Source organism: Paraburkholderia sp. RL18-101-BIB-B, from assembly GCF_046026985.1.
GTDB lineage: Bacteria > Pseudomonadota > Gammaproteobacteria > Burkholderiales > Burkholderiaceae > Paraburkholderia.
The window spans coordinates 1-48,524 of the sequence record NZ_JARESV010000059.1 but is presented as its reverse complement, the minus strand read 5'-3'; the positions used below and the strand labels follow the sequence as shown (position 1 = coordinate 48,524).

Here is a 48,524-nt window from a genome sequence, read left to right as displayed (position 1 = left end):
AGCCGCTTCCAACCGCCAGCTCATAAGCGGGTGTCTCGCGCAGTCGCGGTAGTGGTACATCTGGAATCTGTGTTCTCGCACATTCTGCCTCAGTGACAAGGCGCTCATTCTTCCCGCCTCGCGCGATGCGCGCGCCGGAACGGTCTGCTTAAAATCCGTGGGTTTCGCTGTGCGCGGTGGGGGCCGCCGGCTTCGGCTCGGCGAAGTGCCGTTAAAGGCTTCCGGTTCTTTAAGCGTGGTTGCGTCGGGAAAACGTTAGAGCTGACTCGGTGCATTCGCGGTCACCGCGGCGCGCGCTTCGCGTCGTGCCGCACTGCCCTCGGAATGCGAAAGGCGCATGCGCCTTTCTTCATGGCCGCGGTGCGATGCCACGGCTCACGGTCAGTGTGCGATCGCTGTGCGACGCGAGATCGTTTTGAATTGCATCTGCATGTTCTGTGTCCCCCTCGCCGCGCCGATACGTTCGCGGCTATCCATCGCTGTCCGCGTAGCCTTCGCCGGAAGGTCCGCTGCGTGGCGCGCCGTGATGCGGCTCTGCGGAATTCCCTTCGCATCGAGTGCGATGACCTGGTATAACTCGCGGTCAATCTCGACTTCGCTTTGGTAGTCCTCGACGGTGTCCAACAGCAGTTCCAGCAATTTCCGTTGCCGGTGTCTTTCTTCCCGTGTCACGGCCGGACTCCGAACTATTGAGGCCGCGAGTGTGACCAACTTGTCCAGTTGGCTTAGCTGCCGTTCAAGCAGTCCAAAGGCAGATAAGGCGAGTTTTTCGTATTGAAGTGCGTCAACGGGTGCGCGCGACGTGGTGCGTGAATGCTTGGCGGTTTTACTCATGGCGCGATCTCCCTGAAACGTATTCGATCGCCCACACACGCGATTAAGCGGTGGTGAGCGGGCACAGTGACAAGGTTGGCGGCCGGCGTAGAACCAGAACCGGCAGACCCGAAGGTCTCCTTGCCACGGCCCGCCCATAAAAAGATAGCGCGCGAAGGCTAACGCACGTCTGACTGAGCAGGCGCACGGGTTCTACTCTACACACAGGCCGCCAAGCCTGACCGTCGTTGTCTCGACGGCAAATTGAGTCTAGAACGCATCGATCGACGAGTGATCACCTGCCCAGGCTAAAAACCGTGCACCTCCAACATTTCTGAAATTTCCCAAGCATCACCCGAATGCGAGGACTACAGCGGTAGGGAAACGCCGAACGAAAACGAAGCGAACGGGGTAAATGAACGACCGCGACGGCGCGCGCAGCGCCGCCGGAAGAATGAGCGCCTTGTCACTCACGCGGAATGTGCGAGAACACAGATTCCAGATGAACCACTACCGCGACTGCGCAAGGGACCCGCTTATGAGCTAGCGGTGTGAAGCGGCTTTCTTTGCCTACTTTCTTTGCCGCCGCAAAGAAAGTAGGTGCCGCCCCGCACAGGGGCAACGCTAATAGACCACTAACAAAACAATGAAAGGCCAACGCCCAAAACATCCGCCAAAAACCCAAAAAAGCGATAATAGAAACCCCGAAGCGCCGCAGGCAAAAAGCACACCCCAATGATCATCCGCCCCCACCTCCATTGGTTCCGCATGCTGCTAGCCTGGCGAGGCTCCGTCCTCCCGCAGTTGCTCCCGCGCCTATTCCTGATCTTCTGCATTTCGATCGTCGCCGTGGCGGCCCACGACCACCTGCTCCCGATCTCGCTCAACCTCAACACCACGGCGCCCTTCTCTTTGATAGGCATCGCGCTGGCGGTGTTCCTGGGCTTCAGAAACAACGCCAGCTACGACCGCTGGTGGGAAGCCCGCAAGCTCTGGGGCCAACTGCTGAACGAGTCACGCTCACTCATCCGCCAGACGCTCACGCTGCCGACAAAACAGCTCCCACAAGAAGACATCAAAGAATTTTTCATAGCGCTCAGCGCCCTCCCGCACGCGCTGCGTCATCAACTCCGCAAGGGCGACCCACGCGAAGACCTCGCCGAACGCCTGCCGCCAGCCCTCTTCGCCCGCGTCATAGCGTCGCGCTACAAACCGGCCACCTTGATGCTTTACCTCGGCGAATGGGTGCAACGCCACGCTCGCTCAGGCGCGATCGATCCAATGGCGGTCATCGCCTTCGATCGGAATCTGAATGGAATCTCGGAAGTAATCGGCGGATGCGAGCGCATTGCTTCGACGCCGCTGCCGTTCGCCTATTCGGTGATGATTCACCGCACGGTGTATTTCTTCTGCGCGTCCCTGCCGTTCGGACTGGTGGACAGCATCGGCATCTTCACGCCCGTCTTCGCGGTCTTCGTGGCGTACACGTTCATGGCGCACGAAGCCATTGCATCGCAAATCGAAGAGCCTTTCGGCATCGACGACAACGACCTCGCGCTCAACCTGATGTCCGTGGCAATCGAGGACGCCATGCGCGACATGCTCGGCGAACCGGCTGTTCAATTGCCGAGCCCGGAAGCGGAAGGCTACATAGTCAATTAAGCAGGCTCACGCCCGAGCACACCGCTCAACTATTGCCGACTGTTTCCGACAATCGCTTGAGTGTCGCGACCCGCGCGCCGATCACATCGATACGACTGCGCTCATCGACCACCGGCGTCGTGGCGTTCAGATACGCAGTCCACGCCTTCTGTGCATGCGTCAGTGTCGGACGCGTACGCGCCGGCATCTTCGACTGCAAGCGTCGGTAATAGCGGTTCAGATCGAACATCGCGTGTTCGCACTGCGCGTCCGCGCTGCAGGCACGCACCCGGCGCGGCGGATCGCCGCCGGCGCTCGCCTTCGCCACCGCGCTGCGCAGCGCCAGCGCGCGGTCGCGCACCGGCTGCAATTGCATGTCGGCTTCGGCGAGCACGTACATCGTGCCGCGCGTCGTGGCGAACACGGCCGCAAGCAACTGCTTCTCGGCATCGCGTGAAGCCTGCCAGCTCGCCTGACTCTTTTCCCACTGCTTGCGCCGCGCGGGCGGCAACTTCTGCTGAAGCTGCTGCCACGCGTTATCGAGCGCGGTCTTCCAGCCGATCCGCGCGTTGTCCATGCACTGCACTTGCCCTGTTGTCGACGACATGTCGCTGCGCGCAAGACACGCGCGCATCGACGCATCGATCGGATCGGCGGCGGCGACTTCGGCGTGCGCCGATAGCGGAAGCGCGCCTAGCACCGCAGCCGAAGCCAGCGCCAACGCGCCGAACGCGCGACGCGCGCCGCGAACGCCGACGCCGGCCGCCAACAGGGACTTCACCCGCCGCATCGTCAGGCGCGAACGCAATCGACGAAGTATTCGATGCGCCCGTTGATCGTTTCGCCGACGAGTCCGTGGATGTCCGTGTGGAAACCCGGGAAGCGCTCGTTGAACTCGCGCGCGAAACGCAAATAGTTGACGATGGTCCTGTTGAAGCGCTCGCCCGGAATCAGCAGCGGAATGCCCGGCGGATACGGCGTCAACAGGATCGACGTGACGCGGCCTTCGAGTTCGTCGATAGGCACGCGATCGATCTCACGGTGCGCGAGCTTGGCGAACGCGTCGGACGGCTTCATGGCCGGTTCCATGCTCGACAGGTACATCTCGGTCGTCAAGCGCGCGATGTCGTTCGCACGGTACACGCTGTGAATCTGCTCGCACAGATCGCGCAGGCCGACGCGCTCGTACATTGGATGATGCGAGACGAACTCGGGCAGCACGCGCCACAGCGGCTGGTTGTTGTCGTAGTCGTCCTTGAACTGCTGGAGTTCGGTGACCATCGAGTTCCAGCGGCCCTTGGTGATGCCGATCGTGAACATGATGAAGAACGAATACAGCCCGGTCTTCTCGACGATGATGCCGTGCTCGGCCAGATACTTCGTGACGATCGCAGCCGGAATGCCCGACTCGCCGAAGCCGCCGTCCATGTCCAGACCCGGCGTGACGATGGTCGCCTTGATCGGGTCGAGCATGTTGAAGCCTTCGGCCAACGGACCGAAGCCGTGCCACTTGTCGTTCGGGCGCAGCATCCAGTCTTCGCGCGAGCCGATGCCTTCTTCGGCGAACTGGTCCGGGCCCCACACCTTGAAGAACCAGTCGTCACCGTATTCGGCGTCGACCTTGCTCATCGCGCGGCGGAAGTCCAACGCCTCTGCGATCGACTCTTCGACGAGCGCGGTGCCGCCCGGCGCTTCCATCATGGCCGCGGCCACGTCGCACGAGGCGATGATCGCGTACTGCGGGCTGGTCGACGTGTGCATCAGATACGCTTCATTGAAGCGATGCTTGTCGAAGCGGCTGTTCTTCGAATCCTGCACGACGATCTGCGAAGCCTGCGAAATGCCGGCCAGCAGCTTGTGCGTGGAGTGCGTGGCGAACACCATCGCGCCGATGCGCGGACGCCCCGCGCCGATCGCGTGCATGTCCTGATAGAACTCGTGGAATTCCGCGTGCGGCAGCCAGGCTTCGTCGAAGTGCAGCGTGTCGAGCCAGTCGCCCAGCATCTCCTTGATCATCTCGACGTTGTAGATCACGCCGTCGTAGGTGCTCTGCGTGATGGTCAGAATGCGCGGCTTGAGATCCGGATTCTTCGCGAGTGCTTCGCGGGCGAACGGGTTCGCGAGAATCTTCTTCTTGATGTTTTCCGGTTCGAACTCGCTGCGCGGAATCGGCCCGATGATGCCGAAGTTATTGCGCGTGGGCGTGAGGAACACCGGAATCGCGCCGGTCATGGTGATCGCATGCAGGATCGACTTGTGGCAGTTGCGGTCCACCAGCACGATATCGCCCGGCGCAACCGTGCCGTGCCAGACGATCTTGTTCGACGTGGACGTGCCGTTGGTCACGAAGAACACGTGGTCCGCGCTGAAGATGCGCGCCGCGTTGCGCTCGGACGCCGCCACCGGACCGGTGTGATCGAGCAGCTGGCCGAGTTCGTCGACGGCGTTGCACACGTCCGCGCGCAGCATGTTCTCGCCGAAGAACTGGTGGAACATCTGGCCGAGCGGGCTCTTCAGGAACGCCACGCCGCCCGAGTGCCCCGGGCAGTGCCACGAGTACGAGCCTTCGTCCGCGTACTGCACCAGTTCCTTGAAGAACGGCGGCGCGAGCGAATCCAGATACACCTTGGTCTCGCGGATGATATGGCGCGCGACGAACTCCGGCGTGTCCTCGAACATGTGAATGAAGCCGTGCAGTTCGCGCAGGATGTCGTTCGGCAAGTGACGCGAGGTGCGCGTCTCGCCGTACAGAAAGATCGGAATGTCGGCGTTGCGGCGGCGCACTTCGGTCACGAACGCGCGCAGCGCGACGATCGCGGCGGCCAGCTCTGGCGTCTCGCCTTCCACCACCACGTTATCGACGTACGGCAGCAGTTCGTCGTCGTCGATCGAGAGGATGAAGCACGAGGCGCGGCTCGACTGCTGCGCGAACGAAGTCAGATCGCCATAGCTCGTCAACCCGAGCACTTCCGCGCCTTCTTTCTCGATGGCTTCGGCCAAGGCCCGGATGCCGGAACCCGAGATGTTCTCGGAGCGGAAATCTTCGTCGATGATGACGACGGGAAAACGAAACTTCATGGGCGATTCTCCAAAAAGAACGACCGCTGCATTCTCTAAATTGCAGCGGTCACCCGGTATAGCTGGTGGGTCAGTACGCTGCCGACGTCACGTCTTGGGCAACGTGACGCCGTGCTGACCTTGATATTTGCCGCCGCGATCCGCGTACGACGTTTCACAAATCTCGTCGCTTTCGAAAAACAGCACTTGAGCGACGCCTTCGTTCGCGTAGATTTTCGCAGGCAAAGGTGTCGTATTCGAGAATTCGAGCGTGACGTGCCCTTCCCATTCCGGCTCGAACGGCGTCACGTTGACGATGATCCCGCAACGCGCATAAGTGGACTTGCCCAGACACACGGTCAGCACGCTGCGCGGAATGCGGAAATACTCGACCGTGCGCGCGAGCGCGAACGAATTGGGCGGGATGATGCAGACATCGCCCTTGAAGTCGACAAACGACTTCTCGTCGAAGTTCTTCGGATCGACGATGGTCGAGTTGATGTTGGTGAAGATCTTGAATTCGTCGGCGCAGCGGATGTCGTAGCCGTAGCTCGACGTGCCGTAGCTGACAATCTTCCGGCCGTCTTCGGAGACGCGAACCTGATCGGGCGCGAACGGCTCGATCATGTTGTGCGACGCGGCCATGCGCCGGATCCACTTGTCGGATTTGATAGTCATAGGTGAACGCTGCTCGACGTGAATGACAGAGGTATGACGGATAACGACCCGGTAAGTGCCGGGTCACTTTTGGCTTACTGCGCGCCTTCGTTGCGCTGACTTCGGATACAAAGCCACGCCGCGGGCCGTCCGGCGCCCTAAACCCCTTCGGCTAAGTGCCCCGCCTACTCGGCAGGACGGGCACTCCGGCGAGGCAGCCGAACGAAAGGCGCTTATTTTACGCGATCGTGAGAATGCTGCCGCAGGTTGAGTTCGGGAGCGGCCCGATGCCAGCCCCGAGGCCGCCTGGCTGAACGCCGGCAGCCTGCGCGCGAGCCTCGATCAAGCGGCACGCGCAACGCTCATTGGCGAATCAATCCGCACGCGAGCGCGGGGCCCGCGCCATGCTGCGGATAGGCGTACGGATCGGTCGCGTCGTGATGCAGCAGAACCGCGCGCTGCAACACCGAGCGGATGCCGTCGAGCGAGACGTCCGGCGCGACGATGAAGCCCGTGGCCACGCCGTTCGCGTCCGCGTGAATATTGCCGAGGTCGCCCTCGACCCGCGCGCCCGATTTCAGACGCTCGGCGGCCGGCGAGAACACCTGGCCGGCGCTGGAACCGTCGGCGGCATTGCAGTCGCCGCGCTCGTGCACTTGCAAAGCGTGGTCGCTATTGGGCGGCATGCCCGAGAGATTGTAGGTAACCTGCACGCCGTCCGAGCGCTCGATGAACGTGACGAGACCGCGCGCCTGATTGCCCACGGTGGGCAGCAACTGCGCGTCCGCACGTTTTTCCTGTGGTCTCAGGAACGCGCTACAGCCGCATAACAGCACACTGCTGGCAGCCAGGACGATGAACGCATGCACCGCCTGCCCGTCGATTCGTTTTCCCATGCGATCCTCTTGCCGGCCTGGCGGCCGCCCCTGCGGCCGCCGAGCCGAACTTGTGAAGTCGACATGATACCGCGAGACCAGGCGAAAACAGACGCCTTGGGCCCTTGTCCGAACGGCTGTCAAGAGCGCCCCCAACCTGTCGCTTCGCGCCAGCCCCCCGAGGGGGGACAAAACTTGGGGCGGCCCGGCGTTTTCTCAGGTGTTCTGGACCACGATATTGGGAAACTTCGACGTCATGTCGCGAGCGCGTTCGGCGATATGGATCGCCACCTTGCGCGCGATCGACCGGTAGATTTCCGCGATGCGTCCTTGCGGGTCGGCCACCACGGTCGGCTTGCCCGAGTCGGCCTGCTCGCGGATCGCAATGTCGAGCGGCAGGCTGCCCAGCACGTCGACGCCGTATTCCTTGCCCATGCGCTCGCCGCCGCCGGCGCCGAAGATATGCTCTTCGTGGCCGCAATTCGAGCAGATATGCATACCCATGTTCTCGACGATGCCGAGGATCGGAATGCCGACCTTCTCGAACATCTTGAGACCCTTCTTCGCGTCGAGCAGCGCGATGTCCTGCGGCGTGGTGACGATCACGGCGCCCGTCACCGGCACGCGTTGCGACAGCGTCAGCTGAATGTCGCCAGTGCCCGGCGGCATGTCGACGATCAGGTAGTCGAGATCGCGCCAGTTGGTCTGCCGCAGCAGTTGTTCCAACGCGGAAGTGGCCATTGGGCCGCGCCACACCATCGGGTTGTCCTGCTCGATCAGGAAGCCGATCGAATTGGCCTGCAAGCCGTGGCCGGTCATCGGGTTCATCGACTTCTCGTCGGGCGACTCGGGGCGGCCGACGATGCCGAGCATCATCGGCAACGACGGGCCATAGATGTCCGCGTCGAGAATACCGACCGACGCGCCTTCGCTCGCCAGCGCCAGCGCAAGATTCACGGCGGTCGTGCTCTTGCCGACACCGCCCTTGCCCGACGCCACCGCGACGATGTTTTTAACGTTCGGCAACAGTTTCACGCCACGCTGCACGGTATGCGCCGCGATCTGCTGCGACACCTGGACACGCACGTCGGCCACACCCGGCACGGCGCGCAGCGCATCCGAAAATTGCGTGCGGATCGCGTCGAATTGGCGCATGGCGGGATAGCCGAGTACCACGTCGACGCTAACCGTGTCACCCTGCACCGCGACGTTCTTGATGTTCTTGGCGGCCGCGTAGGGCCGGCCGGTGTTGGGGTCAGCGACGGCTGCGAGGGCAGCGTCGACCAAAGCCCGATCGATACTCATTGACACTCCGTGGGGAACACCTGCGGCGCAGCGGAATCGAAATCTCGGCCACGCGCCGGAATTTGAAAGAAATTGTTAGACAGCATTGCGAAAACCAAGCGTGCCGGGCACCCTTCGGGCAGGCGGAACGCCAGGGGGCCGCATCGCTGCATGCTTCAGCCATTATTGTAGTGGCTGGCGGCAAGCCTTGCCGGAAGACCCTTCTTTACTGTCGGACCGAGGCTGAGCAGGGCGTAAGACTTCTCGTATTGTCGAGCCGGCGGCTTTACTGCCGTCAGGTTCGCCGTACGGATTTTTTCATATCGCCGCCTTGCTTGCCTGACTGGCTTCACTCAAGAGGAATCAAAAATGAATGCAAAAATTATGACTCGCCTGGCTGTCTTTGCTGTTGCCGGTTCGCTGCTGGCGGGTTGCGCCACCCAACAGGGCACCAACACGGCGGTCGGTACGGGCGTGGGCGCCGGCACGGGCGCTGCGCTGGGCGCGATCTTCGGCGGCGGTAAGGGCGCGGCGATCGGCGCGGGCGTCGGCGCGGCGGTGGGCGGCATCACCGGCTACAACTGGCAAGCCATTCACAACAAGCTGTCGGGCGCCACCAAGGGCACCGGCACGCAGATCACCGAACAGCCGGATGGCTCGCTCAAGCTGAACATTCCGAGTTCTGTCACGTTCGACACCAACAGCTACGCGGTCAAGCCGTCGTTCGCGCCGGTGCTGGACCAACTGGCGCAGACCATGCAACAGAATCCGGAACTGATCGCTCAGGTGGTCGGGCACACGGACAGCACGGGCCAGCCGGCGTACAACCAGACGCTGTCGGTCAACCGCGCGGAAAGCGTGACGGGCTACCTGGGCCAGCGCGGCGTCGCGCCGCAGCGCCTGTCGGCACAAGGCCTGGGCCAAACCCAGCCGATCGCCGACAACAACACCGAAGCCGGTCGTGCAGCGAACCGCCGCGTGGAAATCTATCTGCGCGCCACGGCTCAGCACACCACGCAATAAGGACGAGACCGCGGGAGATTGAGAAAGCCGGTCGCTGGGGCTGTATCACCGGCGACCGTTATGCTTTAGCAAGCCGTGGAAGGCGGAAAAAAGGAATCTTGCACGAGAACGAAAAAAATTTCGAACTCTGCGCAAAATCCGCTGTCTGTCTTTACGGTACGTGGCTGGCGATGCCGCCGCGTCACCATTCTCCTCTTGTCGTTGTTGCTCCGGGGTTAATAGCCCCGGTTTTTTTTGGGCGCTCGGTTTACACGCCGCGCCGCCCCACGATGACTCAGGCCGCGCCCCCAGACGGCCCGCCCCGCGCCCGGCGCCTGCCCTGCTAGAATCAACCTTTCGTCCCACCGCAGGCTCCCACCATCCTTATGTCAGCACCCGTAATCGATCTCTCCGCAGGCGCGCCGTCAGGCCGTCGCCAGATTCTCGTCACGTCGGCCCTTCCGTATGCGAACGGGCAAATCCATATTGGCCATCTGGTCGAATATATCCAGACGGACATCTGGGTCCGGACGTTGCGAATGCACGGGCACGAGGTCTACTACGTGGGCGCCGACGACACGCACGGCACGCCCGTCATGCTGCGCGCGGAGAAAGAAGGTCTCACGCCGAAGCAGCTGATCGACCGCGTTTGGCAGGAACACAAGCGCGACTTCGACAGCTTCGGGATTTCGTTCGACAATTACTACACGACCGACTCCGAAGAGAACCGCGTTCTCAGCGAAAACGTCTATCTGGCGCTCAAGGAAGCGGGCCTGATCGACGCGCGCGATATCGAACAGGCATACGACCCGGTCAAGGAAATGTTCCTGCCGGATCGCTTCATCAAGGGCGAATGCCCGAAATGCGGCGCGAAAGACCAGTACGGCGACAGCTGCGAAGTATGCGGCTCGACTTATCTGCCCACCGAGTTGATCAACCCGTACTCGGTCGTCTCCGGCGCCACGCCGATTCGTAAAACGTCGACGCACTATTTTTTCCGCCTCTCCGATCCGCGCTGTGAGAATTTCCTGCGCGCGTGGGTGGGCGGTCTGGCGCAGCCGGAAGCCACCAACAAGATGCGCGAGTGGCTCGGTGACGCCGGCGAAGCCAAGCTCGCCGATTGGGACATCTCGCGCGACGCGCCGTATTTCGGCTTCGAGATTCCGGGCGCGCCGGGCAAGTATTTCTACGTGTGGCTGGACGCGCCGGTCGGTTACTACGCGAGCTTCAAGAACCTCGCCGAAAAACGCGGTCTCGACTTCGACGCGTGGATTCGCAAGGGTTCGACGGCCGAGCAGTATCACTTCATCGGCAAGGACATTCTGTATTTCCACACGCTGTTCTGGCCGGCCATGCTCGAGTTTTCGGGCCACCGCACGCCGACCAACGTGTTCGCGCACGGCTTCCTGACCGTGGACGGCGCGAAGATGTCGAAGTCGCGCGGCACGTTCATCACCGCGCAAAGCGTGATCGACACGGGGCTGAATCCGGAATGGCTGCGCTACTACTTCGCGGCCAAGCTGAACAGCACGATGGAAGACCTCGACCTGAACCTCGACGACTTCCAGGCGCGCGTGAACAGCGATCTGGTCGGCAAGTACGTGAACATCGCGAGCCGGGCCGCCGGCTTCCTGATCAAGCGCTTCGACGGCCGCGTGCAGGACAGCGCGATGCAGCATCCGCTGCTCGCCTCGCTGCGCGCCGCCGTGCCGCAAATCGCCGCGAACTACGAAGCGCGCGAGTACAACCGCGCGCTGCGTCAGACCATGGAACTGGCCGACGCCGTGAATGCGTACGTCGACACCGCCAAGCCGTGGGATCAGGCGAAAGATCCGGCGAACAGCGTCGCGCTGCATGAAACTTGTACGGTGAGCATCGAAGCGTTCCGGCTGCTGTCGCTGGCGCTCAAGCCGGTGTTGCCGAAGCTCGCCGAAGCGGTCGAAGGCTTCCTCGGCATCGAACCGCTGGTGTGGGCCGACGCCAACGTGCCGCTCAGCTCCGCCCGCCCGATCAACGCGTACAAGCATCTGATGACGCGCGTCGATCCGAAGCAGATCGAAGCGCTGCTGGCCGCCAATCGCGACTCGCTGCAAGCCACGCCGGAAGCCGCCGCTCCGGCCGACGCCAAGGGCAAGTCGAAGGCGGCGAAAGCGACGACCGCCGACAAGGGCGAAACACCCAGCGTCATCTCGATCGACGACTTCGCGAAGATCGATTTGCGCATTGCGAAGATCGTCGACTGCAAGGCGGTGGAAGGTTCGGACAAGCTGCTGCAACTCACGCTCGATGTCGGCGAAGAGAAAACCCGCAACGTGTTTTCGGGCATCAAGTCGGCGTATCAGCCGGAGCAACTGGTCGGCAAACTGACGGTGATGGTCGCGAACCTCGCGCCGCGCAAGATGAAGTTCGGCCTGTCCGAAGGCATGGTGCTGGCCGCATCCGCCACCGACGAGAAAGCGGAACCGGGCCTGTATGTGCTCGAGCCGGATAGCGGCGCGAAGCCGGGCATGCGCGTGAAATAAAGCGCAGCGTCTCACGCCGAAGGCACGCATGAAAAAACGGCACGCCCTGAAAAGGCGTGCCGTTTTTATTTGCCTCTGCGCGAAGATTTAAGCGCGCCCGCTGCCCATCACCAGCGGATCCGGTCAAAGCGCCGCGTATAGAGCAGATCGACGCCGGAGAACGTGCCGCCGTAAGCCGCGACCGACCAGTAACGCGTCAGGTTGACCGTCGCCTTGATCGCATTGCTCGCCGACTGCAGCCCCTGTTCGTAGCCGATTACGAGCCGCTCGTTGATCGCCTTCGACACCATCACCACCTGCGGATCGGTCAGCCCCACTTCGCTTCGTCCGATCGAAAACTCGTCGAGCCCGAAAGTCTGCGCGATCCGCTTGCCGCTTGCGCTGCCGAGCAGTGCGAGCGCCGTCGTCATCGTGCTTTGCTGGCCGAGGTTATTACCCTGATCCGTGCCGTGGCCGAACAGCAGCCACGAGAGCTTTTCGTTATCCGGCACGTTCGGCTCCGACACCAGCTTCGCCGTCGGGAATTGAACCGTGCCCGTGACCTGCACGCCCGCCTCGACCTGCTGGTTGCGGCGCATGGCCAGGATGTTGATGCCCGGATTGGCCACAGGCCCGTTGAAGGTGAAGAAGCCGTTCTCGATGTTGAGCTTGCGGCCGAACGCGGTGTAGGTCGAGCCCTGCGTGACGCGCACGTTCCCCACCGCGCGCAGTGGCAGGTTCGGCGCGCTCATCGCGGTGATCGTGCCGGTCAGACCCAGGTCCGCGCCCTGGCCGCGGAAGCGGAAGTTGTTGCCGAGGCTGATGTCGATATTGGCGCGCGGGGCGAACGGGCCAATCGGCTTGTTGGTGCCAGGCACAGGCGGTGGCCGCTCGCCGGCCACCGAACCGTCCGGGCGCACCACCACGACGTCGTCGCCGAGCTTCGGCGCGGACTGCTCCGGCATGTCGAACAACGCGTGATCGACGACGAATTTGCCGTTGATCGCCATGCCGCCTTGCGCGCCGGCATTCGCGACGCTCGCGCTGCCTGACAGCGACAGGTTGCGATCCGGCGCCGCGAACAATTCGAGCTTGTCCGCGACGATGCTCGCCGTCAGATCCGGCTCCGCGCCGTCCAGACGCACACGGCCGGTGGCGCGCAAAGTGCCGCTCGCGCCATTGAATTCGACCTGTTGAAAGTCCACCAGATTGTGCGAAAGCGCGATGCGCACCACGCCGTCCTTCAATTGCACGCCCTGATCGACCATCGTCGCGGAGAGACCGTCGCCGAGCAGCGAGCCGGTCAGGTTCGGCTTGGCGACGGTGCCGGCGAGCGCGAGCTTGAGCGCGAGGTGGCCGTCGAGCAGATAGCTCGGACCGAACAGGCCGCCGGTGGTTTTCAGCGACGGCACGTTGGCGTTCACATTGCCGGTGAGCGCGCCGTCCTCGTTGACGGTCAGGAAGCCGTCGCGCATCACCAGCGTGGTGTGCGCGTCGGCGTCGATCACGCCGATGCGGCTCGCCTGCGCGTGAAAAGTGGCGTTGAGCCGGTTGCCGCCGCTGAATTCGGCGCGCGCGGCGATACTCGAAATACCGAGCGAGGCGAGGCCACGGCCGATTTCAACCGTGACGTCGCCGCTACGGCGCTGCAACTGGATGTGGCCGGTCGCCGTGCTGCCGAGCGCGAAGTCCCAGTCGCCGTCGAACACCAGATCGGTTTTGACGTGCGGCGGCTCACCCGTGATCTCGTGCCGCAGGGCCTGCAGACGCGCGACTGAAATGCCGGTCAAACTGCCTGCCGACTGAATCTTGCCGTGGTCGAAGGCAAAGGTTTTCAGGCTCAGCACCGCGCCTTCGAGCGTGAGCCGCGTCGTGCCGAGCGTCAGGCGGTCCGGCCCGGCGCTGACGGCGAGCGGCGACTCGAGATTCAACGCCGGTGTGCCGCGATTCTGCAGGCGCGTGACGGTGCCGTCCCAGCGCGTGCCGTCGCGCGCTTCGGTCAGCTTGCCGTTGGCGGCTAGCGTGAGATCGAGCGGACGGTCTTGCAGCTTGCCGGTGGCGGCGGCCTCGAGCGTGTGATTGGCGCGCGTGCCGGACAGACGCGCCGTGAGCACGTTCAGATCGACGCCGCCTGCGCTGAGGTTACGCGCGTCGGTGGTAAAGACCAGCGCGCCGTTCGCGCCGTCGCGCAGTTCGGCGTGTCCTTCCGCGTGGCCGATGCGGTTACTGCCGAACACCACGCTGTCGGCCTTGTAGTTCAGCACGACATTCGGATGCGCGAACGAGCCGGTGACGTCGCCATCGGCCGCGACGAGTCCGGCGAGACCGAAGCCGAGGCGCTCCAGTTCCGGCGCGTCGACGCGGAACTTCAGCCGGTCGCCGCGTGCGCCGAAGCTGCCTTGCAGATCCACCTGGTTGCCCGCGACCGAGAGGTTCGCGCGGCTCGGCAAAATCCGCGAGCCCGCCAGTTGGATTGTGCCGCCGCCGGTCAACGGCAGGCCGTCGTAGACGCTCGGCCCGAGCTTGAATTCGGCCTTGGTCGTGAAGACCGGGCCGAGCATGCCGGCCGCGGTGAGCGTGCCGTTCACACGTGCCTCGATCTTGCGGGCAGGCGGGGCGCCGCGTTTCGGCGGCGGCGGGGTTTTGCGCTCGACTACTTCGCTTTTGACTGCCGCCTTGGCGGTGTTTTTCACGACGGCGGCGGCCTTGTCGGCGGGCGCGGCGCTTTTTGCGCCGGCCGTGCTGCCCACTTGCGCGGCAGCCTCCGCGGTTTTGCTGTTTTTGGCACGGCTTGCCGACGGTGCCGGCGTCGGTCCAGTCACCGGCTTGCGCGACGGCATCTGCGAAGCCAGCGTCAACGGGTCGAAATCGATCAGCTGCGCTTTCAGGTTGTAGGTGGAATTCGCGTCGTGCTTGAGCGCGCCTGACAGATCGATGCGGCCTTTGCCCGACGTAATGCGTACGTCATTGAAGCTCATGCGGGCGGGATCGAATGTCACTTTGCCCTGGGCGCGCAGCGCCGCTTTCGGGTCGGCGAGATCGAGTGTGAGGCTCTGCACGTCGTCGTTCAGACGCACGCCGATAGGGCCAGACAGCTGTGTGGGCCGCACCGTTGCTTGCAGCGCGTTCAGGTCGAGGTTGGCGACTTTCAGATCGAACTGCCCACGCTTACCGCTCAGTGCGCCGCCACCAGTGAGCGTGGCGTTCTTTACGAGTCGCACGTTCAGGTTCGAGATGCGCTGCGCCTGGGCGTCGAGCCGAACGTCGGCGTTGGCGTCGATGATCGGCAGCAGGTTCTGGTCGATCGCACCGGGTTTGGCGTTGACGATCGAGACGTGGCCGGTGACTGCGAAAGTCGCGGCGGGTTTGGCGGTGGTGTCGGGGTTGGCGTCGCGTTTGCCGGTTGTCGCTATGGGTGGTTGCGCTGCGCTGGCGGCATTGCCTGCGCCCGCGAGGGCGCTTTGGCTGGCAGCGCGGCCGGCACTGGCTGCGTTGGCTGAACTGGAAGCGTTGGTGGCGTGGGGGGCGTTCGTGGTACTCGCAGCCTTCGTGACGCTCGTGGCATTGCCACCACTCGCCGAACTCGCGGCCTTTGCCGCTGCCTTCGCCCCACTTGCCGCACCGGCCCCGCGCGCAGCGCCTGTCGCACTCGCCGCACTTGCCCCCGTTACCCCACTCGCCCCCAACACGACCTCTTCCGCCGCACCCTGCCCCACCGGCTGCAACTCCGCCCGAACGGCCAGGTCGGCCAACGGCGCGCCGGGCGCAAAAGCCTGCGGGTTGATGTGATCGAAGGTCAGCGTAGCGCGCTGCAACGGCACGTCGCCGAACGGCGTAGCCTCGACCCTCGCATGACCGGCGAGTTTCATGCCGCTTGCATCGAGTTCCGCGATGAGATTCTCCAGCGAGCCGCTTAGATGGCCACCCACCTGTACCGCCTCGTCGTTCACCTTGCCCGAATAGCCGACGTCCCCAGTCAACGGAAACGGCCGCACACCGTCGAGTTTGGCGGCCGCCGTCACCGCGCCGAACGGCGTGTCCAGCCGCTCGATCGCGGCCTCGTGATGGCGTCCGTCGCTACGTCCATGAAAGACGAAGCGCGAGAATTCGGTCGTCGACGCGCCCTGATGCAGCAGCAGCTTGTCGACCTGGACATCGCGAACGTCGAGCTGCATCGGTAAGCGCAAGTCTTGCGGCAGCTTCACCGGCCCGCTGCTGCTCGACGACGAAGAACCAATACGCGCGTCCACCGTGCCGATATGCAGATAGTCGATGGTGAACCGCCACGGCTCGCGCGCGAGCGCCCAGCGGCCGGCCACGCGGTCGATCTGGATATCGGTGCCGCTGCCTTCGAGGCTGCGCCACCGCACTTGCCGCAATTGCAGGCCATTGGCGAGAGCGCCTCGCTCCAACGTGCCGCTCAGCTTGCCGCCCAGCAGCTTCACCGCCGCCTGCCACGCATAGGCGGTGCCGCGCTCGGTCGTCAGCGCGCCGTACAACAAACCCACCGCCAGCGCGAGCAACAGCACCAGCACGGCCACCGCCCACGCGAACGTTTTCAGCAGCAACCGGCCGAGGCGGCGCCTGGGCGGCGGCTGCTGTTCGGGCGGCTGCTCCGGCGGTTGTGCACCGGGGGGCTGCGCGGGAGGTTGGGCGGAAACGTCCGTGGTCATGCGTGGATCATGTGGAAGCAGGTTTTCATCAGAAGGCGATGCCAAGCGTCAGATACGGCCGCACGCTCTTGTTGCGAATGCCGTAGGCGACATCGACGTTGACCGGGCCGACCGGGCTGCGCCAGCGCGCCCCGACACCGACGCCGGGATAAAAGACTTTTTCGCCCCACGTGTCGGTGGCGGTGCCGATGTCGAAGAACGCGGCCGCGCCCCAGTCGTGACTGAACCAATGCTGGTACTCGGCCGAGCCCGTGACGAGATACTTGGTGGGCAGCACCGAACCGTCGACGTTGTTACCGATACTCTGATAGCCATAGCCGCGCACCGAATTCGAGCCGCCCGCGCGAAACAGCAGCGAGGCCGGAATGCCGCTCGAAGGGCCGCTCGTGAACACGCCGCCTAGTTCGGCGCGAATCAGCACGAGGTCTTCCTTGCCGATCGGCAGATACTGCTGGCCGCGCGCGTAGCCGCGGATGAAAGTCTGGTCGGTCAGCGCGCCTTTGACCGCGAAGCCCGCCTCGACGTGAATCAGGTTGCCCTTGCGCGGGAACAGCGGATCGTCGGTATTGCGCCGGGTCCACGACCAAGCCGGCACCAGCGCGCGGCTCGTGGTCGGCGCGAACGCGTTCTGATCGAGCCGGTCCTGGTAGAAGAGGAGCGAGTAGTTATAGTCGATGAATTGCGAGGTCCGGGCCCGTTGCACGCCGCCGCGAATACTGTAAATGCGCGTGTCGGATACGTCGGTCGTAGTGTAGGACGCCAGCACGCTATTGGTCCACGCACGCGGCCCCGGCGGCATGGCGAGCTGAATTTGCCCGTATTGCTGGATCTGGTCGATGCGCCCCTGGATGGTGAACGGCCACGCTTTGCCGAACGTGTCGAGATACGAATAGGAACCCTGGACCAGCGGGCCGTTGTCCGTCGAGTAGCCGACCCCGCCTCGAATGCTGTTGTACGGATATTCCGACACCTTCACGTGCACCGGCGTCTCGACCGGCTTGGCCGGGTCGCTGTCCACGTCGATCGCGACGCTCGCGTAGTACGGCGTGTTCTGCAACTGCCGCTGCAATTCGGTGATGCGCTGAACGTCGTAGATATCACCCTCGGAGATCGGATTCACGTTCTCAACGATCTTTTCCGGATAGCGCCGCGTACCCGATACATCGAGCTTGCCCATCGTGAAGGTCGGCCCGCTGTCGTACGTGACCAACAGTTTCGCCTCGTGCGTGCGTGGATCGACCCGCGCCTCGGAGTGGTAAATCTTCGCACCCAGATAGCGGCGCGCCTGCAGCGCCTTGAGCGAGGCGTTTTTCGCATCGTCCCAATCGCCCTGCGAGAACGGATCGCCTTCGTGCAGCGAAAATGCGAAGCGCGCGGCGTTTTCCTGGGCCGGATCCTCGGTCAGCACCGGCCCGCGAAACGACAGCGAAATCGATGAGATGACGGTCTGCGGGCCGGGATCGACGCTCACCGTGACGCGCTTCGCATTGTCGATAGTGCGCACGTCGGTGCGCACGACCGGGCTGAAATAGCCCTGCGTGGAGGCCAAGTCGCGGACCTGCTGGGGCGTGGCGGTAATCAGAAACTCGAACTGGTCGTCGCTGATGTCAGGGCGCTTGGCGAAACGCGCGATATCCAGGTGCGCTTCGAGCAGCTTGCGCAGCGAGCGCGGCGTGGCTTCGATATCGACCTTGTAGCTAGCCGCCGCTTTTGCGGCGTGGGCGTTGTCGGTGGCAAGCGTCAGCATGACGAGGGCGAATGCCAGCCACGTGCGCCACCAGCGCCGCATGGGCGTGCGATGCCCGCGCCCGGAACTGGCCTTGCCGCGCCGCAGCTTGTCGATCGCACACCCCGCCAAACAGGACCTCCAGCCGTGGTTGATGAATTCTTGTCGCTCAGCCGCGCCGCGGCGGCCGAAGCACGCTATTTGACCACATCGGCGGGACGCCGCGAGATCTCTAAAACTGTGTCCGCGGCTTGCCGGCGGGCTTTACCGTCGGGTTCGCGCGCGGCGCGCCATGCAGCGTGACGCCGACGCGGGTGTCGATGCCGATGCCAAAGCAGCTGGCCGGTGCCGGTGCCGGTGCCGGTGCCGGTGCCGGTGCCGTTGCCGTTGCCATTGCCATTGCCATTGCCATTGCCAGTGCCAGTGCCGGTGCCAGTGCCAGCGCCAGTGCCAGTGCCAGTGCCAGTGCCAGTGCCGCTTAGCCGATGCGGACACCAATGCCACCGTGTCGCGCTAACGCCAAGCACCCACAACGCCCGCAACGCCCACAACAGCCGCAACACCGCCACGCCCGCCGACGCGCCCGCCTTTGACGCACGCCCTGCCACGCGGGTTCCGGCTATTTTCACGCGCCGCCCGCCCGGCCTGGCCGCCGTTTTTCGACCGCGCGCCGCGCATGCGGTAAAATTATGGAATAGCAGCGGCGCCGCGCGAGGCAACGGGCCAATGAGCGCCGGGCAGCCGCCAATTCCTACACCACGGACGTCGAGCCATGTATCAATCGGACATCACCCAGTTCCTGAACCAGCTCAAGCAACAGAAACCCAATCTGGAAGCCGAACAACGCCGCGGCCGCGCGCTGCTGTGGGACAAACAGCCGATCGATCTGGAAGAACGCGCCGAGCAAAAAGCCTCGCGCGTAGAACAGACGCCTTACTCGTACTATCAAAACTTCTAAGCGCGTGAGTCACGCCGACGAGGCACACGGCGCAGCGCCGGCCGACGCCGCGCTCGCCGCGCCCGCCACCGATTCGACACCGGACATCGTCGACGGCATTGCTTTCGCACGCCTGTACGGCGAGCCGCTCTTCAAGCTGCCGACGGATCTGTACATCCCGCCGGACGCGCTCGAGGTGTTTCTCGAAACGTTCGAAGGACCGCTGGATCTGTTGCTGTACCTGATCCGCAAGCAGAACTTCAACGTGCTCGACATCCCGATGGCAGACGTCACGGTGCAATACCTCGGCTACGTCGACCAGTTGCGTCAGACCAATCTCGAACTCGCGTCCGAGTATCTGCTCATGGCCGCGATGCTGATCGAGATCAAGTCGCGCATGCTGCTGCCGGTGAAGAAGGCCGACAGCGGCGAAGAAGCCGAGGATCCGCGCGCGGAGCTCGTGCGGCGCCTGCTCGAATACGAGCAGATGAAGCTCGCCGCGCAGCGCATCGACCAGTTGCCCCAACTCGGGCGCGATTTCCTGCGCGCCGAGGTCTACATCGAGCAAAGCATCACGCCGCGTTTTCCGGACGTGAACAGCGAGGACCTGCGCGCCGCGTGGGCCGACGTGATCAAGCGCGCCAAGCTGGTCCAGCATCACAAGATTTCGCGCGAAGAGCTGTCGGTGCGCGAGCATATGAGCTCGATCCTGCGGCAACTGCAGAACGCGCGCTTCATCGAGTTCTCCGACCTGTTCGACACGAGCAAGGGCGTGCCGGTGGTGGTGGTGAATTTCATCGCCGTGCTCGAGCTGTGCCGTGAATCGCTCGTCGAAATCACCCAGGCGGAGCCGTTCGCACCGATCTATGTGCGCCTCGCCTATCTGCCCGCCTGAAGCCCTCGAACCGGGCGCAATTCCGCCCGGCGGGAGAAGGTGCCTCTTTTCGGTGCGGCAGGCACGCAAATCCACTACAATCCGGCGCTCCGAACCTGTCATTACCAGTGAGGCCGCGGGCCGCGCAATCCCAAGGGTTTTGCGTCCATCCGGTCTTGCGCCGCGCGAGGAAATCCCTGTCCGATCATGAAAGTCATCAGCTCGATCCATGAATTGCGCGACCAGTTGCGCGGCCAGAATCGCACGGCCTTTGTGCCGACCATGGGCAACCTGCACGAGGGCCATCTGTCGCTGATGCGTCTCGCTCGCCAGCACGGCGATCCGGTCGTGGCGAGCATCTTCGTCAACCGGCTGCAGTTCGGTCCGAATGAGGATTTCGACAAATACCCGCGCACGATGGAAGCGGACATCGAAAAGCTCCAGAAGGAAAACGTCTACGTGCTGTTCGCGCCGACGGAAAAGGATCTGTATCCAGAGCCGCAGGAGTACCGCGTGCATCCGCCGCACGATCTGGGCGATATCCTCGAAGGCGAATTCCGGCCCGGTTTCTTCCAGGGCGTGTGCACAGTGGTGATGAAGCTGATGTCGTGCGTGCAGCCGCGCGTCGCCGTGTTCGGCAAGAAGGATTACCAGCAGTTGATGATCGTGCGCCGCATGTGCCACCAGTTCGCGCTGCCCACCGACATCATCGCCGCCGAAACCGTGCGTGACACCGACGGCCTCGCGCTCAGCTCGCGCAATCGCTATCTGCAGGCCGCCGAGCGCGCCGAGGCGCCGATGCTGGCCGCTGAACTGAATCGCGTGCGCGATGCCGTGCTTTCGGGCGAGCGCGACTTCGCAAAAATCGAACAGGCGGCGATGGCGGCTCTTGCCGCGCGCGGCTGGCAACCCGACTACATCGCAGTGCGCAAGCGCTCGGATCTGCTGCCGCCGGGTCCGCAAGATGCGAACGCGGAACTGGTCGTGCTGGCCGCCGCCAAGCTTGGCGCCACTCGTCTTATCGACAACCTCGAAATCTGAAGCCGTCTTAGATAGCGTAGACACGCATAAGAAATCACACAGGATTGGTCATGCAACGCAACATGCTGAAGTCGAAGATCCACCGCGTCGCGGTCACGCACTGCGAGCTGCACTACGAAGGCTCGTGCGCGATCGACGAAGATTTGCTGGAAGCGGCGAACATCGTCGAAAACGAGCGGATCGACATCTGGAACATCAACAACGGCGAGCGTTTCTCGACTTACGCGATCAAGGGTGAACGCGGCAGCGGCATGATTTCGCTGAACGGCTCGGCCGCGCGGCGCGCGCAGCTGGGCGATCTGGTGATCATTGCGGCGTTCGCGGTGGTGGATGAAGCGGAACTGAAGACCGGCTGGAAGCCGGACCTGGTATTCGTGGACGACAACAACAAGATCAAGGGCAGCCGCGATCACGTACCGACGCAGAACTGGACCTGAGCGCGCTGTTGTTCAATTGAGCGTTCGTTACGCTCGCCGCGCGGAGGGTTGTCTAGGGCGAGCCACAGCGCAGGGGCGTCAGACGCAGATCTGGACCAGAGCAACTCGTAGTCCACTGGCGCACGCCTCGCGCGAAGCCCTCAGGATTAACAACGTCGGCCGCATCATCATGCAGCGGGCGGCCAAGCCGCCTGCCCTGCCGCTTCAACCCTTCTTGCCCGTGCCGTTAGTCCACTCGACGATCGGCTGCCACTGTTCCAGATCCTTCTCCACGCGGCTTTTCGCGACGTCCCACAAGGTCAGCCCGTGGGCCGCCAGTTGCACGTAATTCTGCGTGTCGCGCAAGAAGCCCAGCACCGGCAGCTTCAAACCCTCGACAAAGCGGTGCAGTTGCTCCGCCGAGCGCGTGCGCGCATCGACGCGCATGCCGACTACGCCGATTTCGATCGCGCCTTTCCTGACCGCTTTCTCCTTGGCAAGCCGCTCAAGGAATTCCTGGGTGGCCAGAATATCGAACATGGACGGCTGGAGCGGCACGATCACCTTGTCGGCCAGATCCAGCGCGATACTCAGACGATTGCCGTGCAGCCCGGCCGGCGTGTCGATGACAGCGTGCTCCAGCCCTTTGGGCGGTCTGGCCGGCGCGTCCTGATTGACTTCCCAGCTTTCGATGGCCGGCAGCGTGTCGGGCCGCAGCGACAGCCACGCGTGCGCGGACTGCTGCTTGTCCAGGTCCGCCAGCGCGACCCATTCGCCGGCCGCGGCGAAATAGCCGGCCAGATTGGTCGCCAGCGTGCTTTTACCCACGCCGCCCTTCGGATTCGCCACCACGATCACCGTCATGAATTCTCCCGGAAAGAAGGCTGGACGCCGCCAGCCGGTTTGCCGCGTATTTGCTCTGACCTGCGCAAGTGTGCCCGCATTCGTGCCGGACTCGTGCCGGGTTCAGGTCCACTTGCCGACCCAGCCGTTGATAATATCGACAAATGCACGTTGGCCGAAGCCCCCAAACGGGTAATTGGCCGCCGTGTCCCGCCGATTTTTCCATCGAGGAACCGAATCTCATGAGCAAACTCCGCCCGGAATGCACCGTCGAACACCTCCACGAACGCCAGGAAGGCTCGCTGCCCGCCTTGCTGGGCGTGCATGTGCTGTCGCTGGAAGAAGGCGTCCTAACCGCGGAATTGACCGTGCGCAAGGAATTGCTCGCGCCGAACGGGTTTTTGCATGCCGCCACCGTGATCGGTCTCGCCGATACCGCCTGCGGCTACGCCTGCATCGCGCATCTGCCGCAGACGGCGCGCAATTTCACGACCATCGAGCTGAAAAGCAATTTTCTCGGCACGGCGACGGAAGGGACGATTCGCGCGGTCGCGAAAGGCGTGCATCTCGGGCGCAACACGCAAGTGTGGGACGCCACGGTCACCGATCCGAACGGCAAGACGATGGCGTTGTTTCGCTGTACGCAGATGGTGTTGTATTGAGTGCATCAACGTGGCGCAGCGCGGCGTCGCGCCATGAAAAAAAAGCACGCGGCCTTCCGGGCGCGTGCCTTTGATTACAAGTGTGGACCGATCAGGCAGCCACCGCCCGCGGCGCCTTCACCCCACTAAACGCCAGCGCTCCGCCACCAAGCAGCGATTGCACTACCAACGTCACCGCCCAGAACGCCGGATATTCCCAGCCGCCGTTCGGCGATGCGAAACCCCAGCCGTTATGCAGATGCTGCGACATCGCGCCGAGCATGAACGGCAGCAGCACCAGCGCGACCCAGCGGACCTGCACGCCGAGCAGCAGCGCAATGCCGCCGAACAATTCGACGAACGCCGTCACGTAGCCGAGCCAACCGGGCAAACCGAGCGAGACGAAGAACTGCGCCGTGCCGGGCAGCGTGAAGACGAAAATCTTTTGCAGACTGTGAGCGAGATACAGCACGCCCAAGGCGACGCGAAGGAGTAAAGCGGCCAGATCGGCGGAGCGGTTCGAGTTCATGACGAGATCCTTGTCGAGAGAGACGGTCCCGAGGCGGCCGTCGATGTCAGAACTCTATTCGAACCATATGAGGTGAAAAACCGCTCTACAGGCTTTGATTATTTCCCAACAGGATTTAATCGGCACTGCGCGCTCGACGCCCCATCACCCAATCGCCGCAAACAATTTCGGCAGATCGAGATGCTGCGCGAGCGTATCCGCGAGACGTTCCAACGACGCCTCGCGCAACGCCGGGTAATCGATTTCCTCGGCGTCGGTCAAACCTGCCCAAGCGAGCAAGGCGGCGCACGCGGCCGGCGTGTCGAACAGACCGTGCACGTAAGTCGCGAGAATCTGGCCATCGGCGGAAATCGCGCCGTCGGGATACGCCGCCTGCGTGTCGCCCAATCGCAGCGCGGGCGCGTCGAGCGCCGGGCCGCGCGTCTCGCCCATATGAATCTCGTAGCCGGCCACGTCGGGCGAACCGGGCAACGCCAGGCGTCCGGTCACGTTCTTCAGCGTCTTCTCACGCGTGAGCACCGTCGAGTAGTCGAGCCAGCCGAGTCCCGCCGACGTCCCCGGCGCGCCCTCCACACCATGCGGATCGGCCACCTCGCGCCCGAGCATCTGCATCCCGCCGCAAATGCCGATCACACGGCCGCCATAACGCAAATGCTTTTGCAGCACCGCGTCCCAGCCTTGAGCGCGCAAAAACGCCAGGTCGCCGGGCACGTTCTTCGAGCCAGGCAAAATGATCAGATCGGCCGGCGGCACCGGCGTACCGCTTCGCACGTAATGAAAATCGACCTGCGGATGCGCGCGCAACGCGTCGAAATCCGTGTGATTGCTGATGTGCGGCAGCACCGGCACGACCACTCGCAGCATGCGCGCCGCGCCGCCGCTGTGCGCCGCGCGCAATTCGGGCGGCAGCATGTCTTCGGCGTCGAGCGTCAGGCCGTGCAGATAGGGAATCACGCCGAGCACCGGTTTGCCGGTCTTCGCTTCGAGCCAGTCCAAACCGGGCTTCAGCAAACTGACGTCGCCGCGAAAGCGATTGATGATGAAGCCGCGCACCCGCGCCTGCTCGCTCGCCGACAGGCACGCAAGCGTGCCCGTGAGATGAGCGAAGACGCCACCGCGGTCGATATCGGCCACCAGCACGACCGGGCAATCGACCGCCTCCGCGAAACCCATGTTGGCGATATCCCGATCGCGCAAATTGATCTCGGCCGGACTGCCCGCGCCTTCGACAAAAATCGTCTCGTACGCCGCCTGCAGTCGCGCATACGATTGCAGCACCGCTTCGAACGCGATGGGTTTGTAGTCGTGATACGCCCGCGCGTCGAGATTCATGCGCGCCTTGCCGTGGATGATCACCTGCGCGCCGCGATCGCTCGTCGGTTTCAGCAGCACCGGGTTCAGATCGGTGTGCGCGGCAATGCCCGCGGCGACCGCCTGCAAGGCCTGGGCGCGGCCGATCTCGCCGCCGTCCACCGTCACCGCGCTGTTGAGCGCCATGTTCTGCGGCTTGAACGGCGCGACCCGCACCCCGGCGCGGCGCGCGAGCCGGCACAGACCGGCGACCAGCGTGCTCTTGCCCGCATCGGACGTGGTGCCTTGGATCATCAGCGTACCGCGCGGCACGGGTACGGCGTCAGGCAGGGTCGAAGTGGTGGTCACGGATCCTCGGGCTCGGAGAACAGGCATCAATTCAGGCAATGGATCGGGCAGTCAGGCAGTCCGTGCCGGTCAGTCGGCCACGCAAAAATCGGACAATCGTTGCGGCAAGCAGCAACGCATCCTACATGCAGCAGCGCAGCGCGTGGACCGCGTCGAACGCGGCATTATCCCATCGCGCCGGCCCGCGCTGCACGCCGGTACAATCACGCGATGACTCCCCGCGACCTCACCTTCGTTCTCGGCGGCGCCCGCTCAGGCAAGAGCGTGCATGCCGAACAGCTTGCCAGCGACAGCGCCCTGCCCGTTACCTACATCGCCACCGCGCGCGTAACGGACGACGCCGAATTCCGCGCGCGCATTGCCCACCATCGCGAGCGGCGTCCGGCGCATTGGCGGTTGTTCGAAGCGGGCGTCGATCTCGCCGGCGCCGTGACGCAAAGCGACGCGCCCGGCCACTGCATCCTGATCGATTGCCTGACGCTGTGGCTCGCCAATCTGCTCTGCCCGCCCGAAGGCGAAGGCCTGCCGGTCGATCAATATCACGCGCAGGTCGCCGCGTTCGAAGCGGCGCTCGCCAATGCCAAAGGCAAGCTCATCGTGGTCAGCAACGAAATCGGCCTCGGCGTGGTGCCGCTCGGCGCGGCCACGCGTCTTTACGTCGATGAACTCGGCCGGCTCAACCAGCGCATCGCCGCGTTGAGCACCCAGGCCACGATGATGGTCGCCGGTCTGCCGCTCGCGCTGAAAACCGCGAGCCCCGCGTGATGCTCTCGCTCCCGCTTCTCGTGACGCTGGCCACCGCGGGCGTCGCCGTCGACCGCTGGTTCGGCGAGCCGCGCGCGGCGCATCCGCTGGTGGGCTTCGGCAAATGGGCGACGCGTCTCGAAACGCGCTACAACACCGGCCGGCGTTTAAGGCTCAAAGGTCTGCTGGCGTGGTCGCTGGCGGTGATGCCGCCAGTTCTGATCGCATGGTGTCTCATCGCCGTGCTGCCGTTTTTTGCGGCCTGCGTGGTGCATGTACTGTTGCTGTGGTTCGCGCTCGGCGCGCGCAGTCTGCACGATCACATCGCGCCGATCGCTCAGGCGTTGGCGCGGCGCGATCTCCCACAAGCGCGTTTGCTGACCGCGCGCATCGTCTCACGCGAAACCGCGGATGCCGACGAAGGCGCGTTGTCGCGCGCCGCCGTCGAATCGGCGCTCGAAAACGGCAACGACGCGATCTTCGGCGCGCTGTTCTGGTTCGCCATTGCAGGCGGTCCGGGCGCGCTCGCGTTTCGTCTCGCCAACACGCTCGACGCGATGTGGGGTTATCGCACGCCGCGCTATTTGCGCTACGGTTGGGCGGCCGCGCGCATCGACGACGTGCTCAACTGGATTCCCGCGCGTCTGACCGCCGCCAGCTATGCGCTGCTCGGCGACACGCGCACCGCGTGGCGCTGCTGGCGCGAGCAGGCGCCGCGCTGGGACAGCCCGAACGCGGGACCGGTGATGGCCGCCGGCGCAGGCAGTCTGAACGTGTTGATCGGTGGCCCGGCGGTGTATCACGGCGCGCTCGAACACCGGCCGACGCTCGGCTTCGGGCATTCCGCGAAAGCCAGCCACGTGACCGCCGCGTTGGCTCTGGTTGAGCGCACGGTCATTCTGTGGCTCGCGGTGCTGATCGTGCTGGCGCTGTTGAGCGTGCCTTTTCATGGTTGAGCGAATGACCAGTCGCGCGAACGAAACGGGTGCCGCAATCGACGCGGTCGTGCACGGTGGCAATCTGCACGAAGCGGCCAGCCGCTATGGCATTCCATACGAGCAATGGCTCGACCTGTCGACGGGCATCAATCCGCACGGCTATCCGGTCCCGCCGATTCCCGCCGATGCCTGGCGCCGCCTGCCCGACGACGGCGACGATTTCGCCGCCTGCGCCGCGCGCTACTACGGCGCGCCCGATGCGGCGCATGTGCTGCCCGTCGCAGGCAGCCAGGCGGCGATTCGCGCGCTGCCCGCGCTGCTGCCGCGCGCGTGCGTCGGCATCGCGCCGCTTACGTATAGCGAATACGCGCCTGCGTTCAAACGCAGCGGCCATGAAGTGATGCCGCTCGATGTCGGCTGGGAAACATTGCCCGAAGCGCTCATGCATGTAGTCGTCGTGAATCCGAACAATCCGACCGCCGCGCATCTGAGCGCCGCAAGGTTGTTGCACTGGCATGAGCAGTTGAGCGCGCGCGGCGGCACGCTGCTGGTCGATGAAGCCTTCGCCGATACGATGCCGTCGGCGCCGCTCGCGGCGAGCACGCATTGCGAGGGCTTGATCGTGTTGCGCTCGCCGGGGAAATTCTTCGGCCTCGCCGGCGTCCGCGCGGGATTCGTTCTCGGTGCGCCGGCGTTGCTCGAGCGTTTGCGCGACACGCTCGGCGCGTGGACGGTCAGTGGTCCGGCCCGTCACGCCGTCAAAGCCGCCTTCGCCGATGAAGCCTGGCAACGGGATATGCGCACTCGGCTCGATGCCGAAAGCGCGCGACTGGTTGACCTGCTGCATGCACAGGGCTTCGTCACACGCGGCACACCGCTCTTCGCGTGGACCGACGACGCGCACGCCGCCGCTTTGCATGAAGCCCTCGCACGACGCGGCGTATGGACGCGTCTGTTCACTTCGTCGGGCAGCGTCCGATTCGGCTTGCCTGCGAGCGAGGCCGAATGGACACGCTTCGAAGAGAGCTTGCGCGAAGGCGTACGAGAGATCGATGCTACGCGAGCGTGCTGATCCAAAGAATACGAAGCCCTCGCCCCCACAATAACTACGCGCCCCGCGGCCTCGCCCGATGAACCGACTCGCCCGCTTCACCTTCGCCGCCGCGGTCTTCGTCAACGCACTGCACGCGCGTGCCGCCATCTCCGTCATCGACGATACCGGCGCAACCGTCACCCTGCCCGCTCCCGCGCAACGCGTCATCAGCCTCGCGCCGCACGTCACCGAATTGCTGTATGCCGCGGGCGGCGGCGCGAAAGTGGTCGGCGCCGTGTCGTACAGCGACTATCCGCCCGAGGCGAAACAGTTGCCGCGCGTCGGCGATAACAAGGCGCTCGACCTTGAGCGCATCGTCGCACTCAAGCCCGATCTGATCGTGGTGTGGCGGCATGGCAATGCGCAGCGTCAGCTCGATCGACTGCGCGAGATGCACATTCCGCTGTTCTTCAGCGAGCCGCATCATCTCGACGACGTGGCCGTGTCGTTGACGAAGCTTGGACAACTGCTCGGCACGTCATCGGCGGCGGATGCGGCGGCGGCCGCCTACCGTCTGGACATCGCGAAACTGCGCAACCAGTATGCGAGCCGTCCGCCCGTCAGCGTGTTCTATCAGGTGTGGGACCAACCGTTGATGACGCTCAACGGCGAGCACATGGTCAGCGACGTGATTGCGCTGTGCGGCGGCCGCAACGTGTTCGCCAAACTTGAACCGCTGGTGCCGACCGTCTCGACCGAAGCAGTGCTCGCGGCGAATCCGGAAGCGATCGTCACGGCGGCACCGGGCGCGACCAAACCGGACACCACCTTGCCGCAACTCGGCACATGGCGCGCATGGCCGAGCCTGACAGCGGTGGCAAACAACAATCTGTTCGCTATCGACGGCGATCTGATCAACCGCCCGGCGCCGCGCATTGCGCAGGGCGCGAAGCAAATGTGCGAAGACCTCGAAGTGGCGCGCTCACGCAGAAAGCCTGGCGCGCAGTAACGCGCGGGTGATCAGCCGCGACCCGCCTCACGCATTCCAGCGCACCAACGACCACTGCTGCGTTGCATCGTTTCTGCGCAACCAGACGATCCCGCTCATATCGAGCGACCATCGCAGACAGCGTTCCAGCGGCACGTCCAGCACGATCGACGCAATCGCCCGCATTACACCCGCGTGCGTGACCACATAGGCCGGCGACAACTCACGCGTGAGCGCGAATGCGTCGAGCCATGCACGTACTCGCGCGACGAACTGCGCGACGCTCTCGCCACCATGCGCGCGCGCGTGTTCGAAGTTGGCCGCCCAGTCGTCGAGCAATTCGCGATCGATGGCGTCCCAGCGTTGCGCTTCCCAGTCGCCGAAATTCATTTCCATCAGACGGTCGTCGTGACTGATCACAGAGCCGAAGTCGTTCGCCAACTCGGCGGCGAGCGCCGAGCAGCGCTTCAACGGACTCGACATCAGCACGCGTGGCGCGGGCACCTGCAAAGTCGCGAGCTTCAGGGCGAGCGCGGTGGACGATACCTCGGCATCTTCGGCGAGCGCCACGTCGCTGTGGCCGTAACACACGCCCGCATCGAGCGCGACCGCGGGATGACGAATCAGGACGATATCCATGCGAGCCCCACCAGGTAGATGCTCAATTCGAAAACTTGCTGCGCGAAACCGAGGCAATCGCCGGTATAACCGCCAATGCGTCTGACGAAATAACGGCCCATTGCCACGCGAAGTACGAGCAGAACCACGGCCACCGAGCCCGCGAAGCGCCAGTCCGGCGCAGCGAGCCCGTTCGGCCACAGCAGCCACGGCAAGCCGAATATCGCGGCGCACATGAACGCACCCGCGCTCAGGCGCTGCGCCACCGGTTTGGCCTTGCCTTCGGCACGCACGTAATCGAGCGTAGCCAGGTAGCTGATCGCACAGCTACGGCTCGCCGCGTGCGCGGCAATCATCAGACTTGCGGCACGCATCGGCGGCAATGCAACGAGCGTCTGCCACTTCAATGCAAGCGCGATGACGAGCGCGATAGCGCCGAAAGCGCCGATGCGCGAGTCATGCATGATTCGCAATACATCTTCGCGCGTATAGGCGCCACCGAACGCATCGACGCAATCAGCCAGACCGTCCTCGTGGAACGCGCCGGTCACGAGCAGCGACGCGGCCATCGACAGCAGCACCGCCACGCCCGCGGGAAATACGCGCAGCGCGGCGAGATAGACCACCGCGCTCAATCCGCCGATCAATACGCCGACGAGCGGAAAATAACGCGCCGCCGCGTTCAGGTAGTGCGGCTCATAGCCAACCCAGCGCGGCACAGGCACGCGCGTGAAATAGCCGAGCGCCGTGAAGAAATAGCGCAGTTCCGCGAGCGGATTCATGTGTGTGCCGGTCGAGCGTTTCTGTCTGAAGGATCAAGCGGATCACGCATCGCGATTCGCGACGCCGGCCGATTCGAAGCTCGCCATTTCGTTGACGAACGCCGTTGCCGCGCGCAACAGCGGCACCGCGAGCGCCGCGCCAGTGCCTTCGCCAAGACGCATGTCGAGCGACAGCAACGGCAGCGCGCCGAAATGATCGAGCATGCGCCGATGCCCCGCTTCGTTCGACGCATGCGCAAATACGCAATACTCGCGAATGCTCGGCGCGAAGGCGTCGGCGATCAGCAAGGCCGAGGTCGCGATGAAGCCATCGACCAGAATCGTCATACGTGCCTCGGCGGCCGCGAGATAGGCGCCCGCCATCATCGCGATCTCGAAGCCGCCGAAGGTGGCAAGCACGTCGAGCGGATCGGTGGACACGGGGTGACGTGCGAGCGCCGAGGCCAGCACGTTGCGCTTCCTCGCGAGCCCCGCGTTGTCGAGACCCGTGCCGCGGCCGACGCATTCGTCGATCGGCACGCGGCACAGCCGGCTCATCAGACACGCGGCCGCCGAGGTGTTCGCAATCCCCATCTCCCCGAAACCGATCACATTGGTGCCGAGCGCCGCGTGATGCCGCACGCGCGCCGCGCCCGCCTGCATCGCAGCGAGTGCCTGGTCGCGGCTCATGGCCGGCTCGCGCGCGAAATTGCGCGTGCCGGCCGCGACGGGAATGTCGACGAGACCCGCCGTCGACGGCAACGGCGTCGCAATGCCCGCGTTGACGACTTCGAGCTCGATGCCCGAGACGCGGCTCAACGCATTGATCGCCGCGCCGCCGGCGAGGAAGTTGACGACCATCTGCGCGGTCACCGCCTGCGGATAAGGGCTCACGCCCTCTTCGGCGACACCGTGATCGCCGGCGAAGACGATCATCGCCGGGCGCGTCACGGTGGGACGCGTCGTGCGCTGAATCAGGCCCATCTGACACGCGAGCGTTTCGAGCCGGCCGAGACTGCCGGGCGGCTTCGTCTTGGTATCGATGATGTGCTGCAGCTCGTCACGCAGCGTTTGATCGAGCGGTTCGACTTCGGGCAATCCGGGCAAGCGTGGCAAAGAAGTCATGAGCGTGTGTCTGAAAGAGAATGTGGGAATGAAGCGATCAGCTTGCCGGCGTGTCATGTCCGGCAGGCGATCCGTGACGCGCGCGCGGCGCGGGAATCAGCGCCTCGTGTTCGCCGTCGCGAATCAGAATCAACGGATAGCCGAATGCGCGGCTCGCCAGCGTGGGCGTCAACACGTCGTGCACCGGTCCGGCATACGCGCCGCCCGCGCCGTCGAGCAGCAGCGCATGCGTGGCGAAGCGGCGCGCGAGGTTCAGGTCGTGACATGAAAACATCACTGTACGCCGAGGCTCGCGCGTCCACGTGGCCAACGCCTCGAGGCAGTCGATCTGATGATGCAGATCGAGATGCGACAACGGCTCGTCGAGCAGCAGCAACGGCGCTTCCTGGCATAGCACCGCCGCCAGCGCCACGCGTTGCCGCTCGCCGCCGGAGAGTGACAGCACATCACGCGCGGCGAACGCGGCGAGGCCCAACAAGTCCAACGCCGCGTGCGCCGCTTCACGATCAGCTTCGCGCTCCCAGCCCCAGCCGGTGAGATGCGGGAAGCGGTTGAGCATCACGATATCGAGCACGCTCGCGCTGAATGCGTCGGGCGCGTTTTGCGGCATCAGCGCGCGGCGTTGCGCGAGCGGCAGCGGCGGCCAGTCGGCGAGGCGCACGCCATCGAGTTCGACATGTCCCGCCGACGGTTGCAACAAGCCCGCGAGCGTGGAGAGCAAGGTTGTCTTGCCCGCGCCGTTCGGGCCGGCGATGCACCAGATCTCGCCTGCGTAGAAGGTATGCGTGAAAGCGTCGAGCAAAGTGCGCGCGCCCACACGCAAGGTCAAACGTTGCGCGCTGAGGACGGATTCGGAAATGGAGTGAGCTTGCATCATCGGCGCCTGTGCAGGAGCATCCACAGAAACACCGGCACGCCGATCATCGACGTGATCACGCCGACCGGCAGCTGCGCCGGCGCGATCACGGTACGCGCGATCAGGTCCGCGCCCATCACCGCGACGCCGCCGCCGAGCGCCGCGGCCGGCAGCAGCATGCGCTGATCGTTGCCGAACGCGAGCCGCAGCATGTGCGGCACGACCAGTCCGACAAAGCCGATGGTGCCCGCCGTCGTCACCGCCGCGGCCGCTGCCAGCGAAGCCACCAGATACACCCGCAAACGCAACGGCATCACGGCGACGCCCAACGCCTGCGCGGCGGCGTCGCCACGCAGCAGCACATTCAGACGCGGCGCGACAGGCACGATCGCAACCAGCACGATAGCGAGGGCGGCGAGCGCCGTCCAGGGCATCGTGCCGCCGTTGAGGTCGCCGGTCAGCCAGAACAGCATGCCGCGCAAGCGATTGTCGGGTGCGAGGTTGAGCAGCAAAGTAATGAGCGCGCCCCAGCCCGCAGCGATCACCGCGCCAGTCAACAGCAAGCGCGGCGACGTGTCCTGCGGCTCGCCGCGCCACAACTCGCGGCGCGCGAGGCCGAGCACCAGCAGGATCGACACGAATGCGCCGGCGAACGCGCTCGCGTCGACGATCCACCATGCGCAACCGGCGATCATCGCGATCAGCGCAAAGGTCGCCGCGCCGCCCGATACGCCCAACACGTAGGGCTCGGCGAGTGGATTGCGCAACAGCACTTGCAGCAACGCGCCGGCCAGCGCGAGCAACGCGCCGCAGGCGAAACCGGCCACTGCGCGCGGCAAGCGCAGCGTGCGGACGATCTCGGCGGCTAAGTCAGAAGAACCGACAGACGACGCATGCGACGGCATCAGCGCCGCCAGCACGCGCATCGGCGCAAGCGACACGCTGCCCAACGCAAGCGACGCCATCAACACCGCCAGCGCGATCACTGCGAGCGCAAGCCAGATCGCGGCCGCGCGCTTCGCGCTCATCACGCGCAGTGTCGCGGGCATCGAACTCGCGTGTCGGCTCATGTGTCGGCTCATCCGCACGACCTTAGCGAAGCGACTCGCTCACTGCTGCTGCCAACCAACCGTGAGATACGCACCGCGCCGCGGCGAGTTATACGAGTAGGCCGTTTCATAGTCCTTGTCCAACAGATTCTGGATTTGCGCGGCCACGTACCATGCTTTCGTGATGTTGTAGCGCGCCGACAGATTCACCACGCCATAGCCGCCCAGCTTGCCGCTGCTGTCATTGCTCGGGCCGCTCACGATCCACTCGCCGCCGACGCGCCACGCGGCGATGCTGCGGTTCACCGTCAGCGCACCGAAGCGCCGCGCACGCCGCACGAGGTCGGCATCGTTGTCGAGGTCGACGGGATTTTGCAGCGTCACCGACGCGCGCACGTCCGTCTTGCCGACATGGCCGCTCCACGATCCTTCGAGCCCCTGCACCTTTGCATGGCCGACGTTCTGTGCCAGATAGATACCGGGCGTCACCTGCTCATAGTTAATCAGATTCGCGTAGCGCGTCTGGAATGCGGTCAGGCGCATCACGCCGAGCGCATTGGACGCGTACTGCAGCGCGGCTTCGATCGAATGGCTGCGCTCCGGTTGGATCGACGGATTGCCGCTGAACGGATAGTACAGATCGTCGAAGCTGGGCGCGCGAAACGAATCCGAATAGCTTGCGGTCACCTTCCAATGGCCGGTGATGTCGAAGCCATAGCCGAGATAGTAACTGTTCGCTCCGCCGAAATCGGAATACTGGTCGCGCCGCACGTTGGCCTGAATCTGATTGCGCCCGAAGCGCCCCGTATAGCCGACGAAACCTGAATCCACATGCCGGTCGGGCGCCGCGAACGTATCCGAATCGAGGCTCTGATCGAGATGCTCATAGCCGACCTGCAACTTCTGCTGCGCGGCCAGCGCGAAATCGCTCTGCCATGTGTACTGGCGATTGTCGGTATCGAAGCGGCCGTTGTACACGCCGTTGGTATTCGACACGCTGCGGTCGTCACCTTCGGCGACGATGAAGTGCGTCGTCCACCAGTCGGTCAGCCTGCCGTTCGCGAACACCGAGACCTGGCGCACTTTGCTGTACAGGTTGTTCAGATCGGTCGGCACGCCGTACGCATTGTCGTAGCTGTTGTTGCCGTTCGACTGGAAGTAGCTGGCGCCGGCATCCCATTTGTCGTTGAACTTGTGGCGCAGCGAAGCCGAGATGCTCTCGTTCAGATAGCCGTTCGCATTCGGATTGGCGTTGGGCGCCTCACGTGGATTGAGCGACGAGAAGCCGTCGTCCTTCGACCGCGCGAGCGAAATGCTGAAGGTCGTCTTGCCGTCTTTATCCAATGCGCCGTTCACGCCTGCCTGCTGCGTCTGCGTGTGATAGCTGCCGTAGCCCAGCGAAAAATTGAAACGCGGCGGGTGGTCACCGCCCTCTTTCGTGAATACCTGCACCACGCCGCCAATCGCGCCCGAGCCGTACAACGCCGACACGTTGCCGTTCACCACCTCGACGTGATCGATCTGGTCGAGCGGAATCTGCGCGAGTTGCGGCGCACCCAGGCTCACCGAATCGACCCGCACGCCGTCGATCAGCAGCAGCGATTGCGTCGACGACGCGCCGCGCAAATAGAGGCTGGTCGTCGAACCAGGGCCACCTGTACGCGAGATTTGCGCGCCGGGCGCGAGTTGCAGGAGGCCGGGCAAATCGGTCGCGGTGGTGTCGGCGATATCCTGCTGATCGAACAGCGACGTCTGCGGGATCGCATCGGCGAGTGCTTGCGGCCCGCGCTCCGCGGTCACCACCACGGGCGACAGCACCGCCGAAGACGGCACGGCGGCCGATGAATCCGCCGCCGAGGACGAAGAAGAAGATGAAGGAGCAGCTTGCGCAGGCACGACGATCGGCAGGCCCGCGAAGGCGAGCAACGCCGCGCGGGCGAAGGGGGACAGCATGGGATGAAAGTCCTGTGGATAGCGTGCGCGGCCCGCTTCCCCGCAGGCCGATGCGTAACGAGGCGCCCGCGTATTTAACATTTTCGCGCGTGACGTGCCTCTCCCTCTGGCCGGTATCCGGGCTGGCGACACATCGATTCCGCCTTCCCACGCGTGACGCGCAGTGGCACACTCGCGAGTTGAACTTCCAACACGCGATCAGAATCGACTTGCATGACGAATGCGGTCGCTTACCGTTGCGGGGGCAGCGCAGGTTGACGCGTTCACGTGAACGGCGCGCCCTGCTTCCCGTTTAACTGCGCGCGCCGTTGAAAAGCGCACGCGGGCACCAGAGTGCGGCAAGTTTAGGAGCGGCCTCGGGGTCCGTCAACAATGCCGGGACCGTGGGCCATCTGTTCTGTTAAGTGCAGGCTATTGTCCGACGCGTGAGTACTTTTTCATCATATGGTCGATAAAAGCCTGCACAAAGCGATGTTGTTACGTCTCGAAACGAGACAATTGTCGGAACCTGCGACATTCCGCGCTAAAATGCGATGTCTTTAGAGGACGCAGCACATGCTCACCGAACTCGAAACACTTTCACAGAATATCGGCAAGCTGATTGCGATCAGCCAACGCCACAATGAAGCGCGACTCGCGCTCGAAGAGCAGCTCGCCCACTCGCGCGCCGAAGTCGAAGCCACGCGCACGGAACTTGCGATGCTGCGCGAGGAACGTAACGCGCTGCAGGCGGAACGCGACGCGCTATCGGCGAAGATCGACGACGCACAGGTACGCCTGAATGCGATTCTCGAGAAGCTGCCGCGTGCCCGCGCGAACAGCGAGCCGGACAACCAGCTCGATCTGCTCGAGCCGGCTCAGCACGAAGTCGAAGCTGAGAGCGACGTGACCCGCCACGGAGAAAATGCATGACCACCAAGCAGATCGAAGTATCGATTCTCGGCGTGCCCTATCGCCTCGCCTGCTCGCCGGAAACGGAAGCGGCGCTGCTCGAAGCGGTCGCACGCGTCGACGCCGAAATGTCGAAGATCCGCAATAACAGCAACGTGCGCGGCACGGATCGCATTGCTGTCATGGCTGCGCTGTCGCTGGCATCGGAACTGCTTAGACTGCAATCGAGCGTGAGGCACGGAGAAGCATTTCCCGCTGAAGAAATCCGGCGTACAATGCATCAAATGAACGAACAGCTGGGTACTGTGATTGAGCAGTACAGCATGCAGTAAGGGTCGTGTGTTATCGTGCTGCCGGTCCTGAGATCGGCAGCGGATTCAAACGGAGTGCGTGAGCACAAGGCGTGCAAGATTCAGCAAACGTTTGAGTTCAATCGGTAGTTCAGCTTCATCGGTTTAGCTTCCCTGCCTGGTTCGCCAAGGTCATATATTCCTTGAACCAATGCCATGTGCACGGTTGCGGAAATTTGTAGCACGGGTGTGCGCGTCACTCTGTCTGATGTACCCGAAGTGTTGCTAACTGCGACCAATTCTGAACCCCCGGTTCAGGATGCCGGCCTAGCGGCTAAGGCGGGGACCTTATTTAGAACGGCATCGGACTTCGGTTCGGTGCCGTTTTTCTTTGGGCGCTGTTTTTTGTACGCCGGTTTCTTCCGCATCTTCAACCCCTTAACGTTCAATTCGATTCATGCGCTACTGGCTAATGAAGTCCGAACCGGACGAAGCAAGCATCGATCATCTCGCCAACGCACCGCATCGCACGTTGCCGTGGACCGGCGTGCGCAACTATCAGGCGCGCAACTTCATGCGCGACATGATGCAGGTCGGCGACGGTGTGCTGTTCTATCACTCGAGCTGTCCCGAGCCCGGCATCGCGGGAATCGCCGAGGTATCGTCCACCGCGTATCCGGACCCCACGCAGTTCGATAAGAAGAGTCCCTACTACGACGCGAAGTCGTCGCAGGAAACGCCGCGCTGGGTGCTCGTCGATGTGGTGTTCAAGAAGAAGATCCCGCTGATTCCGCTCGCCGCGCTGCGCGAGCATGACGAACTCAAGGACATGCGCGTGCTCGCCAAAGGCAACCGCCTGTCGATCACGCCAGTGACCGAAGCCGAATGGCGCTTCATCACCAAGCGGCTCGCTTGAGCTTGCATGCTTGATGGATGCGCAACGCGTATTCATGCACACGCAAACGTTAAAGCAACGTCAAACCGGGGAACCAAGCTCAGGTTACAAGCGCCTAACGGACTCAAAAACGGGACTCGCAAACGCCGTGCCATTGCGCGGCGCTTGCCCCGATCGTGCACAACCTGTTCAAGCAAGGAGTCCAACAATGACGAAAAACACCGCACGTGCACTCGCTTTCGCTCTCGTCTGCGCTGCGCCTGCCGCGCTCGCACTGACGCCGGCAGGCGCACGCGCGCAAGGCGTCATGCAGTATCAGCCGGCCGGCGTGCTGTCGCTGAACGCGCAGGCCAGCGCGGAAGTGCCGCAAGACGTCGTCGATATCACGCTGTTCTACGAGCAGGAAGCGAGCGATCCGTCGGCGCTCACGGCAACGCTGAACCAGCGCGCCGATTCGGCGCTGCAAAAGGCCAAGGGTGTGAACGGCGTAACGGCACGCACGGGTTCGTTCTCGATCTATCCGTCCACCGACCGTGACGGGCGCATTTCCGCATGGCGCGGCCGCACGGAGATCGTGCTCGAATCGCACGACTTCGCCGCGGTTTCGAAACTCGCGGGTCAAATGGCATCGATCATGCAGGTCGGCAACGTGCAGTTCTCGCTCTCGCCTGAAGCGCAGCGCGCGGCCGAGCAGAAGCTCACCGGCGAAGCGATCAAGTCGTTCCGCGAGCAGGCCGCTTCATCCGCGCAGGCGTTCGGCTACAGCGGTTATTCGATTCGCGAGGTCAACGTCGGCCACAACGGCGTGATGCCCCGTCCGATGATGATGATGAGCGCACGCGCCATGGGCGCCGACGCGAAGGCTTCGGCGCCGGTGCCGATCGAAGGCGGCACGTCGACGGTCACTGTGAATGTGTCGGGCTCGGTGCAGATGAAGTAACGCGTTTTTTTACTGCTCGCAGCGGTGCTTTGACGCAGCAAGAGAAAGAGCCATGGCATGCCGTGGCTTTTTCTCATTGGCTACGATAAAAAAACGTAGCGGTCAGTCAGATCAACTCGCACTGACCGCCTGCGCCGGTTCACGGCGTGCGCGGCGATAAGACCACACCAGCATGGCGATACCGGCGAGGATCATCGGCAGCGACAGCCATTGGCCCATGGAAAGGCCCATGGCCAGCAGACCGAGGAAATCGTCCGGCTCACGCGCGAATTCGACCGTGAAGCGCGCGAGGCCGTAGCCGATCAGAAACACGGCGGAAATCGCGCCCATCGGCTTCGGTTTGCGCGAGAAGAAGAACAGCACGAAGAACAGCGCGACGCCTTCCAGCGCGATTTCATACAGTTCCGACGGATGGCGCGGCAGCATGTGATATTGCGCGAACACTTCGTTCAGATGCCATTGCGCGGCCAATTGCGGATGCGCGGTGAGCCACGCGGCGTCGTCGGGCGCGGCGCCCGGAAACAGCATGGCCCACGGCGCCGACGGATCGGTCACGCGGCCCCACAACTCGCCATTGATGAAGTTGCCGAGGCGCCCTGCCGCGAGGCCGGTGGGCACCATCGGCGCGACGAAGTCGGTGACTTGCAGCCACGAGCGTTTGCGCTGGTACGCGAACAGCACCATGGCAAACGTCACGCCGAGAAAGCCGCCGTGAAACGACATGCCACCTTCCCACACCTTGAAGATGTCGAGCGGATGCGCGAAATAAAAGCTTGCCTTGTAGAACAGCACGTAGCCGAGCCGGCCGCCGAGAATCGTGCCCAGCACGCCGTAAAACAGCATGTCGTCGATATCTTTGGCGGTCCAGCCTTGCGCGGCGACGTACGGCAAACGCAGCCGCAGCCGGCCGACGACGATCGCCGCGATAAACGCGACGAGGTACATCAGTCCATACCAGCGCACTGCGAGCGGCCCCAGATGAATGGCAACGGGGTCGAAATTGGGGTGAATGAGCATCGTGTTGTTATGGGCAGTTCAGGTTCAGAAGCAGGTTTTATCTGGGTGGGCGGCGCTGCCCGCACCTTGCGGTGCATGCATTGGACGGTCCGGCCGGCAATGCGTTCGCGAGGACGCGTCTAAATGCGCGGCGCGGTGGATGGCTGCGCCTCGACGGTCGACGCATGCGCCCGCACGATGTCGATGAAGCCCGCCAGCACCGGGCTCACCTCCGCGGTCCGCCAGACGAGGCCCGTCTCGATCGCGGGCACCGACTCGGAAAGCGGCCGGTAGACGACGCCGGTGCGGCGCAGATTACGCAACGATTGCGGCACCAGTGCGACACCCATGCCGGCCGACACGAGGCTTACGATCGTTTGCATCTGGATCGCTTCCTGGCCGACCCGGGGCGCGAGGCCCGCCACGCCGTAGCAATCCATAATGATGTCATAAAAGCCTGGCGCCAGACGTCTTGGGAAGACCACGAGCGGTGCGTCGGCGACGTCGCGCAGGCTGATCGGTGTGTCCAGCCATTCGGCGCGCGGGTCGGCATCGTCGCCGCTGACGCTGGCCACGCGCGCCGCCATCTCCGTCGACATGGCGATCACCAGCGGCTCGCGCGCGATCGGCAGCCACGAGAGCTGGGTGGCGTGGCGGGGCGGCAGCGGCGCGATCACGAGACCCGCGTCGATGCGCCCGGCCACCAGTTCGTCCACCTGCACGTCGCTGGTGGCTTCGGTCAATTCCAGCCGCACGCGCGGATGGCGCGCGCCGAAATCGCGCAGCAACAGCGGCAGCAGGCCGTAGTCCGCGGTGGAAACGAAAGCCAGCGACAACACGCCCGCCTCGCCGCGCGCGAGGCTCTGCGCGAGCGGCCGCAGGCCCTCGGCGCTCGCCAACAGACGCTGCACCTCGGGCAACAGATCGGCGCCGACCGACGTGAGTTCGACCGAACGCTTGGTGCGCGCGAACAATTCGACGCCGAGCGTCTCTTCGAGCGCCCGGATGGCTTGCGACAACGGCGGCTGCGTCATGGACAGGCGCACGGCCGCGCGTCCGAAATGCTTTTCTTCGGCGACGGTAGCGAAATACCGCAACTGGCGCAGATCGGGAATGGCAGGCAGCATGATTGATACATTTTACGACCTAATGAAGCCCGAATAATACATTGGACACGCGCATCGCAAAACTGCATCCTTGCGCGACGCGTCGGACTACACTGGACGGATGCCGCCGGCAGCCCACGCCGGCGAGGCAAGAACCCGCAGCGCGGATCAAAACAAAACAGACTGGAGTTCCCATGGCATACAACCGTCGTTCGAAGAACATCACGCAAGGCGTGGCGCGTTCGCCGAATCGCTCGATGTACTACGCGCTCGGCTACGAGAAGGCCGACTTCGACAAACCGATGATCGGCATCGCCAACGGCCACTCGACCATCACGCCGTGTAACGCCGGCCTGCAGCGTCTCGCCGACGCCGCCGTCGCCGCGATCAAGGGCTCCGACGCGAATCCGCAGATCTTCGGCACGCCGACGATCTCGGACGGCATGTCGATGGGCACCGAAGGCATGAAGTACTCGCTGGTGTCGCGCGAAGTCATCTCCGACTGCATCGAGACCTGCGTGCAAGGGCAGTGGATGGACGGCGTGGTCGTGATCGGCGGCTGCGACAAGAACATGCCGGGCGGCATGATCGGCATGCTGCGCACCAACGTGCCGAGCATCTACGTGTACGGCGGCACGATCCGTCCGGGTAACTGGAAAGGCACCGACCTGACCATCGTGTCGTCGTTCGAGGCCGTCGGCGAATTCACGGCGGGGCGGATGTCGCAGGAAGATTTCGAAGGGATCGAACAGAACGCTTGCCCGTCCACGGGATCGTGCGGCGGCATGTACACCGCCAACACCATGAGCTCGTCGTTCGAGGCACTCGGCATGTCGCTGATGTATTCGTCGACGATGGCCAATCCGGACCAGGAAAAGGTCGACTCGGCGGCTGAGTCGGCGCGTGTGCTGGTTGAAGCGGTCAGGAAGGATCTGAAGCCGCGCGACATCGTCACCAAGAAGTCGATCGAAAACGCCGTGGCCGTGATCATGGCCACCGGCGGCTCGACCAACGCCGTGCTGCACTTCCTCGCGATCGCGCACGCGGCCGAAGTGGAATGGAGCATCGAGGACTTCGAGCGCATGCGCAAGAAGGTGCCGGTGATCTGTAACCTGAAGCCCTCGGGCCAGTTCGTGGCGACCGATCTGCACAAGGCCGGCGGCATCCCCCAGGTCATGAAGATCCTGCTCGACGCGGGCCTGCTGCACGGCGATTGCATCACGATCACTGGCAAGACCATCGCGGAAGAGCTAAAGGACGTGCCGGGCAAGCCGCGCGCCGATCAGCAGGTGATTTTCCCGATCGACAAGGCGCTCTACAAGGAAGGCCACCTCGCGATCCTGAAGGGCAATCTGGCCGTCGATGGCGCGGTCGCCAAGATCACCGGCCTGAAGAACCCGGTCATCACCGGCCCGGCCCGCGTGTTCGACGACGAGCAAAGCGCGCTGGAAGCGATTCTGGCCGACAAGATCGTGGCCGGCGACGTCGTCGTGCTGCGCTACCTCGGCCCGAAAGGCGGCCCCGGCATGCCGGAGATGCTCGCGCCGACCTCGGCGATCATCGGCAAGGGCCTCGGCGAAAGCGTCGGCCTGATCACCGACGGGCGCTTCTCGGGCGGCACGTGGGGCATGGTGGTCGGCCACGTCGCGCCGGAAGCCTTCGTGGGGGGCACGATCGCGTTCGTGCAGGAAGGCGACTCGATCACCATCGACGCGCACAAGCTGCTGTTGCAACTGAACATCGACGACGCCGAGCTGGAGCGCCGCCGCGCCGCATGGCAACAGCCGAAGCCGCGTTACACGCGCGGCGTGATGGCAAAGTACTTCGCACTGGCGCAGCCGGCCAACAAGGGCGCGATAACGGGCTAAGCGACGGCTACGGCTGGCCGCCGGTGAACGTCCGTGATCCGGCGGCGCGACGACAGCCGTGCAAGCACGCGTAAAGCTACGTAAAAGCGAAAGGGGTACACGGAAAACCGTGCGCCCCTTTCCTTTTATAATGCTGGCACCACGAGTCGGGCACTTGCACCGACGGAGACCAGAATGAGATCAAAGTCGCACACAGCGCTTGCAGCCGCCGTCGCGCTGGGCGCCGCGTTGAGTGCCGGCAGTCCGGCGGCGAATGCCGAGGCTGCTGGCCTCGCGCTCGCCCAGCAGCAGAACTGCATGAGTTGCCACTCGGTCACGCGTTCCTTCATGGGACCGGCGCTGCATGATGTCGCGGCGAAATATGCCGGCCGTGAAGACGCCGCCACTTATCTGCAGCACAAGATTCTGGACGGCAGCACGGGCGTGTGGGGTCCGGTGCCGATGCCTGCGAACACGCAGCTCACGCCTGATCAGGCGGCTACGCTGGCAAGTTGGGTGTTGACGCTCAAATGATAGCGAGCGCCTCGCGAAAGGCGCCGCGCGCAGGCTACGCTCCCAGCGCACGCAGTCCCCAGTAGATGGTCGAACCACGGCGCCAGTGCTTAAGCTGAACGGCACGCAGCAGGCGGCGCCACTCAACGCGCCCGCGCCTCACCTCACACGATCACGCGCTGCCCGAGGCGCGCCGCGCGATCTCTTCCAGCACCGCTTCCCGCACCCAGCTTGTCATCTCATTCTCTAGCGTCAGCGCCACTTCGCGCGTGATCTGGTCGATGAGCCAGCCCGTGTGCGCCTGCAAGGTCTCGCGGCAGCGTTCCTCGATCACGCTGCGCCCGTCGCCCGCCAGGAAACCGGCGACGCGTCTGCGCAGACGTTCGGCGATGACGTCGACATCCAGATCCAGATCCAGTGGCGCCTCGACGGCGCCTTCGCGCGCGATATCCGGCGGTACGGTCGAGCCCGCCTCGAGCGGCGTGATCGGCTCCGCCCGATCGAATACGCCCGCCGACGGCGCGTGCGCGTCGTCATGCGCATGCCGCGGCTCTGCGACGTGGTGCGCCCGGGAGCGCTTTTTCGGATGATGATGATGATGGTCGGCCGGATGCGCCGGCTGCGGCGCGTGTGCGGCATCTTGCGGCGTACGCGGCTGCGGTGCGAGAGTCGGTTCCTGTGCCCGCAACGGCTCCGCCGCGAGCACCGGCTCGGGCGACCTCACCTGCTCGGGCGTCAGCACCGGCTGCGGCGCAAGGACGGGCTCGGCCTTGAAGCTGGGTTCGCGCGGGCCATCGAGTTCGGCCGCATCGCTCGAAGCATGCCGCGCCGGCACAGAATGACCCTGCACGAGAACCTCGTGCAGAACCGGGATGGAATCGTCATTGGGATCGGACACGTGCGCTCTCCGTGTTTGAGTCGAAGCTGAAGCAGCCCGCGTGCACGCCGGATGCCTGAGATCAGACACAGGCGACGCGGACCGAATGGGACCTAGCTGCCTTGCTTGTAGTTGTTCAAAGCATAGCCGCGATCGCGATAGAAGCGATAGCGTTCGCGGCCCGCGGCGAGTTCCTCGTGTGCGTTACCGACCACTTCCAGCAATCTCTCGAAGCGCGCGAATTGCGCCGGCACCGTGGCGCCCAGATTGAGCAGCACCTGATGATGCGGCACATCGTCGAGGCTGGAAGCCAGCACGATCGGCGTTTGCGCGGCGAGCGGCGTGCCCGCCATGCAGTGCGGCACGAAGTCGAGCGGCGAGAAGGTCCACAACTGTTCGTCGAAGGCCTTCAGGCGTGCCGGCTCGGCCAGCACGATGGTGGGCTGGCCCGCCTGATACGCCTTGCGGATCAGGCGGCACGCATACAGCAGCGAATCGCCGACGTTCGAATGAAAGTCGATTCTCGTCATCGGCGGCTCCGCTTTGCGTCTGCGATTGCAGCCGCGCCTGCGTCTTTACTGCATTGCGTCATTGTGCGGCGCGACCGTCCGCGGCCCTGTCGATGAGGAACTGCGCGAGCAACGGCACCGGACGGCCGGTGGCGCCCTTCGCCGCACCGCTCTTCCATGCCGTACCCGCGATGTCCAGATGCGCCCACGGATAGGCGTCGGTGAAGCGCGACAGGAAGCACGCCGCCGTCACGCTGCCCGCCGGGCGGCCGCCGATGTTGGCCATATCCGCGAAGTTCGACTTGAGCTGGTCCTGATACTCGTCGTCGAGCGGCAGACGCCAGGCCGGGTCGGACGCTTCACGCGATGCGTCGAGCAGCTCGCCCGCCAGCGCGTCGTCTTTCGAGAACAGGCCGCTGTTATGGTGGCCCAGCGCGATGATGCAAGCGCCCGTGAGCGTGGCGATGTCGATCACCGCAGCGGGCTTGAAGCGCTCGGCGTAGGTCAGTGCGTCGCACAGGATCAGGCGGCCTTCCGCGTCCGTGTTGAGCACTTCGATCGTCAGGCCCTTCATGCTGGTGACGATGTCGCCCGGCTTGGTGGCTGTGGCCGACGGCATGTTCTCGACCGCCGGAATGATGCCGACCACATTGATTTTCAAGCCCATTTCGGCGACGGCGCGCAACGTGCCCAGCACCGAACCGGCGCCGCACATGTCATACTTCATTTCGTCCATGCCTTCGCCCGGCTTCAGCGAAATGCCGCCCGTGTCGAAGGTCACGCCCTTGCCGACCAGCACCACCGGCGCGGCTTTCGCGGCACCGCCCTGGTACTGCAGCACGATGAACTGCGCCGGTTCGACCGAGCCGGCCGTGACCGACAGGAACGAGCCCATTTTGAGCGCTTCGCACTGCTTTTCGCCCAGCACTTCGACCTTCAGCTTCCAGTCTTTGGCGAGCTTCTTGGCGGTGGTGGCGAGGTAGGTGGGCGTGCAGACATTGCTCGGCAGATTGCCGAGGTCGCGCGTCAGGTCCATGCCGTTGGCGAGCGCGGCGCCCTGCTTCGCGGCCAGCTTGGCGGTCTTCTCGTCGCCCGTGTTGACGCTGAAGACGATGCGCTTCAAGGCGCGCGCCGAATTGTCCGGCTTGCTCTTCATCTGCGTGAACTTGTAGGTCAGTTCGCGCAGCGCGAGGATTGCGGCGCGCACGCCCCAATCGGCCGTTCGTTCGAGGATCGGCAGCTGCGCCAGCGTGAAGGTGACCTGGACGATCTTGGTGGAGAGCAGCGCGCGCCAGGCGGCCCGCACGGCTTCGCCGTAGGCTTTCTGGTTGAAAGCGTCCTGCTTGCCGAGGCCGACCAGCAGCACGCGGGAGGCGCCGATGCCCGACACTTCGTGCAGGAACAACGTGGTGCCGGCCTTGCCGTCCATGTCGCCGGCCTTGATGATGCGGTTCAGCAGGCCGCGGGTGGCCTCGTCGATCTCGAGAGCCGCGCCCGACAGGGTTTGCGACTCGAACACGCCGATTACGATGCAATCGGATTTCCCAGTCAGGAAACCGTTTGACGAGCCTTTGGTCCAATCACAGGCTTTTATGCTAAAGTCCATCGCGCTTGTCCTCGGATAAAATCTGGGCTTAGGATGAAAGCCGCAATTATCCGCTATTTTTCCTGCGGCGGCTGCACCGGAGGTGTGACGGGAAGCAACCCGTGCGCCACTGAGAGCGCCCCCTCTCATCATCAATAATGATCTTCGAACGCTCCCTCCAGCGCGAACTCGCGTATACGGCTGGTGCCGTGTTCATGGTTCTCCTCACGCTCGTGCTGACGACGATGATGATCCGCATCGTCGGCTTCGCAGCCTCGGGCGAGATCGACCCGCGCGACGTGCTGGTCCTGATCGGCCTGACCGTGATCGGCTACCTGGCGATCATGCTCGTCGCGACCCTGTTCGTGTCGATCCTGTTCGTCCTGACCCGTTGGTACAAAGACTCCGAGATGGTCGTGTGGCTGTCCTCGGGTGTCAGTCTGACCCAATTCATCAAGCCGATCGGCATTTTTGCCACGCCGATCATCATCCTCATCATGTTCTTCGTGTTTGTTGGCTGGCCGTGGTCGAATCAGCAGAGCAAGCTGATCCGCGCGCGCTTCCAGCAGCGCGACGAGGTCTCGCTGCTCGCGCCGGGTCAGTTCCGCGAGTCGGCCACCAGCCACCGCGTGTTCTTCATCGAGAAGATGTCTCCCGACCAGGCGCGCGTCGAAAACGTGTTCGTGACCAGCACGGAAAACGGCAAGGTCAACGTGGTCGTGTCGAAAACCGGCCATACCGAGACGCGTAAGAACGGTGATCGTTTCGTCGTGCTGGAAAACGGCCGCCGTTACGACGGGCAGCCGGGCCAGCCGGATTTCCGCATCATGGAGTTCGAGCGCTACGGCGTGAAAATCCAGAGTCAGCCGGTCGTCAATACGCCGACCACCACCGGCACACCCACGCTCACGCTGCTGCGCAATCCGACCAACGACAATCTCGCCGAATTCGCCTGGCGTGCCGGGCTGCCGCTCATCGCGATCAATCTGATGCTGCTGGCCATTCCGCTCGCGCACCAGAACCCGCGGCGCAGTCGCACCATCAATCTGGTGATGGCGGTGCTCATCTATCTGACGTATTCGAATTTGTTGAACGTGGTGCAGTCGTGGATCGAGCAGGGCAAGATGTCGTTCCCGGTCGGGCTGGTGGGTCTGCACGTGATCGTCGCGGCAATCGTCGCGTTTATTTTCTGGCTGCGCGTGCGCAACCGGCCGCTCATCACGCGCGCGATGTTCAGCCGTTCGCAGGGAGCCTGACCGATGCGCATCTATGAAAAGTATTTCGCGCGTCAGGTCTACCTCACGTTCATCTTTATTCTGTTTGCGTTTTCGGGTTTGTTCTTCTTCTTCGACCTGATCAACGAACTCAATTCGGTCGGGCACGGTAATTACAAGTTCCAGTACGCCGTGCTGCGGGTTGCGTTGCAAACGCCTTCGCGCTTCTACGAGATCATTCCGGTCGCGGCGCTGATCAGCGCGATCTATGTGTTCGCGCAAATGGCGGCGAATTCCGAGTACACGATCTTCCGTGTATCCGGGCTCGCTACGAATCAGGCGTTGCGTTCACTGTTGAAGATCGGCATTCCGCTTGTTTTGCTGACTTATTTGATCGGCGAAGTGGTTGGGCCGTACACGGATCAATTGTCGGAGCGCGTGCGGCTCGAGGCGCTGGGGTCTTCTGTTTCGAGCAATTTCGAGTCCGGTGTGTGGGTGAAAGATACGCTCACGGCACGCGCGGACGGCGAGCAAGTGACGCGCTTTGTGAACGTCGGCGAGTTGAAGCCGGATGCGACGATCAGCAACGTGCGCATCTACGAATTCGATTCGAAGTTCCGGCTCTCGAATGTGCGGACCGCGAAGAGCGGCAAGTATCAGCCGCCGGGTCATTGGCAGTTGACCGGCGTGACCGATACGCAATTGATCGATGTGCCCCCTCCTCCGGGTACGCCCGCCGATGCGCTGGATCCGGTGTATCGGGCGAAGGAAGTCACTGTGCCGGAGTATTCGCTGCGCTCTGAATTGACGCCGCAGATTCTGTCGGTGCTGCTGGTGTCGCCGGATCGGATGTCGATGTTCAATCTGTTCCGGTATATCCAGCATTTGACCGAGAATCATCAGGATACGCAGCGGTATGAAATTGCGTTGTGGCGCAAGCTGCTTTATCCGTTTGCGGTGTTTGTGATGCTGGTTTTGTCGTTGCCGTTTGCCTATTTGCATACGCGGGCTGGTGTTGTTGGGATGAAGGTTTTCGGCGGGATCATGCTGGGGATGAGTTTTCAGTTGTTCAACACCTTGTTCTCGCATATCGGGACGTTGAATACTTGGCCCGCTCCTTTGACCGCGGCTACGCCAGGGTTGGTTTATCTTGTGCTTGGGTTAGTTGGGTTGAAGTGGGTTGATCGTCACTAGGGGCGTGCATCATGGCTATGCATGGGATTGTTTTGTTTGGGCATGGCGCGAGGGATGTGCGGTGGCGGGAGCCATTTGAGAGGCTGGCTATCAAGTTGCGGGACGCTTCTTTCGGCGCTCGGCCTGTGGCGTTGGCGTTTCTTGAATTGATGGAGCCGGATTTGCCTACAGCTGTGGGAGACCTTGTCGCTCAAGGCTGTGATGTGGTTACCGTTGTGCCTGTGTTTTTTGGGCAAGGGGGGCATGTGAGGAAGGATTTGCCTTTAATTATCGAGCAATGCCAGGCATTGCATCCCTCTGCTCTTATTAAGTGTGCTGGTGCTGTGGGTGAGGATGACGCTGTGTTGGACGCTGTCGCGGAGTATTGTCTGCGGCAGGTTTGATTGCTTTAGATTTGTGCTCTTTGGGCGTTGGCCTTTCCTTGAATTCATCG

At 63.7% G+C, this 48,524-nt stretch carries 43 protein-coding genes, 1 other RNA gene and 1 riboswitch; of the genes, 22 read left to right on the top strand and 22 right to left on the bottom strand.

Features of this window, described 5'->3' with window-relative positions:
* Positions 1 to 381: 381 nt before the first annotated feature.
* The gene (locus tag P0D73_RS40640) at positions 382 to 834 is read right to left on the bottom strand and encodes a hypothetical protein (RefSeq protein ID WP_408296198.1); all 453 of its coding nucleotides are present in this window, start codon (positions 832 to 834) and stop codon (positions 382 to 384) included.
* A gap of 714 nt (positions 835 to 1,548) precedes the next feature.
* On the opposite strand from P0D73_RS40640, the gene P0D73_RS40635 reads away from it, so the two are divergent.
* Positions 1,549 to 2,475, top strand: coding sequence for a bestrophin family protein (locus P0D73_RS40635; RefSeq protein ID WP_408180686.1), 927 nt, complete (start codon positions 1,549 to 1,551; stop codon positions 2,473 to 2,475).
* Positions 2,476 to 2,500: 25 nt separating this feature from the next.
* Here the strand turns inward: P0D73_RS40635 and P0D73_RS40630 are convergent, their stop codons facing one another.
* The 5 genes from P0D73_RS40630 to apbC form a co-directional block, all read right to left on the bottom strand.
* Complete coding sequence (locus P0D73_RS40630) at positions 2,501 to 3,244, bottom strand: lysozyme inhibitor LprI family protein (protein WP_408180687.1); 744 nt, start codon at positions 3,242 to 3,244, stop codon at positions 2,501 to 2,503.
* A gap of 2 nt (positions 3,245 to 3,246) precedes the next feature.
* Positions 3,247 to 5,532 carry an arginine/lysine/ornithine decarboxylase gene (locus tag P0D73_RS40625; RefSeq protein WP_132375676.1) on the bottom strand — a complete coding sequence of 762 codons (2,286 nt, stop codon included), beginning with the start codon at positions 5,530 to 5,532 and terminating at the stop codon, positions 3,247 to 3,249.
* 87 nt (positions 5,533 to 5,619) lie between these two features.
* Positions 5,620 to 6,189, bottom strand: a complete 570-nt coding sequence (gene dcd / locus P0D73_RS40620) for a dCTP deaminase (protein ID WP_012432068.1) — start codon at positions 6,187 to 6,189, stop codon at positions 5,620 to 5,622.
* A gap of 341 nt (positions 6,190 to 6,530) precedes the next feature.
* Positions 6,531 to 7,064, bottom strand: a complete 534-nt coding sequence (locus P0D73_RS40615) for a superoxide dismutase family protein (protein ID WP_132375678.1) — start codon at positions 7,062 to 7,064, stop codon at positions 6,531 to 6,533.
* Between the two features lie 195 nt (positions 7,065 to 7,259).
* Entirely contained in the window at positions 7,260 to 8,348 is a 1,089-nt protein-coding gene (apbC, locus tag P0D73_RS40610) for an iron-sulfur cluster carrier protein ApbC (protein ID WP_408180688.1), read from the bottom strand.
* 348 nt (positions 8,349 to 8,696) lie between these two features.
* Here apbC and P0D73_RS40605 point away from each other — a divergent pair, with 348 nt between their 5' ends.
* Entirely contained in the window at positions 8,697 to 9,350 is a 654-nt protein-coding gene (locus tag P0D73_RS40605) for a YiaD family glycine zipper/OmpA-like lipoprotein (RefSeq protein ID WP_132375682.1), read from the top strand.
* Between the two features lie 365 nt (positions 9,351 to 9,715).
* The gene (metG, locus tag P0D73_RS40600) at positions 9,716 to 11,851 is read left to right on the top strand and encodes a methionine--tRNA ligase (protein WP_408435580.1); all 2,136 of its coding nucleotides are present in this window, start codon (positions 9,716 to 9,718) and stop codon (positions 11,849 to 11,851) included.
* A gap of 107 nt (positions 11,852 to 11,958) precedes the next feature.
* On the opposite strand, the gene P0D73_RS40595 is transcribed toward metG, so the two are convergent.
* Positions 11,959 to 16,503, bottom strand: a complete 4,545-nt coding sequence (locus P0D73_RS40595; protein WP_408435578.1) for a translocation/assembly module TamB domain-containing protein — start codon at positions 16,501 to 16,503, stop codon at positions 11,959 to 11,961.
* A gap of 28 nt (positions 16,504 to 16,531) precedes the next feature.
* A complete protein-coding gene (locus P0D73_RS40590; protein ID WP_408180691.1) occupies positions 16,532 to 18,361 on the bottom strand; it encodes an autotransporter assembly complex protein TamA in 1,830 nt (609 codons plus the stop codon).
* A 640-nt stretch (positions 18,362 to 19,001) separates the two neighbouring features.
* On the opposite strand from P0D73_RS40590, the gene P0D73_RS40585 reads away from it, so the two are divergent.
* From P0D73_RS40585 to panD, 4 genes are all read left to right on the top strand, one after another.
* A complete protein-coding gene (locus P0D73_RS40585) occupies positions 19,002 to 19,187 on the top strand; it encodes a DUF3460 family protein (protein WP_007175923.1) in 186 nt (61 codons plus the stop codon).
* Positions 19,188 to 19,191: 4 nt separating this feature from the next.
* Positions 19,192 to 20,061, top strand: a complete 870-nt coding sequence (locus tag P0D73_RS40580; protein WP_408180692.1) for a segregation and condensation protein A — start codon at positions 19,192 to 19,194, stop codon at positions 20,059 to 20,061.
* A 186-nt stretch (positions 20,062 to 20,247) separates the two neighbouring features.
* Positions 20,248 to 21,081, top strand: a complete 834-nt coding sequence (gene panC, locus P0D73_RS40575; protein ID WP_408180693.1) for a pantoate--beta-alanine ligase — start codon at positions 20,248 to 20,250, stop codon at positions 21,079 to 21,081.
* Positions 21,082 to 21,131: 50 nt separating this feature from the next.
* Positions 21,132 to 21,518, top strand: coding sequence for an aspartate 1-decarboxylase (gene panD / locus P0D73_RS40570; protein ID WP_408435576.1), 387 nt, complete (start codon positions 21,132 to 21,134; stop codon positions 21,516 to 21,518).
* 204 nt (positions 21,519 to 21,722) lie between these two features.
* Here the strand turns inward: panD and P0D73_RS40565 are convergent, their stop codons facing one another.
* The gene (locus tag P0D73_RS40565; protein ID WP_408180694.1) at positions 21,723 to 22,361 is read right to left on the bottom strand and encodes a nucleotide-binding protein; all 639 of its coding nucleotides are present in this window, start codon (positions 22,359 to 22,361) and stop codon (positions 21,723 to 21,725) included.
* A 221-nt stretch (positions 22,362 to 22,582) separates the two neighbouring features.
* Between P0D73_RS40565 and P0D73_RS40560 the strand changes: the two genes are divergently transcribed.
* A complete protein-coding gene (locus tag P0D73_RS40560; protein WP_408180695.1) occupies positions 22,583 to 23,002 on the top strand; it encodes a PaaI family thioesterase in 420 nt (139 codons plus the stop codon).
* Positions 23,003 to 23,093: 91 nt separating this feature from the next.
* Here P0D73_RS40560 and P0D73_RS40555 read toward each other — a convergent pair whose 3' ends face one another.
* Both P0D73_RS40555 and P0D73_RS40550 read right to left on the bottom strand, forming a co-directional pair.
* Positions 23,094 to 23,510: a DoxX family protein gene (locus P0D73_RS40555; RefSeq protein WP_408180696.1), complete on the bottom strand. Its 417-nt coding sequence runs from the start codon at positions 23,508 to 23,510 to the stop codon at positions 23,094 to 23,096.
* Between the two features lie 144 nt (positions 23,511 to 23,654).
* The gene (locus P0D73_RS40550; RefSeq protein WP_408435583.1) at positions 23,655 to 25,115 is read right to left on the bottom strand and encodes a cobyric acid synthase; all 1,461 of its coding nucleotides are present in this window, start codon (positions 25,113 to 25,115) and stop codon (positions 23,655 to 23,657) included.
* Positions 25,116 to 25,379: 264 nt separating this feature from the next.
* Here P0D73_RS40550 and cobU point away from each other — a divergent pair, with 264 nt between their 5' ends.
* Genes cobU through P0D73_RS40530 form a run of 4 tightly spaced genes read left to right on the top strand, consistent with a single transcriptional unit; the run spans position 25,380 to position 28,893 of the window.
* Complete coding sequence (cobU, locus tag P0D73_RS40545; RefSeq protein ID WP_408180697.1) at positions 25,380 to 25,934, top strand: bifunctional adenosylcobinamide kinase/adenosylcobinamide-phosphate guanylyltransferase; 555 nt, start codon at positions 25,380 to 25,382, stop codon at positions 25,932 to 25,934.
* Positions 25,934 to 26,869 (top strand): adenosylcobinamide-phosphate synthase CbiB, encoded by a 936-nt coding sequence (gene cbiB / locus P0D73_RS40540; RefSeq protein ID WP_132376957.1) that lies wholly within the window; start codon positions 25,934 to 25,936, stop codon positions 26,867 to 26,869. Before cobU ends, cbiB begins: the two co-directional genes overlap by 1 nt.
* Entirely contained in the window at positions 26,862 to 27,923 is a 1,062-nt protein-coding gene (gene cobD / locus P0D73_RS40535; RefSeq protein WP_408435573.1) for a threonine-phosphate decarboxylase CobD, read from the top strand. Before cbiB ends, cobD begins: the two co-directional genes overlap by 8 nt.
* 58 nt (positions 27,924 to 27,981) lie before the next feature.
* Positions 27,982 to 28,893, top strand: a complete 912-nt coding sequence (locus P0D73_RS40530; RefSeq protein ID WP_408435571.1) for a cobalamin-binding protein — start codon at positions 27,982 to 27,984, stop codon at positions 28,891 to 28,893.
* Positions 28,894 to 28,920: 27 nt separating this feature from the next.
* On the opposite strand, the gene cobC is transcribed toward P0D73_RS40530, so the two are convergent.
* Genes cobC through P0D73_RS40500 form a run of 6 tightly spaced genes read right to left on the bottom strand, consistent with a single transcriptional unit; the run spans position 28,921 to position 35,234 of the window.
* On the bottom strand, positions 28,921 to 29,511 hold the full coding sequence (gene cobC, locus P0D73_RS40525) for an alpha-ribazole phosphatase (RefSeq protein WP_408180700.1): 591 nt from the start codon (positions 29,509 to 29,511) through the stop codon (positions 28,921 to 28,923).
* On the bottom strand, positions 29,496 to 30,272 hold the full coding sequence (locus P0D73_RS40520; RefSeq protein ID WP_408293716.1) for an adenosylcobinamide-GDP ribazoletransferase: 777 nt from the start codon (positions 30,270 to 30,272) through the stop codon (positions 29,496 to 29,498). Before P0D73_RS40520 ends, cobC begins: the two co-directional genes overlap by 16 nt.
* Positions 30,273 to 30,314: 42 nt before the next feature.
* On the bottom strand, positions 30,315 to 31,376 hold the full coding sequence (gene cobT, locus P0D73_RS40515; RefSeq protein WP_408293714.1) for a nicotinate-nucleotide--dimethylbenzimidazole phosphoribosyltransferase: 1,062 nt from the start codon (positions 31,374 to 31,376) through the stop codon (positions 30,315 to 30,317).
* Between the two features lie 37 nt (positions 31,377 to 31,413).
* Complete coding sequence (locus tag P0D73_RS40510; RefSeq protein ID WP_408435569.1) at positions 31,414 to 32,253, bottom strand: ABC transporter ATP-binding protein; 840 nt, start codon at positions 32,251 to 32,253, stop codon at positions 31,414 to 31,416.
* A complete protein-coding gene (locus P0D73_RS40505; protein WP_408435567.1) occupies positions 32,250 to 33,302 on the bottom strand; it encodes a FecCD family ABC transporter permease in 1,053 nt (350 codons plus the stop codon). Before P0D73_RS40505 ends, P0D73_RS40510 begins: the two co-directional genes overlap by 4 nt.
* Positions 33,303 to 33,341: 39 nt before the next feature.
* The gene (locus P0D73_RS40500; protein ID WP_408435565.1) at positions 33,342 to 35,234 is read right to left on the bottom strand and encodes a TonB-dependent receptor domain-containing protein; all 1,893 of its coding nucleotides are present in this window, start codon (positions 35,232 to 35,234) and stop codon (positions 33,342 to 33,344) included.
* 91 nt (positions 35,235 to 35,325) lie between these two features.
* A riboswitch (cobalamin riboswitch) is annotated at positions 35,326 to 35,582 on the bottom strand.
* A gap of 207 nt (positions 35,583 to 35,789) precedes the next feature.
* Here P0D73_RS40500 and P0D73_RS40495 point away from each other — a divergent pair.
* The 5 genes from P0D73_RS40495 to P0D73_RS40475 all read left to right on the top strand — a co-directional run bounded on the left by P0D73_RS40495 (position 35,790) and on the right by P0D73_RS40475 (position 38,250).
* On the top strand, positions 35,790 to 36,146 hold the full coding sequence (locus P0D73_RS40495; RefSeq protein ID WP_408180706.1) for an ATPase: 357 nt from the start codon (positions 35,790 to 35,792) through the stop codon (positions 36,144 to 36,146).
* Positions 36,143 to 36,457: a cell division protein ZapA gene (locus tag P0D73_RS40490; protein WP_012432043.1), complete on the top strand. Its 315-nt coding sequence runs from the start codon at positions 36,143 to 36,145 to the stop codon at positions 36,455 to 36,457. The genes P0D73_RS40495 and P0D73_RS40490 overlap by 4 nt, the downstream gene beginning before the upstream one ends.
* Positions 36,458 to 36,583: 126 nt before the next feature.
* Positions 36,584 to 36,765, top strand: a non-coding RNA gene (gene ssrS, locus P0D73_RS40485) — 6S RNA.
* Positions 36,766 to 36,872: 107 nt separating this feature from the next.
* Entirely contained in the window at positions 36,873 to 37,331 is a 459-nt protein-coding gene (locus P0D73_RS40480) for an EVE domain-containing protein (RefSeq protein WP_132375720.1), read from the top strand.
* Between the two features lie 187 nt (positions 37,332 to 37,518).
* Entirely contained in the window at positions 37,519 to 38,250 is a 732-nt protein-coding gene (locus P0D73_RS40475) for an SIMPL domain-containing protein (protein ID WP_132375722.1), read from the top strand.
* 111 nt (positions 38,251 to 38,361) lie between these two features.
* On the opposite strand, the gene lgt is transcribed toward P0D73_RS40475, so the two are convergent.
* Together lgt and P0D73_RS40465 are read right to left on the bottom strand one after the other, a co-directional pair.
* A complete protein-coding gene (gene lgt, locus P0D73_RS40470) occupies positions 38,362 to 39,267 on the bottom strand; it encodes a prolipoprotein diacylglyceryl transferase (RefSeq protein ID WP_132375724.1) in 906 nt (301 codons plus the stop codon).
* Positions 39,268 to 39,386: 119 nt separating this feature from the next.
* Positions 39,387 to 40,373 carry a LysR family transcriptional regulator gene (locus P0D73_RS40465; RefSeq protein WP_408435562.1) on the bottom strand — a complete coding sequence of 329 codons (987 nt, stop codon included), beginning with the start codon at positions 40,371 to 40,373 and terminating at the stop codon, positions 39,387 to 39,389.
* Between the two features lie 173 nt (positions 40,374 to 40,546).
* On the opposite strand from P0D73_RS40465, the gene ilvD reads away from it, so the two are divergent.
* Positions 40,547 to 42,220, top strand: coding sequence for a dihydroxy-acid dehydratase (gene ilvD, locus P0D73_RS40460; RefSeq protein ID WP_132375728.1), 1,674 nt, complete (start codon positions 40,547 to 40,549; stop codon positions 42,218 to 42,220).
* A gap of 174 nt (positions 42,221 to 42,394) precedes the next feature.
* Entirely contained in the window at positions 42,395 to 42,733 is a 339-nt protein-coding gene (locus P0D73_RS40455; protein WP_132375729.1) for a c-type cytochrome, read from the top strand.
* 151 nt (positions 42,734 to 42,884) lie between these two features.
* Here P0D73_RS40455 and P0D73_RS40450 read toward each other — a convergent pair whose 3' ends face one another.
* The 3 genes from P0D73_RS40450 to P0D73_RS40440 form a co-directional block, all read right to left on the bottom strand.
* Positions 42,885 to 43,610, bottom strand: coding sequence for a DUF2486 family protein (locus tag P0D73_RS40450; RefSeq protein ID WP_408180710.1), 726 nt, complete (start codon positions 43,608 to 43,610; stop codon positions 42,885 to 42,887).
* 92 nt (positions 43,611 to 43,702) lie between these two features.
* Complete coding sequence (locus P0D73_RS40445) at positions 43,703 to 44,119, bottom strand: DNA polymerase III subunit chi (protein WP_408180711.1); 417 nt, start codon at positions 44,117 to 44,119, stop codon at positions 43,703 to 43,705.
* Between the two features lie 58 nt (positions 44,120 to 44,177).
* On the bottom strand, positions 44,178 to 45,704 hold the full coding sequence (locus P0D73_RS40440; protein ID WP_408180712.1) for a leucyl aminopeptidase: 1,527 nt from the start codon (positions 45,702 to 45,704) through the stop codon (positions 44,178 to 44,180).
* A gap of 137 nt (positions 45,705 to 45,841) precedes the next feature.
* On the opposite strand from P0D73_RS40440, the gene lptF reads away from it, so the two are divergent.
* The 3 genes from lptF to P0D73_RS40425 are packed head-to-tail and all read left to right on the top strand — an operon-like array spanning position 45,842 to position 48,474.
* Positions 45,842 to 46,939 carry an LPS export ABC transporter permease LptF gene (lptF, locus tag P0D73_RS40435; protein WP_132375737.1) on the top strand — a complete coding sequence of 366 codons (1,098 nt, stop codon included), beginning with the start codon at positions 45,842 to 45,844 and terminating at the stop codon, positions 46,937 to 46,939.
* 3 nt (positions 46,940 to 46,942) lie between these two features.
* Positions 46,943 to 48,091, top strand: coding sequence for an LPS export ABC transporter permease LptG (gene lptG / locus P0D73_RS40430; protein ID WP_132375739.1), 1,149 nt, complete (start codon positions 46,943 to 46,945; stop codon positions 48,089 to 48,091).
* An 11-nt stretch (positions 48,092 to 48,102) separates the two neighbouring features.
* On the top strand, positions 48,103 to 48,474 hold the full coding sequence (locus tag P0D73_RS40425) for a sirohydrochlorin chelatase (protein WP_408180714.1): 372 nt from the start codon (positions 48,103 to 48,105) through the stop codon (positions 48,472 to 48,474).
* Positions 48,475 to 48,524: the final 50 nt, after the last annotated feature.

Coding starts and splice junctions, on each gene's coding strand:
- P0D73_RS40630 (WP_408180687.1), bottom strand. CDS start 3,244: ATGCGGCGGGTGAAGTCCCTGTTGGCGGCCGGCGTCGGCGTTCGCGGC.
- P0D73_RS40640 (WP_408296198.1), bottom strand. CDS start 834: ATGAGTAAAACCGCCAAGCATTCACGCACCACGTCGCGCGCACCCGTT.
- P0D73_RS40635 (WP_408180686.1), top strand. CDS start 1,549: ATGATCATCCGCCCCCACCTCCATTGGTTCCGCATGCTGCTAGCCTGG.
- P0D73_RS40530 (WP_408435571.1), top strand. CDS start 27,982: ATGAACCGACTCGCCCGCTTCACCTTCGCCGCCGCGGTCTTCGTCAAC.
- dcd (WP_012432068.1), bottom strand. CDS start 6,189: ATGACTATCAAATCCGACAAGTGGATCCGGCGCATGGCCGCGTCGCAC.
- P0D73_RS40550 (WP_408435583.1), bottom strand. CDS start 25,115: ATGATCCAAGGCACCACGTCCGATGCGGGCAAGAGCACGCTGGTCGCC.
- P0D73_RS40615 (WP_132375678.1), bottom strand. CDS start 7,064: ATGGGAAAACGAATCGACGGGCAGGCGGTGCATGCGTTCATCGTCCTG.
- P0D73_RS40510 (WP_408435569.1), bottom strand. CDS start 32,253: ATGATGCAAGCTCACTCCATTTCCGAATCCGTCCTCAGCGCGCAACGT.
- P0D73_RS40440 (WP_408180712.1), bottom strand. CDS start 45,704: ATGGACTTTAGCATAAAAGCCTGTGATTGGACCAAAGGCTCGTCAAAC.
- apbC (WP_408180688.1), bottom strand. CDS start 8,348: ATGAGTATCGATCGGGCTTTGGTCGACGCTGCCCTCGCAGCCGTCGCT.
- cobU (WP_408180697.1), top strand. CDS start 25,380: ATGACTCCCCGCGACCTCACCTTCGTTCTCGGCGGCGCCCGCTCAGGC.
- P0D73_RS40585 (WP_007175923.1), top strand. CDS start 19,002: ATGTATCAATCGGACATCACCCAGTTCCTGAACCAGCTCAAGCAACAG.
- panD (WP_408435576.1), top strand. CDS start 21,132: ATGCAACGCAACATGCTGAAGTCGAAGATCCACCGCGTCGCGGTCACG.
- cbiB (WP_132376957.1), top strand. CDS start 25,934: ATGCTCTCGCTCCCGCTTCTCGTGACGCTGGCCACCGCGGGCGTCGCC.
- P0D73_RS40555 (WP_408180696.1), bottom strand. CDS start 23,510: ATGAACTCGAACCGCTCCGCCGATCTGGCCGCTTTACTCCTTCGCGTC.
- P0D73_RS40465 (WP_408435562.1), bottom strand. CDS start 40,373: ATGCTGCCTGCCATTCCCGATCTGCGCCAGTTGCGGTATTTCGCTACC.
- P0D73_RS40495 (WP_408180706.1), top strand. CDS start 35,790: ATGCTCACCGAACTCGAAACACTTTCACAGAATATCGGCAAGCTGATT.
- P0D73_RS40490 (WP_012432043.1), top strand. CDS start 36,143: ATGACCACCAAGCAGATCGAAGTATCGATTCTCGGCGTGCCCTATCGC.
- P0D73_RS40480 (WP_132375720.1), top strand. CDS start 36,873: ATGCGCTACTGGCTAATGAAGTCCGAACCGGACGAAGCAAGCATCGAT.
- P0D73_RS40595 (WP_408435578.1), bottom strand. CDS start 16,503: ATGACCACGGACGTTTCCGCCCAACCTCCCGCGCAGCCCCCCGGTGCA.
- P0D73_RS40605 (WP_132375682.1), top strand. CDS start 8,697: ATGAATGCAAAAATTATGACTCGCCTGGCTGTCTTTGCTGTTGCCGGT.
- P0D73_RS40455 (WP_132375729.1), top strand. CDS start 42,395: ATGAGATCAAAGTCGCACACAGCGCTTGCAGCCGCCGTCGCGCTGGGC.
- lgt (WP_132375724.1), bottom strand. CDS start 39,267: ATGCTCATTCACCCCAATTTCGACCCCGTTGCCATTCATCTGGGGCCG.
- metG (WP_408435580.1), top strand. CDS start 9,716: ATGTCAGCACCCGTAATCGATCTCTCCGCAGGCGCGCCGTCAGGCCGT.
- cobC (WP_408180700.1), bottom strand. CDS start 29,511: ATGGATATCGTCCTGATTCGTCATCCCGCGGTCGCGCTCGATGCGGGC.
- P0D73_RS40565 (WP_408180694.1), bottom strand. CDS start 22,361: ATGACGGTGATCGTGGTGGCGAATCCGAAGGGCGGCGTGGGTAAAAGC.
- P0D73_RS40505 (WP_408435567.1), bottom strand. CDS start 33,302: ATGAGCCGACACGCGAGTTCGATGCCCGCGACACTGCGCGTGATGAGC.
- panC (WP_408180693.1), top strand. CDS start 20,248: ATGAAAGTCATCAGCTCGATCCATGAATTGCGCGACCAGTTGCGCGGC.
- P0D73_RS40520 (WP_408293716.1), bottom strand. CDS start 30,272: ATGAATCCGCTCGCGGAACTGCGCTATTTCTTCACGGCGCTCGGCTAT.
- cobD (WP_408435573.1), top strand. CDS start 26,862: ATGGTTGAGCGAATGACCAGTCGCGCGAACGAAACGGGTGCCGCAATC.
- ilvD (WP_132375728.1), top strand. CDS start 40,547: ATGGCATACAACCGTCGTTCGAAGAACATCACGCAAGGCGTGGCGCGT.
- P0D73_RS40445 (WP_408180711.1), bottom strand. CDS start 44,119: ATGACGAGAATCGACTTTCATTCGAACGTCGGCGATTCGCTGCTGTAT.
- P0D73_RS40500 (WP_408435565.1), bottom strand. CDS start 35,234: ATGCTGTCCCCCTTCGCCCGCGCGGCGTTGCTCGCCTTCGCGGGCCTG.
- lptF (WP_132375737.1), top strand. CDS start 45,842: ATGATCTTCGAACGCTCCCTCCAGCGCGAACTCGCGTATACGGCTGGT.
- P0D73_RS40560 (WP_408180695.1), top strand. CDS start 22,583: ATGAGCAAACTCCGCCCGGAATGCACCGTCGAACACCTCCACGAACGC.
- P0D73_RS40625 (WP_132375676.1), bottom strand. CDS start 5,532: ATGAAGTTTCGTTTTCCCGTCGTCATCATCGACGAAGATTTCCGCTCC.
- cobT (WP_408293714.1), bottom strand. CDS start 31,376: ATGACTTCTTTGCCACGCTTGCCCGGATTGCCCGAAGTCGAACCGCTC.
- P0D73_RS40425 (WP_408180714.1), top strand. CDS start 48,103: ATGGCTATGCATGGGATTGTTTTGTTTGGGCATGGCGCGAGGGATGTG.
- P0D73_RS40475 (WP_132375722.1), top strand. CDS start 37,519: ATGACGAAAAACACCGCACGTGCACTCGCTTTCGCTCTCGTCTGCGCT.
- lptG (WP_132375739.1), top strand. CDS start 46,943: ATGCGCATCTATGAAAAGTATTTCGCGCGTCAGGTCTACCTCACGTTC.